This is a genomic window from Pseudomonas sp. 20P_3.2_Bac5, assembly GCF_025466035.1.
GTDB lineage: Bacteria > Pseudomonadota > Gammaproteobacteria > Pseudomonadales > Pseudomonadaceae > Aquipseudomonas.
Genome location: NZ_JANLOA010000124.1, coordinates 1 through 57671 on the forward strand (window position 1 = coordinate 1; position 57671 = coordinate 57671).

48 protein-coding genes and 2 tRNA genes (1 of these 50 running past the window's edge) are annotated in these 57671 nt (G+C 64.2%); 31 read left to right on the forward strand and 19 right to left on the reverse strand.

Features of this window, described 5'->3' with window-relative positions:
- Nucleotides 1–144: 144 nt before the first annotated feature.
- Nucleotides 145–330 (reverse strand): hypothetical protein, encoded by a 186-nt coding sequence (locus NTD88_RS22575; protein WP_095157646.1) that lies wholly within the window; start codon nucleotides 328–330, stop codon nucleotides 145–147.
- A 155-nt stretch (nucleotides 331–485) separates the two neighbouring features.
- On the opposite strand from NTD88_RS22575, the gene NTD88_RS22580 reads away from it, so the two are divergent.
- Entirely contained in the window at nucleotides 486–1214 is a 729-nt protein-coding gene (locus NTD88_RS22580) for a peptidase C39 family protein (RefSeq protein ID WP_262155047.1), read from the forward strand.
- Between the two features lie 12 nt (nucleotides 1215–1226).
- On the opposite strand, the gene NTD88_RS22585 is transcribed toward NTD88_RS22580, so the two are convergent.
- The gene (locus tag NTD88_RS22585; protein WP_095157642.1) at nucleotides 1227–2510 is read right to left on the reverse strand and encodes an NAD(P)/FAD-dependent oxidoreductase; all 1284 of its coding nucleotides are present in this window, start codon (nucleotides 2508–2510) and stop codon (nucleotides 1227–1229) included.
- Between the two features lie 214 nt (nucleotides 2511–2724).
- On the opposite strand from NTD88_RS22585, the gene NTD88_RS22590 reads away from it, so the two are divergent.
- Nucleotides 2725–2801: transfer RNA gene (locus tag NTD88_RS22590), tRNA-Val, on the forward strand.
- A gap of 153 nt (nucleotides 2802–2954) precedes the next feature.
- Here NTD88_RS22590 and NTD88_RS22595 read toward each other — a convergent pair.
- Both NTD88_RS22595 and NTD88_RS22600 read right to left on the reverse strand, forming a co-directional pair.
- Entirely contained in the window at nucleotides 2955–3383 is a 429-nt protein-coding gene (locus NTD88_RS22595) for a helix-turn-helix domain-containing protein (protein ID WP_262155046.1), read from the reverse strand.
- Nucleotide 3384: 1 nt separating this feature from the next.
- Nucleotides 3385–3702: a DUF4258 domain-containing protein gene (locus NTD88_RS22600; RefSeq protein ID WP_315975170.1), complete on the reverse strand. Its 318-nt coding sequence runs from the start codon at nucleotides 3700–3702 to the stop codon at nucleotides 3385–3387.
- A 321-nt stretch (nucleotides 3703–4023) separates the two neighbouring features.
- On the opposite strand from NTD88_RS22600, the gene NTD88_RS22605 reads away from it, so the two are divergent.
- From NTD88_RS22605 to NTD88_RS22625, 5 genes are all read left to right on the forward strand, one after another.
- Nucleotides 4024–4100 (forward strand) — tRNA-Val (locus NTD88_RS22605).
- Nucleotides 4101–4350: 250 nt separating this feature from the next.
- Nucleotides 4351–5742: an amino acid permease gene (locus NTD88_RS22610; RefSeq protein WP_262155045.1), complete on the forward strand. Its 1392-nt coding sequence runs from the start codon at nucleotides 4351–4353 to the stop codon at nucleotides 5740–5742.
- A 55-nt stretch (nucleotides 5743–5797) separates the two neighbouring features.
- The gene (locus tag NTD88_RS22615) at nucleotides 5798–7180 is read left to right on the forward strand and encodes an NAD(P)/FAD-dependent oxidoreductase (RefSeq protein WP_262155044.1); all 1383 of its coding nucleotides are present in this window, start codon (nucleotides 5798–5800) and stop codon (nucleotides 7178–7180) included.
- A 16-nt stretch (nucleotides 7181–7196) separates the two neighbouring features.
- Entirely contained in the window at nucleotides 7197–7547 is a 351-nt protein-coding gene (locus NTD88_RS22620) for a cupin domain-containing protein (RefSeq protein ID WP_262155043.1), read from the forward strand.
- Between the two features lie 86 nt (nucleotides 7548–7633).
- Nucleotides 7634–9145 (forward strand): CoA-acylating methylmalonate-semialdehyde dehydrogenase, encoded by a 1512-nt coding sequence (locus NTD88_RS22625; protein WP_262155042.1) that lies wholly within the window; start codon nucleotides 7634–7636, stop codon nucleotides 9143–9145.
- A gap of 91 nt (nucleotides 9146–9236) precedes the next feature.
- Here NTD88_RS22625 and NTD88_RS22630 read toward each other — a convergent pair whose 3' ends face one another.
- Both NTD88_RS22630 and NTD88_RS22635 read right to left on the reverse strand, forming a co-directional pair.
- The gene (locus NTD88_RS22630) at nucleotides 9237–10673 is read right to left on the reverse strand and encodes a PucR family transcriptional regulator (RefSeq protein WP_262155041.1); all 1437 of its coding nucleotides are present in this window, start codon (nucleotides 10671–10673) and stop codon (nucleotides 9237–9239) included.
- Between the two features lie 137 nt (nucleotides 10674–10810).
- Complete coding sequence (locus NTD88_RS22635) at nucleotides 10811–11029, reverse strand: hypothetical protein (RefSeq protein ID WP_262127917.1); 219 nt, start codon at nucleotides 11027–11029, stop codon at nucleotides 10811–10813.
- A gap of 150 nt (nucleotides 11030–11179) precedes the next feature.
- Between NTD88_RS22635 and NTD88_RS22640 the strand changes: the two genes are divergently transcribed.
- Nucleotides 11180–11734 (forward strand): NADPH-dependent FMN reductase, encoded by a 555-nt coding sequence (locus tag NTD88_RS22640; protein WP_110972640.1) that lies wholly within the window; start codon nucleotides 11180–11182, stop codon nucleotides 11732–11734.
- Between the two features lie 37 nt (nucleotides 11735–11771).
- Here the strand turns inward: NTD88_RS22640 and phnX are convergent, their stop codons facing one another.
- A complete protein-coding gene (phnX, locus tag NTD88_RS22645) occupies nucleotides 11772–12599 on the reverse strand; it encodes a phosphonoacetaldehyde hydrolase (protein WP_262155040.1) in 828 nt (275 codons plus the stop codon).
- 49 nt (nucleotides 12600–12648) lie between these two features.
- Nucleotides 12649–13755, reverse strand: coding sequence for a 2-aminoethylphosphonate--pyruvate transaminase (locus NTD88_RS22650; protein WP_262155039.1), 1107 nt, complete (start codon nucleotides 13753–13755; stop codon nucleotides 12649–12651).
- A gap of 109 nt (nucleotides 13756–13864) precedes the next feature.
- On the opposite strand from NTD88_RS22650, the gene NTD88_RS22655 reads away from it, so the two are divergent.
- The 18 genes from NTD88_RS22655 (at nucleotide 13865) to NTD88_RS22740 (ending at nucleotide 43937) form a co-directional block, all read left to right on the forward strand.
- A complete protein-coding gene (locus tag NTD88_RS22655) occupies nucleotides 13865–14728 on the forward strand; it encodes a LysR substrate-binding domain-containing protein (RefSeq protein ID WP_095157632.1) in 864 nt (287 codons plus the stop codon).
- Between the two features lie 91 nt (nucleotides 14729–14819).
- Nucleotides 14820–15809: an AraC family transcriptional regulator gene (locus NTD88_RS22660; RefSeq protein ID WP_262155048.1), complete on the forward strand. Its 990-nt coding sequence runs from the start codon at nucleotides 14820–14822 to the stop codon at nucleotides 15807–15809.
- 105 nt (nucleotides 15810–15914) lie between these two features.
- Entirely contained in the window at nucleotides 15915–20459 is a 4545-nt protein-coding gene (locus NTD88_RS22665; protein WP_262155038.1) for an NEL-type E3 ubiquitin ligase domain-containing protein, read from the forward strand.
- A 145-nt stretch (nucleotides 20460–20604) separates the two neighbouring features.
- Nucleotides 20605–22257: an AMP-binding protein gene (locus NTD88_RS22670; RefSeq protein ID WP_262155037.1), complete on the forward strand. Its 1653-nt coding sequence runs from the start codon at nucleotides 20605–20607 to the stop codon at nucleotides 22255–22257.
- 10 nt (nucleotides 22258–22267) lie between these two features.
- On the forward strand, nucleotides 22268–23035 hold the full coding sequence (locus NTD88_RS22675; protein WP_262155036.1) for an SDR family NAD(P)-dependent oxidoreductase: 768 nt from the start codon (nucleotides 22268–22270) through the stop codon (nucleotides 23033–23035).
- A 15-nt stretch (nucleotides 23036–23050) separates the two neighbouring features.
- A complete protein-coding gene (locus NTD88_RS22680) occupies nucleotides 23051–24244 on the forward strand; it encodes an acetyl-CoA C-acyltransferase (protein ID WP_262155035.1) in 1194 nt (397 codons plus the stop codon).
- 8 nt (nucleotides 24245–24252) lie between these two features.
- Nucleotides 24253–25380, forward strand: coding sequence for an acyl-CoA dehydrogenase (locus NTD88_RS22685; RefSeq protein ID WP_262155034.1), 1128 nt, complete (start codon nucleotides 24253–24255; stop codon nucleotides 25378–25380).
- Between the two features lie 14 nt (nucleotides 25381–25394).
- Nucleotides 25395–26168, forward strand: coding sequence for an enoyl-CoA hydratase (locus NTD88_RS22690; protein ID WP_262127907.1), 774 nt, complete (start codon nucleotides 25395–25397; stop codon nucleotides 26166–26168).
- 78 nt (nucleotides 26169–26246) lie between these two features.
- Complete coding sequence (locus NTD88_RS22695) at nucleotides 26247–30824, forward strand: dermonecrotic toxin domain-containing protein (protein WP_262155033.1); 4578 nt, start codon at nucleotides 26247–26249, stop codon at nucleotides 30822–30824.
- A gap of 157 nt (nucleotides 30825–30981) precedes the next feature.
- Nucleotides 30982–35559 carry a dermonecrotic toxin domain-containing protein gene (locus NTD88_RS22700; RefSeq protein WP_262155032.1) on the forward strand — a complete coding sequence of 1526 codons (4578 nt, stop codon included), beginning with the start codon at nucleotides 30982–30984 and terminating at the stop codon, nucleotides 35557–35559.
- A gap of 210 nt (nucleotides 35560–35769) precedes the next feature.
- Nucleotides 35770–37290 carry an aldehyde dehydrogenase family protein gene (locus tag NTD88_RS22705; protein WP_095157603.1) on the forward strand — a complete coding sequence of 507 codons (1521 nt, stop codon included), beginning with the start codon at nucleotides 35770–35772 and terminating at the stop codon, nucleotides 37288–37290.
- 111 nt (nucleotides 37291–37401) lie between these two features.
- Nucleotides 37402–37473, forward strand: a complete 72-nt coding sequence (gene pqqA / locus NTD88_RS22710; RefSeq protein WP_009394664.1) for a pyrroloquinoline quinone precursor peptide PqqA — start codon at nucleotides 37402–37404, stop codon at nucleotides 37471–37473.
- Between the two features lie 117 nt (nucleotides 37474–37590).
- On the forward strand, nucleotides 37591–38754 hold the full coding sequence (ercA, locus tag NTD88_RS22715; RefSeq protein WP_262127904.1) for an alcohol dehydrogenase-like regulatory protein ErcA: 1164 nt from the start codon (nucleotides 37591–37593) through the stop codon (nucleotides 38752–38754).
- Nucleotides 38738–40405: a NahK/ErcS family hybrid sensor histidine kinase/response regulator gene (locus tag NTD88_RS22720; protein WP_262155031.1), complete on the forward strand. Its 1668-nt coding sequence runs from the start codon at nucleotides 38738–38740 to the stop codon at nucleotides 40403–40405. The genes ercA and NTD88_RS22720 overlap by 17 nt, the downstream gene beginning before the upstream one ends.
- A 254-nt stretch (nucleotides 40406–40659) precedes the next feature.
- A complete protein-coding gene (locus tag NTD88_RS22725) occupies nucleotides 40660–41064 on the forward strand; it encodes a TraR/DksA family transcriptional regulator (protein ID WP_095157597.1) in 405 nt (134 codons plus the stop codon).
- 589 nt (nucleotides 41065–41653) lie between these two features.
- Entirely contained in the window at nucleotides 41654–42877 is a 1224-nt protein-coding gene (locus NTD88_RS22730; RefSeq protein WP_410017306.1) for a methyl-accepting chemotaxis protein, read from the forward strand.
- A 395-nt stretch (nucleotides 42878–43272) separates the two neighbouring features.
- Entirely contained in the window at nucleotides 43273–43740 is a 468-nt protein-coding gene (locus tag NTD88_RS22735; protein ID WP_095157593.1) for a hypothetical protein, read from the forward strand.
- Nucleotides 43737–43937, forward strand: coding sequence for a hypothetical protein (locus tag NTD88_RS22740; RefSeq protein ID WP_262155029.1), 201 nt, complete (start codon nucleotides 43737–43739; stop codon nucleotides 43935–43937). Before NTD88_RS22735 ends, NTD88_RS22740 begins: the two co-directional genes overlap by 4 nt.
- Here the strand turns inward: NTD88_RS22740 and NTD88_RS22745 are convergent.
- The 7 genes from NTD88_RS22745 to NTD88_RS22775 all read right to left on the reverse strand — a co-directional run bounded on the left by NTD88_RS22745 (nucleotide 43931) and on the right by NTD88_RS22775 (nucleotide 51081).
- A complete protein-coding gene (locus NTD88_RS22745) occupies nucleotides 43931–44293 on the reverse strand; it encodes a Na+/H+ antiporter subunit G (RefSeq protein ID WP_095157589.1) in 363 nt (120 codons plus the stop codon). The genes NTD88_RS22740 and NTD88_RS22745 overlap by 7 nt on opposite strands.
- Nucleotides 44290–44568 (reverse strand): K+/H+ antiporter subunit F, encoded by a 279-nt coding sequence (locus NTD88_RS22750; RefSeq protein ID WP_095157587.1) that lies wholly within the window; start codon nucleotides 44566–44568, stop codon nucleotides 44290–44292. The genes NTD88_RS22745 and NTD88_RS22750 overlap by 4 nt, the downstream gene beginning before the upstream one ends.
- Nucleotides 44565–45053, reverse strand: coding sequence for a Na+/H+ antiporter subunit E (locus tag NTD88_RS22755; RefSeq protein WP_262155028.1), 489 nt, complete (start codon nucleotides 45051–45053; stop codon nucleotides 44565–44567). Before NTD88_RS22755 ends, NTD88_RS22750 begins: the two co-directional genes overlap by 4 nt.
- Nucleotides 45050–46735 (reverse strand): monovalent cation/H+ antiporter subunit D, encoded by a 1686-nt coding sequence (locus NTD88_RS22760; RefSeq protein ID WP_262155027.1) that lies wholly within the window; start codon nucleotides 46733–46735, stop codon nucleotides 45050–45052. The genes NTD88_RS22755 and NTD88_RS22760 overlap by 4 nt, the downstream gene beginning before the upstream one ends.
- Nucleotides 46732–47076, reverse strand: coding sequence for a Na+/H+ antiporter subunit C (locus NTD88_RS22765; protein ID WP_009394682.1), 345 nt, complete (start codon nucleotides 47074–47076; stop codon nucleotides 46732–46734). Before NTD88_RS22765 ends, NTD88_RS22760 begins: the two co-directional genes overlap by 4 nt.
- A complete protein-coding gene (locus NTD88_RS22770; RefSeq protein ID WP_262155025.1) occupies nucleotides 47076–49991 on the reverse strand; it encodes a monovalent cation/H+ antiporter subunit A in 2916 nt (971 codons plus the stop codon). Before NTD88_RS22770 ends, NTD88_RS22765 begins: the two co-directional genes overlap by 1 nt.
- A 145-nt stretch (nucleotides 49992–50136) precedes the next feature.
- A complete protein-coding gene (locus NTD88_RS22775; protein ID WP_262155024.1) occupies nucleotides 50137–51081 on the reverse strand; it encodes a DMT family transporter in 945 nt (314 codons plus the stop codon).
- 87 nt (nucleotides 51082–51168) lie between these two features.
- Here NTD88_RS22775 and NTD88_RS22780 point away from each other — a divergent pair, with 87 nt between their 5' ends.
- On the forward strand, nucleotides 51169–51732 hold the full coding sequence (locus tag NTD88_RS22780) for a helix-turn-helix domain-containing protein (RefSeq protein ID WP_262155023.1): 564 nt from the start codon (nucleotides 51169–51171) through the stop codon (nucleotides 51730–51732).
- 1 nt (nucleotide 51733) lies between these two features.
- On the opposite strand, the gene NTD88_RS22785 is transcribed toward NTD88_RS22780, so the two are convergent.
- Nucleotides 51734–52282, reverse strand: coding sequence for a cysteine hydrolase family protein (locus NTD88_RS22785; RefSeq protein ID WP_262155022.1), 549 nt, complete (start codon nucleotides 52280–52282; stop codon nucleotides 51734–51736).
- A gap of 103 nt (nucleotides 52283–52385) precedes the next feature.
- Here NTD88_RS22785 and NTD88_RS22790 point away from each other — a divergent pair, with 103 nt between their 5' ends.
- Nucleotides 52386–53357 (forward strand): GlxA family transcriptional regulator, encoded by a 972-nt coding sequence (locus NTD88_RS22790; RefSeq protein ID WP_262127895.1) that lies wholly within the window; start codon nucleotides 52386–52388, stop codon nucleotides 53355–53357.
- Nucleotides 53358–53359: 2 nt separating this feature from the next.
- Here the strand turns inward: NTD88_RS22790 and soxR are convergent, their stop codons facing one another.
- Complete coding sequence (soxR, locus tag NTD88_RS22795; protein ID WP_095157571.1) at nucleotides 53360–53809, reverse strand: redox-sensitive transcriptional activator SoxR; 450 nt, start codon at nucleotides 53807–53809, stop codon at nucleotides 53360–53362.
- 187 nt (nucleotides 53810–53996) lie between these two features.
- Between soxR and NTD88_RS22800 the strand changes: the two genes are divergently transcribed.
- The gene (locus tag NTD88_RS22800) at nucleotides 53997–54368 is read left to right on the forward strand and encodes an antibiotic biosynthesis monooxygenase (RefSeq protein ID WP_262127894.1); all 372 of its coding nucleotides are present in this window, start codon (nucleotides 53997–53999) and stop codon (nucleotides 54366–54368) included.
- Here the strand turns inward: NTD88_RS22800 and NTD88_RS22805 are convergent.
- Together NTD88_RS22805 and NTD88_RS22810 are read right to left on the reverse strand one after the other, a co-directional pair.
- Entirely contained in the window at nucleotides 54363–55133 is a 771-nt protein-coding gene (locus NTD88_RS22805) for an alpha/beta hydrolase family protein (protein WP_095157567.1), read from the reverse strand. The genes NTD88_RS22800 and NTD88_RS22805 overlap by 6 nt on opposite strands.
- Entirely contained in the window at nucleotides 55120–56223 is a 1104-nt protein-coding gene (locus NTD88_RS22810) for a DUF3182 family protein (RefSeq protein WP_262127893.1), read from the reverse strand. Before NTD88_RS22810 ends, NTD88_RS22805 begins: the two co-directional genes overlap by 14 nt.
- A gap of 204 nt (nucleotides 56224–56427) precedes the next feature.
- On the opposite strand from NTD88_RS22810, the gene NTD88_RS22815 reads away from it, so the two are divergent.
- The gene (locus NTD88_RS22815) at nucleotides 56428–57588 is read left to right on the forward strand and encodes a cysteine desulfurase family protein (RefSeq protein ID WP_262155021.1); all 1161 of its coding nucleotides are present in this window, start codon (nucleotides 56428–56430) and stop codon (nucleotides 57586–57588) included.
- Nucleotides 57589–57645: 57 nt separating this feature from the next.
- Nucleotides 57646–57671 carry the beginning of an aminopeptidase P family protein gene (locus NTD88_RS22820; RefSeq protein ID WP_262155020.1) on the forward strand. 1789 nt of this gene lie beyond the right edge of the window, so 26 of the gene's 1815 nt are visible here — the first part of the coding sequence; its start codon is at nucleotides 57646–57648; the stop codon falls past the right edge of the window.

Genomic DNA, 57671 nt, shown 5'->3' on the forward strand with positions numbered 1-57671 from the left:
AAAAAAAAATGGACTCGCCGTAAAGGCGAAAGGGGCCGGCAGCCTCGCCAAAAAGAATGGATAAGCTCAGAGCACTCAAGCCCAAAGCCCCCCAGTATTCCGTGAAGAGCCTTTTTTATGCTCAGACGAGCGCGAACAGCAGATTCAGTGGGCGCCAACGTGACGACGAGCCACTCGACGAGGTGCCGGCGCTGGTGCATTCACGGGCGGCTCGGGATTCTGATGGTGCAGGTGATGCCGACGGGCAATACGCAACACGCCCCACAACATGGCAGCCGCGACACTCAGCCAGGCTGCGATCAACATGAAAATAACCATGGTCAGGCTCATGGGTGCCTCCTTCTTCAGTACAGGCAGGACCAGTAACTCAGACACCTCATTAGTCTAGACGCTCACTTATTTCAGGCTATTGACCGATGGTCTGAGGCCTTGGGCCGCTTTGTTCTAAGGCGGACGCGGGCTATACCGATGCCGCCTGTCGGCCTATGATCGCCGCTCAAGCCCGGGCGTTGCCTGCCTGGCATCCGCTCAAGCGAGGACCCATGCCGATCCTTTCCACAACGCCACGCCGTCTTTTTGCCGCCTGTCTGCTGGCCGCGACCCTGGCCGGCTGCGCCAGCCAGCCGTCTTCCGAACTCAAGCAACTGCCGCAACGGGTCGAACTCGGCACGGTGCCGTTTTTCCGGGGCAACGCCAACCAGAGCGCGCCGATGGCATTGGCGGCGATCCTCTCGCAGCAAGGCGTACGCATCACGCCGGGGCTGCTGGAAGGTGCGCTGAAACTGCCTCAGGAGCAGGAACGCCTGCAGACGTCGATGCAAACCGTCGCCCAGCAATACGGCATGGTGGTGTATCCGCTGGACAGCAAGCTGCCGGCGCTGCTCACGCAGGTGGCGGCGGGCAATCCGGTGCTGTTGCGCTATCAGGAAGGTTCGGCGTTCTGGAGCGAGCCGCGTTACGCCCTGTTGGTCGGCTACGACCGCTACAAGGAGCGTGTGCTGCTGCGGGCGGGGAACAGTCGGCGGATGCTGATGGACTTTGATTCGTTCGAATCGGCGTGGAAGAAGGAAGGGGGCTGGGCGGTGCTGGTGCAGCAACCGAAGCAACTGCCGGCCCAGGTGGACCGGCAACGCTGGCTCAAGGCGGCGAATGACCTGGCCCAGGCAGGCCAGGAGCAGGCCGCGCGGCAGGCCGTCAACGCCCTCGGGCGCTGACGGCCGCCAGGCTTACACGCCCAGGCGGTCGCGCAGGGTGTAATACCAGGCGCCGATGGCGCTGAATGGTACGCGCATCAGGTGACCGCCCGGGAACGGGTAGTGCGGCAGTTCGGCGAAGGCGTCGAAGCGCTCGGCCTGGCCGCGCAGCGCCTCGGCCAGCACCTTGCCGGCGAGGTGGGTGTAGGTCACGCCGTGACCGCTGCAGCCCTGGGAGTAGTAGATGTTGTCGCCCAGACGACCCACTTGCGGCAGGCGCGACAGGGTCAGCAGGAAGTTGCCGGTCCAGGCGTAGTCGATCTTCACGTCTTTCAGTTGTGGGAACGCCTTGAGCATCTTCGGACGGATGATCGCCTCGATGTTCGCCGGGTCACGGGCGCCGTAGACCACGCCGCCGCCGAAGATCAGGCGCTTGTCGCTGGTCAGGCGGTAGTAGTCGAGCAGGTAGTTGCAGTCTTCGACGCAGTAGTCCTGCGGCAGCAGGGTGCGGGCCAGTTCATCGCTCAGCGGTTCGGTGGTGATCACCTGGGTGCCGCATGGCATCGATTTGGCTTGCAGTTCCGGCACCAGGCCGCCGAGGTAGGCGTTACCGGCAACGATGATGAACTTGGCGCGAACGCGGCCGTTCGGGGTGTGCACCACCGGGTTGGCGCCACGGTCGATGCGGATGGCCGGGGACTGTTCGTAAATCTTGCCACCCAGGGATTCCACGGCAGCGGCTTCGCCCAGTGCCAGGTTCAGCGGGTGGATATGACCGCCGCTCATGTCGAGCATGCCGCCGACATAGCTGTCGCAGGCGACCACTTCGCGCAGGCGGTTCTTGTCCATCAGTTCCAGCTGGGTGTGGCCGAAGCGCTCCCAGAGGCGCTTCTGCGATTCCAGGTGGCCCATCTGCTTGTTGGTCACGGCGGCAAACACGCCACCGTCTTTCAGGTCGCACTGGATGTTGTACTTGGCCACGCGCTCGCGAATGATGCGGCCGCCTTCGAAGGCCATTTGCCCGAGCAGTTGTGCCTGGCGCGGGCCGACGGTGCGCTCGATGACATCGATGTCGCGGCTATAGCTGTTGACGATCTGGCCGCCGTTACGGCCCGACGCGCCGAAACCGACCTTGGCGGCTTCCAGCACGGTGACTTTGAAACCGTTTTCCAGCAGGAACAGCGCGCTGGACAGACCGGTGTAACCGGCGCCGATCACGCAGACATCGGTCTCGACTTCTTCCTGCAGGGCAGGGCGCTGTGGCACCGGGTTGGCCGAAGCGGCGTAATAGGACTGTGGATAAGGAGTGGCGGCCATGGGGCGGTACCTCGAATCTGTGTGACTTTGTAGTTGTGTGTTTTGTATTTTTTACGAATGTGCAGATCCTATCAATAATAATAAACACCCGCCAGCCGGACGGTCGAAAACAGCGAAAACCGGGTTTATGCGTAAATAATTTTATTATTCAGTGGTTTAGCTGAAAAAAGCTGTTGACACACTTTGTTGAGCGCGTAGAATGCCGCCTCACAGCAGGCACATAGCTCAGTTGGTTAGAGCACCACCTTGACATGGTGGGGGTCGTTGGTTCGAGTCCAATTGTGCCTACCAAACATCACCGCTCCTGTTGGCGGTAAATCAGAAAAGGCGATCCGAAAGGGTCGCCTTTTTTGTTTTTTGGGAAAATTGTAAAGCGCTGCTAGCCAGTCAGTTAAACCTCTTGGGGCCCTTTGCGAGCAAGCTCGCTCCTACAGGGGCGTCCTTTTATGCGGCCATCTCGGTCCATTCATGATTTCTGAGCTCAAACACGGCTGACTCATCGGCCTTGGCGTTCGGCTCAACTATGATTCTGCCGAACTGAGCGTGGATGTAGGCGCAGTAGTAGGCCCGAACCGCGACGTCTGCCGGGCCTGGAACAGCGTCAACGCCTTTCTTTTCCCAGTTGGCAACAGTCTGAACATCGACGCGAAGAAGCGCTGCAAGCTCTTCTTGGACCAGATCCTGCTCTTTTCTCAAGAAGCGGAGTTGGTGACCCGACATGGGCGTTTTCTGGCAAAGGATGTCGCCGGCAATCGTGCGATGCAATCCTTCCAGGTTTTCGATGACTACCCCGTCTCCATAAGTGGTTTCCACAAATTTGTAGCCATTTTTCAGGTAGATGCCATCCAGGCCGCAACCTGTGTATTCGTACATTTCATACCTCCCATACGGTGATGGCAAAGAGCTGACCAGGAGCGACGACCGGCTCCACGGCCGCAACGATACAAACGACATTCCGAGGCGCGGGTTCGCTCATGCGGAACTCAAAGCTTTTGTGCTCTGCGCTATAGCTGGGCCCGCGGACGATGCTTCCACGCTGGAGGCACCGTAAAACCTCGATCGTTGAGACTCCGCGTTGACCCATTCGCTGCAGGCAGTGCTCGGTGAAAATGACCCTGGATGAATCCTTGGCCAACACATGGACAAGTTCCTCGAGCTGCTGCTTCGTCCATAAAGCCTGACTGCTCTTCATATAAACCTATAAATTTTATAGGTCGCGTCATCTTAGTGCGCAACCTTGTCCAGTCAACTGACCGTTGAATGAAAGTCAGCGGTTTCTACGAAAACCGCCGTTCTCAGCCCATCGCCACCAGACAGGCGGTCCTCCTTGAATGCAACGTATCTTCACTGTCGTGGCGACGGCTTCAGTAAACTCGAGTCCTCCAGAGGTAACGTGCTTTTTTTGGTTTCAGAATTTGATTCGACGGATTTGAAAGTCGCTGATTTTTTTGCAGATTTCCCGCAACTCGGTGTTGACACACTCTGCCGTTTGCGTAGAATGCCGCCCCACAGCAGGCACATAGCTCAGTTGGTTAGAGCACCACCTTGACATGGTGGGGGTCGTTGGTTCGAGTCCAATTGTGCCTACCAAACATTACCGCTCCTGTTGGCGGTTAAACGAAAAGGGCGATCCGCAAGGGTCGCCCTTTTTGTTTTGCGTGTTTTATTTTTACACCCCTTCTCCAAGGCGCCTGCGGGCGCCTTTCTTGTTTCCGGTTCTTCATACATTTGTACGAAGTGGCCGCGTCCAGCCCGGATTTTGACGATGTTCAGTCCCCCGGCACCTGCATAACCTCCCCACAGGCTGCGTTGATTACCAATAACAAAAAGGAGACAACCAATGCCTGTACAAACCGAGCATGACCCGCGTTTAAAGCGTGCACTCAAGACGCGACACATCAGTATGTTGGCCCTCGGCGGCGTGATCGGCGCCGGGTTGTTCGTCGGTTCCAGCGCGGTGATCGCCTCAACCGGGCCCGGCGCATTCATCACTTACGCCATTACCGGCCTGATCGTTGCGCTGGTGATGCGCATGCTGGGCGAAATGGCCGCCGCCCATCCCACTCAAGGATCGTTCGTCGATTACGCCCGCATGGCCTTCGGTCGCCCGGCCGGCTACATGACCGGCTGGCTCTACTGGTATTTCTGGGTGATCGTGGTCGGCTTCGAGGCCGTGGTCGGCGGGCAGATCATTAATGGCTGGTTCCCTGATCTACCGGTGTGGGCCATCGCCCTCGGCCTGATGGTGGGCATGACCTTGTTGAACCTGATGTCGGTGCATTCCTTCGGGGAGGCCGAATACTGGTTCGCTGGTATCAAGGTTGTGGCCATCATCGTCTTTCTGTTGGTGGCCGGTGCCTGGGCATTCAATCTGTGGCCCGGTTCCACCGCGAGTTTCGCCAACCTCACGCAACACGGCGGCTTCCTGCCTCACGGCGTGGGTTCGCTGTTCACTGGCGTGGTGGTGGTGATCTTCTCCATGACCGGCGTGGAAGTCGCCACCCTGGCGGCCGCCGAGTCGGAAGATCCGTCGCGCAACATCCGCAAGGCCGTCAACACGGTGATGCTGCGGATCCTGGTGTTCTTCGTGCTGGCCACGTTCTTCATCGTGGTTGCCCAGCCGTGGACCGAAATCACTCCCGGCAAGTCGCCTTTCGTCACCACCCTGGAGCGCATCGGCATCCCTGGCGCGGGTGACATGCTCACGCTGGTGATTCTGGTGGCGGTGCTCTCGGTGCTCAACGCCGGTCTCTACACGTCGTCGCGCTTGCTTTACGTCCTCAGCTCCAATGGCGAGGCGCCGCGCTGGATCGCCGCCACCAGCCGCAAGGGTGTGCCGGTGCGCGGTGTGATCGCTTCGACCCTGGTGGGTTACGGCTGCGTGGTGATCGCCGCCATCTGGCCCGACACCGTGTTCCAGTTCCTGATCAATTCCTCCGGCACCGTATTCCTCTTCGTCTACCTGATGATCTGCCTCTCGCAACTCAAGTTGCGCCGCCGCTGGGTGGCGGAAGGATCGCTGAAGTTCGCCATGTGGGCCCATCCGGTGCTGCCACTGCTGGTGACCGGTTCGATCATCGCGGTGCTGGTGAGCATGGCCTTCGACCCGTCGATGCAACTGAGCCTCCTGCAATGCGTGATTGCCATCGTCGCCATCGCCGCCTCCTACCTGGTGCTTCGGGTGTCCGGCAGCAGCACCGGCGTGAAAGGCCGGCCGGCGGAAAACGCTTAACCAAGCCGTATCGGACAGCGCCCCGCTGCGGGGCCGTCAATGGGAAGCCAACAGCATGTCAGCGAAATTTGATTTGACCCACTTGCCCAACAAACCGCTCTGGTTCGAACCGGCCCAGCCGCGTGCACGGCTGGACGGCGCGGTGGAAGCCGATGTCGCCATCGTCGGCGCCGGTTACACGGGGCTCTGGACGGCCTACTACCTGCTCAAGAGCGATCCGTCGCTGCGGGTGGTGCTGGTGGAAAAACGCGAAGTCGGCTTTGGTGCCTCCGGTCGCAACGGTGGCTGGGCCTCGGCGATCTTTCCGATTTCCCTGAACCGCGTAGCCGAGATGTATTCCCATGGCGCGGCACTGGAACTGCAGGCGGCGATGAACGACACCGTCGATGAGATCGGTCACGTCCTCGCCCTGGAAGGGGTCGAGGCGGACTACGCCAAGCAGGGTTTTCTGTCGCTGGCCCGCAGCACCCCGCAGATGAACCGGGCGCGAGCGACGGTGGAAGCCTCGGCGCGCTTCGGTCTGCCTGATCAGTGGCGGACCCTCGATGCCCGCGAAGCCCAGGCCAGGGTCGGTGCCGGGAATGTTGTCGGCGGCCTTTACACCGAGCATTGCGCGCTGATCCACCCCGGCAAGCTGGTGCGCGGTCTGGCCCGTCTCGTCGAGCAGATGGGTGCGACGATCTACGAAGGTTCCGAGGTCACCGGGCTGACCCCGGGCCTGTTGAGCACGGCCCAGGGTTCGGTAAAAGCCGGTATCACCGTGCGCGCCACCGAGGCCTTCACCTCGCAGCAGCCGGGCCATTCACGGTTCGTCATTCCGTTGTATTCGCTGGTGCTGGCCACCGAGCCGCTGCCGCTGGAACTGCGCCGCACGCTGAACCTCGACCAGCGCCTGGCTTTCAACGATATGCGCCATTTGCGGGTCTACGGCCAGGTCACCGCCGAGGGCCGGTTGGTGTTCGGCGGCCGCGGTGCGCCGTACAACTGGGGCTCGCGGATGTCGGAGCAGGCGGATCTGGTGGACAACATCCACGGCAAGATCCACGCAACGATGCTGGAGTTCTTCCCGGCGTTGCGCGACACCCGCATCACCCATCGCTGGGGCGGCGCCCTGGGCGTATCCCGCGACTGGTGTCCGACCGTGAGCATCGACCGCAAGAACCGCATCGCCTGGGCCGGCAACTACGTGGGCGACGGCGTCGCCACCAGCAACCTGGCCGGGCGGATCCTGCGCAACCTGATTCTCGAGCGTGATGAAAGGATCAATCACCTGCCATTCGTCAACCACCGTTCCCCGGACTGGGAGCGCGAGCCCCTGCGCTGGCTGGGTATCAACAGCGGGCTGGCTGCTGCCTCGCTGAGCGATATCGAAGAGCGCGTCACCCATCGACCCTCCCGTACCGCGATGCTGCTGGAAAAGCTCACCGGTGCACACTAACTGACAGGAGAATCCCGTGACTGCTTTCACGATCATCAAATCCACCACCCTCCAGGCCATGGCCCTGAACCCCGCCGGCCAGCGCGTCGGCGCCGACCAGGGCGACCCGCAGATCGCCACCCAGCGCCTTGCCCCTGAAGCGGTGGGCAGCCTGGGCGTGTGGGAGTGCCAGCCGGGTGGTTGGCCGGTAGTGAACCGTCCCGACACCGAGTTCACCTACATCCTTTCCGGCCGCGCCAACCTCACCGATGACGCCAGCGGCGTGGTGGTGGAAGTTGGCGGCGGCGACCTGATCATCCTGCCGCCGGGCTGGACCGGGCGCTGGGACGTGCTGGAAACCGTGCGCAAGGTCTACGCCATCTACTGATTCACGCTGTCCTTTCTTTTCACCCCGACCGGCGAACCACGGGCCACGCACCCGGGTTCGCCGGTCATCTCCAGAGAACAAAAAGCATGACTTCTAGCATCGCAAACTGGATTTCCGGCGCCGTCGCCGCCACCACCAGCGGCCAGCAACTGCCGGTCTACAACCCGGCCACTGGCGTCGTCACTGCCCAGGTGCAACTGTCCAGCCACGCCGATGTGGACGCGGCCGTGGCCAGCGCCAAGGCCGCGTTCCCGGCCTGGAGCAACCTGCCGCCGTTGCGCCGCGCCCGCGTCCTGAATAAATTCCTGGCGCTGCTCAACGAGCACCGTGATGACCTTGCCCGGTTGATTACCGCCGAGCATGGCAAGGTCTTCACCGACGCCCAGGGTGAAGTCACCCGCGGCATCGAGATCGTCGAGTTCGCCTGTGGTGCGCCGCAACTGCTGAAAACCGATTTCACCGATCAGGTCAGCACCAACATCGACAACTGGACCTTGCGCCAGCCGCTGGGTGTGGTCGCCGGTATCACCCCGTTCAATTTCCCGGTGATGGTGCCGATGTGGATGTTCCCGGTCGCCCTGGCCACCGGCAACACCTTCGTCCTCAAGCCCAGCCCGATCGACCCGAGCGCCAGCCTGTTCATTGCCGACCTGCTGAAACAGGCCGGTCTGCCGGACGGCGTGTTCAACGTGGTGCAGGGCGACAAGGAAGCCGTCAACGCGCTGCTGGTCCACCCCGACGTGGAAGCGATTTCCTTTGTCGGCTCGACCCCGATCGCCAACCACATCTATGAAACCGGTGCCCGCCACGGCAAGCGCGTGCAGGCGCTGGGCGGCGCGAAAAACCATCTCGTGGTGATGCCGGATGCCGATATCGATCAGGTGGTGGACGCGCTGATCGGTGCCGCTTATGGCTCGGCCGGCGAGCGTTGCATGGCGATCAGCGTGGCGGTGTTCGTCGGCGAGGAAACCGCCGCGCAGGTGATGCCGAAACTGATCCAGCGCACCCAGGAACTGAAAGTCCTCAACGGCACCAACCTCGACGCCGAAATGGGCCCGATCGTGACCCGCACGGCCCACGAGCGCATCACCGGCTACATCGAACAGGGCATCGAGGAAGGCGCGACCCTGCTGGTGGACGGTCGCGGCTTCAACGGCGAGACGGCCGGCGAAGGCTGTGGCGATGGCTTCTGGCTGGGCGGCACGCTGTTCGACAACGTCACCACCGACATGCGCGTCTACAAGGAAGAAATCTTCGGCCCGGTGCTGGCTTGCCTGCGGGTCAAGGACTTTGCCGAGGCGGTGGAGCTGATCAATGCTCACGAATTCGGTAACGGCGTGAGCCTGTATACCCGTGACGGCCACGTCGCACGCGAGTTCGGCCGGCGCATTCAGGTGGGCATGGTCGGCATCAATGTGCCGATTCCGGTACCGATGGCCTGGCATGGCTTCGGCGGCTGGAAGAAGAGCCTGTTCGGCGACATGCATGCCTACGGCGAGGAAGGGGTGCGCTTCTACACCAAACAGAAGAGCATCATGCAGCGCTGGCCGCAGGGTACGGCCAAGGGGGCAGAGTTCGCCATGCCGACCAGCCAATAAGCCATAAGCCATAAGCGGCAAGCTGCAAGAGAAAGCAGGCGCGGTGCCTACTGCCTTTTCTTGAAGCTTGCCGCTTGCTGCTTGAAGCTGCTCAAGACAGGAGTTCGGTGTTGCGCCCGGCCTGGATAGCGATCCAGAAGCGGGCGATGCCCTGGGTGGTGGTGGGCTTGATGCCGGTCAGTTGCTCCACCAGCTTCAGCCGATAGACCAGGGTCTGGCGATGGATGCCCAGGTCCAGGGCGGTGGCTTTCCAGTTGCCGTCGTTGTCGAGGAAGGTCATCAGGGTGGTCACCAGCGCCGCGCTCTGGGTCCGGTCGTGTTCGATCAACGGGCCGAGGTAGCGACCCACCAGTGCGCGGGCTTCGGCGAGGGACTTGGGCGCCATGATCAGCCCGGTCTCGACTTCGCCGTAACGCAGCACCGGCGCGTCGAGTTCCCGGGCCTGGGTTAGCGCCAGTCGCGCCTGGCGGACGCTTTCGCGGAACCCGCTGGCGGCGGCAATCGGCCCGCTGACGCCAATCGCGGTGCGCGGCCCAAGGCTGTTGCGCAGCGCTTCGATCAGGGCGCTGTCGTCCCGGCAAAGCGCCAACAGTCGACCGTTGTCATTCAGCAGCAGCGGCCCGGCGTTGTGCAGGGCAGGGGCGTGGTGAACCTCGTCGGGCAACCAGGGGCCCTTGCTGTCCGGCAGAATCGCCAGGCTCACCAGGCGCCCGGCAAGGCCGCGGCGCTCCAGTAGCGGCCGGGCCAGGGAGAATTCGGTTTCACTGTCCAGCAGGCTGCGTAGCAACGCCGAGCCTTCTTCGCGCTGTTGATCGCGGTGAATCATCAGGCGCTCCAGTTCGACTCCGAGCAAGCCCACCAGCGAGCGCAGCAGAATCGAGTCGTCCGCATTGCGTTGCAGCTTGCGCGCCATCAGCAGATTGGCCCGCGCTCGCCCGGCGATGGGGATGCGCTCCACGGACTGCGGGTCAGGATGGGGGGCATGGGTCTGGACGATGGTGGCGCCGCTCACCGCGTCCTCGATGGCCAGGTCCAGGCCCAGGGCGTCGCCGAGGATCCTCAGGCGCCCGGCCATCTCCGGCTCCTTGCGCAGGGCTTCAGCGTAGGTCTGGAACAGGCGTTCGCTGGCGTTGAAGCGATCACGCTGGGCCTGCAGGACGCTTTCGATCACATGGTGGGAGAGCTTGACGAACTCCAGCTCGAAGCTGGCGTGCAGCAAGGGGAACATCAGGCGATCAGCGGTCTCCAGCATTTTTGCCGAAAGTGGTGGAGCGTCGGGGCGGGGCGCGATCACCAATGCACTGGGATTGCTCTGCACCAAGTGTTCCAGCCAGGCGACCTGCTCCTCTTCGCCAGCCGGCAGACCCAGGCCCGTGGTCATTACCAGATCGCCGGGCGACACCCAGCGCCATGGGTCGGGCAAGTCGACGGTGTGGGCCCAGGTGATCAGCCTGCCGGTGCCGGCCAGCCCGGCGACGGCCTGCAGCTTCAGCAGTTCGATATCGATCAGGTCCTGCACCGTGAGCATTGGGTCTTATTCCAGGGGGTGGCGAGCATGCGTCATGCGCCCGACAGGTGGGGCATGATCTCAGATGCGTAAGGAAATTTCGCGTCTTGCACACGGCAAAACGGCCCGTGAGGCGGGCCGTTGGGGGTATGAGGGGATCAAGGAATCCGGATAATCTCCACGCCGCTCTGCACCAGTTCGAAGCGATCATCTCCCAGATGATTGACCCGATCACCGATGGCGAGGCGGTACGTGGTAATCGGCAATGAGGCGGCATTTCCATCGGCCTGGAGAGTAGCTTCCTGAAACTCATGCACGGGATAGATGCGTCCTTCAGCGTCCCGTGCATGAAATTGCCCGACCAGTACTGCTGTCATTTTGCTTGCGACCTCTGAAAAAAATGATCTCTGTGGGCCATAGACCATGGCGCGCAGGGGGAAGTTTTGTGCGCCAGGAAAAAAACCTCACAGGCAGGGCTCATCATCTATAACTACCAATTCCCTTTATTCGTACAGGTGGAAGTGGTCATGAGCCAGGTTTATACGGTTGCTGTGCTGGTTGGCAGTCTGCGCAAGGCGTCTCTGAATCGCAAGGTCGCCCAGGCGCTTGGTGAACTGGCGCCGTCGAACCTTACGTTGAGAATCGTCGAAATCGGCGATCTGCCGCTCTACAACGAAGACATCGACACCGATCCACCCGCAGCCTACAAGGCGTTCCGCGAGCAGATCAAGAGCAGCAATGCACTGCTGTTCGTCACCCCGGAGTACAACCGTTCGGTACCGGGTGCGTTGAAAAATGCCATTGACGTGGGGTCGCGTCCTTACGGACAGAGCGCCTTCAGCGGCAAGCCGGGCGCGGTGGTCAGTGTTTCGCCGGGGGCGGTGGGGGGCTTTGGCGCCAACCATCATCTGCGCCAGTCGCTGGTGTTCCTCGATGTGCCGTGCATGCAGCAGCCAGAGGCGTATATCGGCGGCGCGGCGACCCTGTTCGATGAGCAGGGCAAGTTGTCGGAGAAGGCGCGGCCGTTTTTGCAGGGCTTTATCGACAGTTTCGCCAAGTGGGTGGCGCGGCATCAGGGTTGATGTCAGGGGCCGCAACGCGGCCCCGAATTGCATTGGCTTAAACCGACTGCGGCATTTCCCCCGCCGCCAGCCGGCGGTTGATATCCGCCACCACCGCCGGCAACTCGTTGAGGGTGTCGATCAGGTAATGCGGGCGTGAGCCCTCGAACAGTGCAGTGATCCGCTGGCGCTCGCTGGCCAGCGTTTCCGCGTCCAGCGCCTTGTAACCCTCATAGGTCAGGCCCAGGGCGTTGCCCGAACACACCAGCGCCACGGTCCACATCCCGGCACGGCGACCTTCGAGAATGCCCGGTACGGTGTCGTCCACCTTCACGCACGCCGCGACATCATCGATACCCAGCGCGATCACGTTGGCCAGCGCCTGTGCCGGCCATGGGCGGCCATTGGGCGTTTCGTCGGTGGCCACGACGTGGTCGGCGACGTAGCCATTCTGCGCCGCAAGTTCCACCACCTTGTCCATCACCACTTTCGGGTAGCCCGAGCAGGAGCCGATCTTCAGCCCGTCGGCGCGCAATTGGCTGATGGTGTCCAGGGCGCCGGGGATCAGCGCCGAGTGCACGCCGATCTTTTCGATCTGTAGTGGCATGAAGCGGTTGTAGAGGGCGGTCACATCGTCGTCGCTCGGCGCGCGACCAAACACCTTGCGGTAACGCTCGGCGATCTGCGGCTGGTCGCACAAGGTGCGGATGTGATCCCACTTGCCCATGCCCATCGGCCCGCGGGCCTCTTCGATGGACACCTCGACGTCGAATTCGGCGAAGGCCTCGACGAAGATCTGCGTCGGCGCGAAGGAGCCGAAGTCCACCACGGTGCCGGCCCAGTCGAGGATCGCGGCTTGCAGGCGTTGCGGGTTGCTGTAGTTCATTACGGAATTCCTTGATCGTTCAAGCGGCAAAATCGGTGAGGGTGATGAATCAGATATCCACGACTTCCATTTCCCGCAGCACTGCGGCCACGGCGTTCACGGCGGCGCGCATGCCGTCCGGTCCGACGCAGCCGATGCAGCCGACGCGGAAGGTCTCGACCTCGGTCAGTTTGCCGGGGTAGAGGATGAAGCCCTTGGCCTTGACCCGTTCGTAGAAGTCCTTGAACTGGTAGCGGCTGTCGCGTGGAGCATGGAAGGTGACGATGATCGGCGCCTGGATCGCTGGCGGCAGGAAGCTGCGCAGGCCCAGCCTGGCCATGCCGTCGAGCAATGCGGCGCAATTGTCGGCGTAGCGCTGGTGACGGGCGGGCAGACCGCCTTCCTCGCTGTATTGCAGCAGCGCTTCGTGCAGCGCGGCGACCACATGGGTCGGCGGGGTGAAGCGCCATTGGCCGGTTTTGCTCAGGTAGGCGTGCTGGTCGTGCAGGTCCATCGCCAGGGAAGGGCTGTTGCCTTCGGCGGCGGCCAGGGCGTTTTTCTCGGCGAAGACGAAGCCCATGCCCGGCACGCCTTCCAGGCATTTGCCCGAGGCGGCGATCAGGGCGGTGAACGGCACCTGCGCGGCGTCGATCGGCAGCGCGCCGAAGGAACTCATGGCGTCGATGATCAACTGCTTGCCGTGGCGGGCGACGACCTGGGCGATCTCCGCCAGCGGATTGAGGATGCCGGTACTGGTCTCGCAATGGATCAGCGCGACGTGGCTGATGCTGGCGTCTTCGCGCAGCAGGCGGTCGACGTCGGCGGCGGTGGTCGGTTGGTCGTCGGCGGTCTGGAAGGTGCTATACGCGCGGCCCAGCACTTTGCAGATCTTCGCCAGGCGCTGGCCGTAGGCGCCGTTGATCAGCACCAGAACTTTGCCGTCGCGAGGCACCAAGGTGCCGATCGCCGCTTCCACGGCAAACGTGCCGGAGCCTTGCAGCGGCACGCAGTGGTGGCTGGCGTGGCCGTTGAGGATGGTCAGCAACTGCTCGCAGAGGCTGGCGGTCAACTGGTTGAAATCGCGGTCCCAGGAACCCCAGTCCATCAGCATGGCCTGGCGGGTGCGCGCCGAGGTGGTCAGGGGGCCGGGGGTCAGCAGGACAGGGGCGTCGGACATGGGGGTTCTCGCTGGCGGTGGGCAGAATCTATGGGCGCTACGTTGCAATTCCGCGCTCCATCAATCAAATTGTTTATCGTTATGCCAGCCATAAGTCAGGCCGATAGATATGAACCTGTTCCAGCTCCGCGCCTTCGATGCCGTCGCCCGCGAAGGCAGCTTTACCCGCGCCGCCAGCCGCCTGTTCATCAGCCAGCCGGCGGTCACCGGCCACGTCAAGGCGCTGGAGGAGCACTACCAGATCACCCTGTTACGCCGCACTGCGCGGCGGGTCGAACTGACCGAGGAGGGCATCCGTCTGGCGGCTATCACCCGCGCGCTGTTCAGTCTTGCCGAAGAAGCCCAGGCCATGCTCGAAGCCAACCGGCAGTTGCTCACCGGGCGCCTGGAAGTAGCTGCCGACGGTCCGCACCGGGTCATGCCGATGCTGGCGCTGCTGCGCGAGCGTTATCCGGGCATCACCGTCAACCTGCGCCTGGGCAATGCTCAGGAAACCCTCGCCGCGCTGCTGTCGGAACACGCCGATGTGGCGGTGCTGACCGAGGTCGAGCCCCGCAAGGGGGTCTACCTGCAAAGCCTCTCGGCGTCGCGAATCTGTGCCTTGCTGCCGGCCACCCACCCGTTGGCCGAAAGCGAACACGAACTGCCCCTGGCCGAGCTGGACCGGCAGATCATGGTGCTGCGCGAACCCAGCTCGATTACCCGGCGCACCTTCGACCAGGCGTGCGCCGCTGCCAGCGTGCAGCCGCGGGTGCTGCTGGAACTGGACAGCCGTGAGGCGGTGACCGAGGCGGTGGCGGCGCACCTGGGCATCGGCATCGTTTCCTCGGCGGAGCTGAGCCACGACCCACGGGTGGTGGCGCGCCCGATCGAGGGCGCCGGGCTGGTCAACCAGCACATGCTCGGTTGCCTGGAGCGGCGTCGGGAGTTGCGTCTGATCCGGGCGTTTCTCGAACTGGCCGGCCAGGACTGAACACTGGTTTTTTCCGCGTGCCGGCCTAAGATGCCGGTCAAACACGACTCAAGGCGAAACAGCGTTGAAAACGGAGAAAGACACCATCTCCATGCAACTGGTGCGTGAAGCGCTGTTGCAGAGTTGTCCCCCCGGCGCGGCCACCGTGGAAGTGCTGGGCCGTGTCGGGATCGACCCGGCGCGCCTGGCGTTGCCCGACGCCCGCGTGCCGTCCAGCGCTTATGCGCGGCTTTGGCGCTTGCTGGCGCGGCGCTGCAACGATGAATTCTTCTGCATGGACCCGCGCGGTCTGCGCAGCGGCAGCATGGCCTTTCTCTGCCGCTCATGCATGGTCCAACCCACGGTGGGCGCGGCGTTGGCCTCGGCGCTGGAATTCCTCACGCTGATGTTCGAACACCTGCACCCGGTGCTGGTGCGCCAGCAGAGCCTCGCCGAGATCGTCATCGGCGAGCCGCATCAAGACCCGCGCCGCCCCTTCACCTATTTCACCTTCTGGATGATCGTCCACGGCGTGGCCTGCTGGCTGGCCGGACGACGGATTCCGATTCTGGCCATCGAATTGCGCTGCGCCGAGCCGGATTTCTGCGACGACTACCGGGTGATGTTTTCCCAGAACCTGCAATTCGATCGCCCGCGCACGCGGATGATTTTCGCCGCCGATTGCCTGGACCTGCCGGTACGGCGCAGCGCCGAGGAATTGCAGCGCTTTCTTGCCGAGGCGCCGGGCAACATCCTGGTCAAGTACCGCGACCCGGCGAGCCTGGCGCGGCGGATCAAGGACGACCTGCGCCGACTGCCCGCCGCCGAGTGGCCGGAAACCGAAGCCCTGGCGCAGCGCCTGTGCATCTCCGCCTCGACCCTGCGCCGGCGCCTGGCGGACGAAGGCCAGACTTACCAGGCGCTCAAGGACAGCGTGCGCAAGGAGCTGGCGATCGGCTGGCTGGCCCAGGCCGATATCAGTTTCGTCGAGATCGCCGAGCGCCTGGGTTTCGCCGACACCAGCTCGTTCTACAAGGCCTTTCGCAAATGGTCGGGAAGTAATCCGGGGCACTACCGCAGTCTGGTGTTGGCCAGCGGCTGAGGTGTTTGCCTGGGAGGACGCGCTGCACCGCCGTGCGCTGTTTCCCGCTGATGGCGGGCGGAAGGGGTTCATAGGCTGCCGGCTCTCATCGAGGAGCCTGACCCCATGTCACCTTCATCCACGCTTTTCCCCGATTCATCTGCCGACGTGGCACTGGACGACAACTCGGCGATTGACCGTTTCATCGCCTCCCAAGCCCCGCAGTGGCTCAAGTCCGCCTCCGTTGACCGGCTCGATCAGTTGCAAGCCAGCCTCGCTGCCCACCAGGCCTTGCAGGGGCGGGTGGCGCGGCTGCTGGAGTCGATCCGGCCGGTCGAGGATTTCGTCATCCCCTTGCTCCAGAACGCGCTGGCCCAGGAGGGTGAGGTTGCCCTGGATATCCGTGAGGCGCTGTGGCGCGATGTCCGGTTGCGGGTCACGCGCCCGTTGTTTCCGATCACTGACGTCGACCTGCCCACGTTCAAGCTCTATTCCCGCGACAGCAGCCTGTTCCATCGCGTGCTGCAAAATTTTACCGGAGCGCAGGCCAAGGCCAGCAACTACTACCCGGGCGCCGGTATCGTCCAGGCGGGCAAGATGCTGGACCTGCCACCGGAGCGCCTGGCCGAAATCTGTCGCCGCCTGGACCTCGGCAGCCAATACCAGCAGCACCTGGAAACGCTGCTGCAACCGGCCGACACCCAGGCGCTGCAACAGGTGTTGCACGTGCTGGCCGAAGACATGCGCTGCGCGCTGGCCGCGCATGCCCACAGCGCCAGCCTCAGGGGCCAGATCGATGATCAGGCCCTGCAGGGTTTGCTGAAACTGGCCACGGCCGATGCCCATGCGAACCCGGGCCAGTTGCCCGTCTGCTGCCGCTTCCTGGAAGTGTTGGGTTTTGCCGTGCCGGGCGTGTTGATCTTCGAGGCGCGCGACAAGGGCCTGCCGGGCGCCGTTCGCGAGCAGGCCGGCGCAGCGCCGCGGCAACTGGTTTTCTATTGGCCCAATGATCCCCGCCAGCCGTTGCGCCAATATTCGTCGTGGTACGCACTGGCCACCGACCTGGGCAATGACCTCAAGAACAGCGCCTACCGCGACCGCTTCACCCACCTGCTCGCCCAGGATGATTGGCTGGGTTTCGTCATCAAGCTCGCGTCGCGGCTGGAAGCCCCTCGTCCGGACCTGGAGGTGGTGGGGCTGACGGCTCAGGACGTCGAGTTCTCTCGCCTGGTGCAGCATCGGATCAGCCGGCTCAAGGCCGATGCCGCCGCCTTGGTCGTGCCGACCTCGGCGGCTGACCTGGAGGTGTACCAACAGCGCATCGCCGCGCTGGAGTCGGCGGGGGTATCGGTGCTTATGTTGAGCGCGTCGTTCTTGCCGGTGGTCGGCGAATTGATGCTGGTGAACCTGGTCTGGGAAATGCTCGGCGAGGTGTATGAGGGGGTGCAGGAGTGGCGCCGGGGCCAGCACGAAGAAGCGCTCGACCACATGTTGGGAGTGGTGCGCGACCTGGCGCTGACCACGATCGGTTCGGTGGCCGCGATCACGGTAGTGCGGACCTTGCAACGCAGTGAGTTCATTGGCCGGCTGTTACCGGTGCTGCGTGCCGACGGAACCCTGCGCCTGTGGCTCGCGGACTTGTCCGCCTATGCCTTGCCGCTGCTGTCGTTGCCGTTCCCGCACCGGCTCGACGCCGACGGCCTGATCCGCAAGCAAGGCCGTCAGTGGTGGCGGCAGGGCGACCGGGTATTCGAAGTCCGGCAGGATCCGCGCAGCGGTCGCTGGCTGATTCTTCATCCGACCCGCGCGGAGGGCTACACACCGATATTGAGCGGAAATGGTCGCGGTGCCTGGTGGCTGCCCGGCGAGCACCCTCTGCAATGGCAGGGCACGGCCAACCTGTTGCGCCGCCTGCTACCCGGTAGCGAAGACGTGAGCGACCTCGCGTGTGAACGGGCGGTCGCCGTGGCCGGGGGCGATGAGGCGATGTTGCGCGGCCTGTTGGTGGAGCGGCGCGCGGTGCCGGCAACCTTGCGCCATACGCTGGCGCAGTTTGCCCTGGATGCGCGGATCGATCGTTTCTTCGAGCAACTGCAACAGGGGCAGCCGATGAGTGCGCTGGACCCCGAGCTGGCCGGCTACACCAAGGCGTTGCTCAACCGTCCGCACGCCTTGCCGGTGGACGAGCGGGCCACTTGGCAATCGGGTTCGCCGTCGCTGCGGGCGTTGCTGTTCGACAACACCGCGGCCCGGCAGTCGTCGAAGCTTGATAGCCGGGGCGCCTTGCTGCGGCGTGATTTCCCCGGCTTGCCTGCCGTGCATATCCGCGCCCTGATCGACGAGGCGGGGGAGGCCGCGCTTCGCTCCATCGACGAGCGCGGGCGAATTCCCCTGGCCATGGCCGAGCAGGCGCGCCTGGCGTTGAGCGAGGTGCGCGTCAGCCAGGCGCTGCAGGGCCTGTGTTTGCACAACATGTGCCCCGACCTCAGCGTGCGCCTGGCCTTCGGCTTGTTGCGTCATCTGCCCGAGTGGCCCGAGGGCTTCAGTTTCGAGCTGCGCGACGGATCGGTGCACGGCGGGGTGATCGAGCGCCTGTTGCCGCTCTCCGAAACACGACAGGTGCGGATCCTGCTGCGGGCCGGCGCGCAGTTCGACGTGTTCGGTGAGCTGGACCCGGTGGGCAACCAGGCGGAACCAGGTAATCTGTTCCACGCCATTCTGGAGGGGCTTGGCCCGGTCAACGCTCAAGCCTTGGGTCTGGAGGGCGAGCAGGCTGATGAACAATTGCGGCAACTGCTGCTCGATCGCGCCATCGCCGACCGCCAGCGCGTGCCGGTGCTGATCGGCATGGCCAGCCGGCCGGGCGTGTTCAATCCCTTGCGACGTACCGCCGAGGGTCGTCCGGGCTATCCGCTGAGTGGGCGCGGGGCCACGGGGCGAACCTCGTTGACCAGCATGGTCAGGTCTTTGTTTCCGGGGTTCGATGACCAGGAAGTAAGCCGTTTTCTCGAGGGCGTCAGCGCTGCGCACGATGACCCGATGAGCGAGCTGTTGCGCTACCAGCGATCACTTCATCATCTCGAGGAAACCCTGTACCGCTGGCAACTCCAGGCCACCACGCAACAGGCCAATGGTCGCCGCCGGGTGGTCGAGGAAATACGTCGTTGCTGGTGTCGCCTGACCGCGCCGATGCACGGCACTGACGGCGCCTTGCTGGGCTATCGCTTGAACCTCGGCTATGTAGCGACAGGGGATTTCCCGGAATTGTCGGCGGACATCGATTTTTCCCACGTGGTCGAGTTGACCTTGCCTGACGCGCAGCAGTCGCAGCGCATCAGCGGGTTCCTGCAAAGCTTCACTCGCCTGCGCTGGCTCGATATGAGCGGCAACGCCCTCACCGACATTCCACAGGCCGTTGGCAATATGCGGGAGCTGCGCCACCTGGTGCTGGAGAGCAACCTGATCCGCATCAGCACCATGGGCCAGCAGATCCTGTCGTCGTTGAGCCGTCTGGAGATACTTTCCCTCGATCACAACCCGTTGGATGTGGCGCCGGACGTCAGCCGCTTGCCGCGCCTGCAACGCCTGGGCCTGCGCCAGACGCGCTTGCGCAGCCTCCCGCCGGGCGTGCTGAGCCTGCCGTTCGTGGAGTTCGCCGATTTGCGGGGCAACCAATTGGCGACCTTGCCGGACGGCTTTTTCGAGGCGCCACAGCACGTCCGCAGCGCCTTGCTGTTGCAGGGCAATCCGCTCTCGCCGGCGGTCCGCGCGCGGCTCTGGGACATGACCGAGGACGTGCCGATATCGAGCGAGTTGTTGCGTGAACGCTGGCTCGACGATGCCCAGGGCGAGGTGCTGGTCGAGCGCGGAGAGCGGTGGGATCGCCTGCATGCCGAGCCCAATTCCGGCGACTTCTTCGCGTTGCTGGGGCGCTTGCTGACGACGGCCGAGTTCCGCCTGGCGGGGGTCGATCTGCGGGTGCGGGTATGGCGCATGCTGAACGGCTGCGTGGAGAGCACCGAGCTGCGGGAAACCTTGTTCGACCTCGCGGCGGGACCGACGACCTGCGCCGACAGTGTGGAGTCCAACTTCAGTGTGCTGGAGGTCCGTTTCCTGCTCCACCAGGCCCGCCGACAAGCCAATTGGGGGCTGTCGCATAGCGTGCTGCTGCGGTTTTGCCGACGGCTGTTCCGCCTGGAGCGGCTCGAACTGCACGTTCGCCAGGTGATCACCGAGCGTTACGCCCAAGGGCGTGGCGTGGATGAGGTGGAAGTCAGCCTGGCCTATCGCACGGGGCTGGCGCGTGAGCTGGAGTTGCCGGGGCAGCCGAGCCATATGGATTTCAGCCAGATCGCCGGCGTGACGCCGCAGGACCTGCGCGAGGCGGTGCGTGTCGTGCGTGCCGACGAGCAGGGCAATGAACTGCCGCGGTTCATTGCCAGCCGCGATTACTGGGTGGAATACCTGCGTGAACAGCACCCGGCCGCGTTCGCTGAACTTGAAGACCGGTTCTGGCACCGTCTGGACGAACTTGGCGCACAGCACGCCAGCCTGCCCGAGGGCGAATACCTCGCGCGCATGAACAGCCTCGCCGCTGAGCGTAGCGCGGCCTTCCAGGACCTGGCGCTGCGCCTGACCGGCGAGGCGATGAGGCAAGACCCGCCGGTTTGAGCGGCCCGCCGTGGGGCGACGCGGGTCGTCCCATGGCCAAACCAGTCATCCAGATTGACAGCTTTGACCATTGCCCCAAGTCGGCCCCAGCGCGACTATCTCCGGACCTTTCGTTATTCCAACAATAAAAACGAGGAGTTCGGCGATGCGTGATTACAGCGCGGCGGCACGTACCTTCAATTACCCGCAAGCGGCCGGGGCGGCGCTGGCCGGCAGTCTCGAGGCGCTCAACGCCTGTGTCGAATGCTGCGACCGACACGCTGCGGACGACCGCATCGCCCTTCACTGGGAAGGCCGCGACGGACAAAGCGCCAGTTACCGTTTCAGCGAGCTGCAGGCCCGCGCCGCGCGCTTTGCCAATGTGCTCAAGGCCCAGGGCGTCGCCCCCGGCGACCGGGTCGCCGGCCTGCTGCCGCGAACCGTCGAGTTGCTGGTGACGGTCCTGGCCACCTGGCGTCTTGGCGCGGTCTATCAACCGCTCTTCACTGCTTTCGGGCCCAAGGCCATCGAGCATCGCCTGCACGCCTCGGGTGCCCGAGTGGTGGTCACCGACCTCAACAACCGCGGCAAGCTCGATGACGTCGAAGACTGCCCGACGATCATTTGCGTCAAGGCCGACGCCGCCCGTGGCGACCTGGATTTCCAGGGCGAACTCGAGGCCGCCGACCCGCACTGCGAGCCGGTCCTGCTGTCGGGCGAGGCGCCGTTCCTGCTGATGTTCACTTCCGGCACCACCGGCCCGGCCAAGCCGCTGGAAGTCCCGCTGCGCGCCATCGTCGCGTTCCAGGGCTACATGCGTGACGCCATCGACCTGCGCCCCGAAGACAATTTCTGGAACCTCGCCGATCCGGGCTGGGCCTACGGTCTCTATTACGCGGTCACCGGGCCTTTGTCCCTGGGCCACGCGACGACCTTTTTCGACGGCCCGTTCAGCGTCGAGAGCACCTGCCGGGTCATCGACAAATTCGCCATCACCAACCTGGCCGGCTCGCCGACCGCTTACCGCATGCTGATTGCCGCCGGCGATGCGTTCTCGGCGCCGATCAAGGACCGCCTGCGGGTGGTGAGCAGCGCCGGCGAGCCGCTCAACCCGGAAGTGATCCGCTGGTTCCGCGACCAATTGGACGTGACCATCCACGACCACTACGGCCAGACCGAACTGGGCATGGTGCTGTGCAACCATCACGGCCTGGAGCACCCGGTACACCTGGGCTCCGCCGGCTACGCCATCCCCGGCCACCGCATCGTCGTGCTTGACGAGCACCACCAGGAACTGCCGGCCGGGCAGCCGGGCATCCTCGCCGTCGACCGCGAGCAATCGCCGCTGTGCTGGTTCGGCGGCTACCACGGCCTGCCGACCAAAGCCTTCGTCGGCAAGTACTACCTCAGCGGCGATACCGTCGAGCTGAACCCGGACGGTAGCATCAGCTTCGTCGGACGCAGCGACGACGTGATCACCACCTCCGGCTACCGCGTCGGCCCGTTCGACGTGGAAAGCGCGCTGATCGAGCACCCGGCGGTGATCGAGGCGGCCGTGATCGGCAAGCCCGACCCGGAGCGCACTGAACTGATCAAAGCCTTCGTCGTGCTCGGCAGCGGTCACGCGGCCAACGATGAGCTGGCCGAAACCCTGCGCCAGCACGTACGCCAGCGCCTGTACGCCCACGCCTATCCCCGTGAAATCGAATTCGTCAGCGAGCTGCCCAAGACCCCGAGCGGCAAGCTGCAGCGTTTCATCCTGCGCAACCAGGAAATCGCCCTTCAACAAGCAGCGCAAGCCCACAAGGCCAGCGCGTGAGGACAGCACCATGCAAATAGCCAACAAGAACTTCATCGTCAGCGGCGCGGCCTCGGGCCTCGGCGCCGCCACCGCGGAAATGCTTATCGAAGCCGGCGCCCGGGTGATGCTGGTCGACCTCAACGCCGAAGCGGTCGCCGCCAAGGCCGCAGCGCTGGGCGAGAACGCCCGCCATGCCGTCGCCGACATCAGCCACGAAGCCGCCGCCAAGGCCGCGGTCGATGCCGCCGTGGAGGCGTTCGGCAGCCTGCACGGGCTGGTCAACTGCGCCGGTATCGTCGGCGCCGAGAAAGTCCTCGGCAGAAATGGTCCGCACGGTCTGGACAGCTTCAGCCGGGTGATCAACGTCAACCTGATCGGCAGCTTCAACCTGCTGCGCCTGGTCGCCGCGGCCATGGCCGAAGGCGAGGCCGGTGCCGATGGCGAGCGCGGGGTCATCATCAACACCGCCTCGATCGCCGCCTATGACGGCCAGATCGGCCAGGCCGCCTATGCCGCCTCCAAGGGCGCCATCGCCAGCCTGACCCTGCCCGCCGCCCGCGAACTGGCGCGCTTCGGCATCCGCGTGATGACCATCGCCCCCGGCATTTTCGAAACCCCGATGATGGCCGGCATGACTCAGGACGTGCGTGACTCGCTGGCCGCCGGCGTGCCGTTCCCGCCGCGTCTGGGCCGCCCGGTGGAATACGCCGCGCTGGCTCGCCACATCATTGAAAACAGCATGCTCAACGGCGAGGTGATCCGTCTCGACGGCGCCTTGCGCATGGCTGCCAAATAATCGCAGGAGAACACCATGACCCTCGCCAATGACCCGATCGTAATCGTCAGCGCCGTGCGCACCCCCATGGGTGGCCTGCAGGGCGACCTCAAGAGCCTGACCGCGCCGCAACTGGGCGCCGCCGCCATCCGCGGTGCGGTGGAGCGCGCCGGCATCGCCGCCGACAGCGTCGAGCAAGTGCTGTTCGGCTGCGTGCTGCCCGCCGGCCTCGGCCAGGCCCCGGCCCGCCAGGCCGCGCTGGGTGCCGGCCTGGACAAAGGCACCACATGCACCACCCTGAACAAGATGTGCGGTTCCGGCATGCAGGCCGCGATCATGGCCCATGACCTGCTGCTGGCCGGCAGCGCCGAAGTGGTGGTCGCCGGTGGCATGGAAAGCATGTCCAACGCGCCATACCTGCTGGACAAGGCCCGCAGCGGCTACCGCATGGGCCACGGCAAGATCATCGACCACATGTTCTTCGACGGCCTTGAGGACGCCTACGACAAAGGCCGCCTGATGGGCACCTTCGCCGAAGACTGCGCCGAGGCCAACGGCTTTAGTCGCCAGGCCCAGGACGACTTCGCCATTGCCTCGCTGACCCGCGCGCAGCAGGCGATCAAGGACGGCAGCTTCGCCGCCGAGATCGTTCCGGTGGAGGTCACCGTGGGCAAGGAGAAGGTGCTCATCAGTGATGACGAGCAACCGCCGAAGGCCCGCCTGGACAAGATTCCGCAACTCAAGCCGGCCTTCCGCGACGGCGGCACGGTGACCGCGGCCAACTCCAGTTCGATTTCCGACGGCGCCGCGGCGCTAGTGCTGATGCGCCGTTCCCGCGCCGAACGCCTGGGGCTCAAGCCGCTGGCGGTGATCCACGGTCACTCGGCGTTCGCCGACGCGCCGGCGCTGTTCCCCACCGCGCCAATCGGCGCCATCGAAAAACTCCTGCAGCGCACCGGCTGGACCCTGGCCGATGTCGACCTGTTCGAGATCAACGAAGCCTTCGCCGTGGTTACCCTGGCGGCGATGCATTCGCTGGACCTGTCCCACGACAAGGTCAACATCCATGGCGGCGCCTGCGCCCTGGGCCACCCGATCGGTGCGTCCGGCGCGCGCATCCTGGTCACGCTGCTGTCGGCCCTGCGCCAGAAAGGCCTGCGCCGTGGCGTCGCGGCAATCTGCATTGGCGGCGGCGAAGCCACGGCCATGGCCGTCGAGATCCTGAACTGAGGTGCACCATGCTGGTTAACGACGAGCAACAACAGATCGCCGACGCGGCGCGGCAGTTCTCCCAGGAACGCCTGCGGCCGTTCGCCGAAGAATGGAGTCGCGAGCACCGCTTCCCGAAAGAGGCGATGGCGGAAATGGCCGACATGGGCTTCTTCGGCATGCTGGTGCCGGAGCAGTGGGGCGGGTGCGACACCGGCTACCTGGCCTACGCCATGGCCCTGGAAGAAGTCGCCGCCGGCGACGGCGCCTGCTCCACCATCATGAGCGTGCACAACTCGGTGGGTTGCGTGCCGATCCTCAAGTTCGGCAACGAGGCGCAGAAGCAGCAGTTCCTGGTCCCGCTGGCCAGCGGCGCGATGCTCGGCGCCTTTGCGTTGACCGAGCCGCAAGCCGGCTCCGACGCCAGCAGCCTGAAGACCCGGGCCCGCCGCGACGGTGACCATTACGTCTTGAATGGCTGCAAGCAGTTCATCACTTCCGGCCGCAATGCCGGGGTGGTGATCGTCTTTGCCGTGACCGATCCGGCGGCGGGCAAGCGCGGCATCAGCGCCTTTATCGTGCCCACCGACAGCCCCGGTTATCAGGTGGCGCGGGTCGAGGACAAACTCGGCCAGCACGCCTCCGACACCTGCCAGATCGTTTTCGAAGACGTGCGCGTGCCGGTGGCCAACCGCCTGGGCGAGGAGGGCGAGGGCTACAAGATCGCCCTGGCCAACCTCGAAGGCGGGCGTATCGGTATCGCCGCGCAATCGGTGGGCATGGCCCGTGCCGCGTTCGAAGTGGCCCGCGACTACGCCCGCGAGCGCGAGAGCTTCGGCAAGCCGCTGATCGAGCATCAAGCCGTTGCGTTCCGCCTCGCCGACATGGCCACGCGCATCGCCGTGGCCCGGCAGATGGTGCATCATGCCGCGGCCCTGCGTGACGCCGGGCGGGCGGCGCTGGTGGAAGCCTCGATGGCCAAGCTTTTCGCCTCGGAAATGGCCGAAAAGGTCTGTTCGGATGCCTTGCAGACCCTCGGCGGTTATGGCTATCTGAGCGACTTCCCGCTGGAGCGGATCTACCGCGACGTGCGGGTCTGCCAGATCTACGAAGGCACCAGCGACATTCAGCGCATGGTCATTGCGCGCAATCTTTGAAGGGAGCAGCTTGCATGACGTTCGAAACCATTCTGTTGGAAATCCGTGGCAAGGTCGGCCTGATCACCCTCAACCGGCCTCAGGCGCTGAACGCCCTGAACCGCCAGATCATCGGTGAGCTGAACCAGGCGCTGGACAGCCTCGAAGCCGACGCCAACATCGGGTGCATCGTCCTCACCGGCTCGGCCAAGGCCTTCGCCGCCGGCGCCGACATCAAGGAAATGGCCGAGCTGAGCTACCCGCAGATCTACGTCGATGACCTGTTCAGCGACTGCGACCGCGTCGCCAACCGGCGCAAGCCGATCATCGCCGCGGTGTCCGGCTTCGCCCTCGGCGGTGGCTGCGAGCTGGCGCTGATGTGCGACTTCATCCTCGCCGCCGACAACGCCAAGTTCGGCCAGCCGGAAATCAACCTCGGCGTGCTGCCGGGCATGGGCGGCACCCAGCGCCTGACCCGCGCGGTGGGCAAGGCCAAGGCCATGGAACTGTGCCTGACCGGCCGCCTGATGGGCGCCGAGGAAGCCGAGCGTGCCGGCGTGGTGGCGCGCATCGTGCCCCAGGCCGAACTGCTCGACGAAGCGCTGAAAGTGGCGGCGGTGATCGCCAGCAAGTCGATCCCGATTTCGATGATGGTCAAGGAGTCGGTCAACCGCGCCTTCGAAGTCACCCTGTCCGAAGGCGTGCGCTTCGAACGTCGGGTGTTCCACGCGGCGTTCGCCACCGAAGACCAGAAAGAAGGCATGGCGGCGTTCATCGCCAAGCGCGAGGCGCAGTTCAAGGATCGCTGATCCCAGCTAGATATACCGCCAGGGCCTGCGGGGCCGGGGTTGAAATGCTGCTTCCATCCAGAACAAGGAAGCTTGAGCATGACCCCGACCCTGTCGCCCTACGGGCAACTGGCCCTGAACGCAACGCTCTGCGGCCCGATTGCCCGGTACTTCGCCTCGCGCCCCTCCTTCCGCGAGGTGGCCCACCAGATCATCGAGCAACAATGGCGGCAACGCCGGATTGCCGGTCCTGGCCCAGCGCTGCTCAGGCTCTATCGCTGGGTGGAGGGTTACGGTTACTACGTCGATACATTGGCCGATGCGCTGATCGAGCGCTTTTGCAAGGGCGAGCCCATCTGGCTTGTCGAAGGCCAGGACTTTCTCAGCCGCTACCCCGGCGCCGAGTTTCCCCAAGCGTCCATGACGGACTTGCAGGCGGTGCAGGTCCTGCTCAACGAGTGCGGGCCGTTCCTGCTGGAAGAATACAAACGGCAGTTGGTGGCCTACTGGGTGCGCGGACCGCAAGGCGGGCCGAGCCCTTGGAGCTGGCTGGCGAACTACCTGCAGGAACAGTGCAGAACCGCTGTCGGCTTCGAGCGCAGCAACGGAACGCTCGACGCGCAGGAAGCCGCTACCGCGATGCTCCTGGCCCTGTACCCGGACCCCAGCCAGCGTGCCGCGTTCGGGAACCTCGACAACACCGAGGCAGGGCTGTTGAGCCTGGACGTCAACCCCCGGCGCTGGCTGGATGCCGACATGGCCAGCACGCTGTTGGTCGAGCGTGTCATACCCGAGCAGAATCGCACCCTGTTGATGCTCTATACCTTGTCCGGCCGCTGGTACCGCTTCGAGTCGCGCCAGGCGTTGGCGCGCATGCTGGCGTATGGCGGCGAACGCCGCGGTCTGGTGCCGTTCACCCTGCACGTGTACGCCACCCGCGAATCGGTGTTCCTGAGCCAGGTGCGGCTGCTGCTCGAACAGCAACTGACGCTGATCGATACCATCGCCCGTTCGATTGCTGACGTGGAGGAAGACCCTGTCAGAGGCCTGGTCTGGCGTCTGGATGAAGCCACCTCGCTGCTGCAGATCTGCGAACAAAGCCAGCGCCAGAGCTGGCTGCTGTATTTCAGCGTGCTCCCGGCCTGGTTGAAGGAGGGGAGTGTCGAGGACCAGAGAATCTATGGCGATGCCCTGCTTGAGCTGACCCTCCTGCAACAACGCAGTGGCGGCCAGTCGTTTCTGTACGCCATCCCGCCGATCCTGGAATATGCCCGGGACCAGGTGCGGGCGGCGATCCTGCTCGATCATCCGCAGGCGACCGCACTCGACGTCGAGGCGGTTGAGGTGGTCAATCGCCGGGTGATCGCCAGTGGCATCGCCGTCGGTGGCGATTTTGTCCCCAGCGGCACGATCGAGACCGTGCGATTCACCTTGCCACAGTTCGCGTTGGAGAACCTGTCGGCGCTGCGCTCCGGAACGGTGACCCTGGGCATGAGCGATGGCAGCGCGCTGCCTGGCTGGCTGACCCTGGACTATGCGAAGGCGCTGGTGACCCGGTTGGACCTGGGCAAGGTTTATCCCGAACTGCTGCGTCGTGAACTGATCGATGACTCGCAGGTGTTGCTGCGGCGTCAGGCGTTGTTCATCGACCAGGTTCGCCTGCAACTGCCGCTCCTGGCGCTGGAAAAAAAACTGCGCGGGCAGGACGGTCTCACTGCCGCGGGCGTGCGCCTGGTCAATGGGGTGTTCCGCCCGGTCCGCGGCGAGCCGGATGTGGCGCGTTTGCGGCCCTTGTCGTTTATCCGGCGCAAGGGCGCCATACCCGACACCGCGCTCAATGCCTATCTGATCGAGCGCTTCGACATCCGTAGCGGGCCCACGGTGTTGTACCGTCCGCTGCACCGTCAGCCGCTTCGCGAGTTCGCCAGTCGTGAGGCGTTTTTCAACGCGGTGTGCCAGGAGCCCGAATTGCAGGAAGACGTGCTGGCACGTCTGAACGAGCACGCCAGGGCAATCTACGCCAACGGCGGCTTCCGGCAGCCGCACGTCGTGCGCTACACGCCGGGCGCCGAGTTTGGCGTATTCGAGCAGCCGCCACCTGCCGACGTAGGGACGGACGCACTCAGCGGCGAGGTGCTGGAGCACCTTTACAGTGCCTGCGCACAAGAGCTGTTCAGCCGGGCCGAAGCGCAGTCGCTGTCCAATAGCGAGAACCGCTGGATCGGCTACCAGGAGCTGGGCTGGGTGATGTTGAACACCTTGCTGCCGCTGCTCAACGGCCCTGTTGCCGTCTCCGCCTGGATGCTGCAGGTCTTCGCCGACCTGCAGAATGATCTGCGGCAACCACAGCCGCAGGAGGCACAACTGGCCCTCCACCTGTTCAATTTCGCTTCGCTGTTGATCAGCCTTCCGCATGGGCGCAGCGTTCTGGCGACGGCTTCCGGCATGCCGGAAGTGGAAGCGTCGTTGCCGGTAATTGCACAACTTGTGCACGAACCGGCCAGCTCGCCGTCGGGGCTTGCGTTGTCCCAGCTCGACTTCAGCTGGGCGACCGCCACCCAACGCCTGAGCAATGCCCAGCGCGAGTCGCTGGTGCGCTTTCAGGTGGGCTTGAACCCCGGCCAACTGGGATCGGAGGTATCTGACGGCCCCTGGGCAGGGTTGTTCTACTACGACCAGCGTTGGTGGATACGCCTTGAGGGCCAGGTGTATGAGGTACAGGTCAACAGCGATGAGGTGCAGATGGTTGACGCGTTGGGCCGGCCGGGGCCCTGGTTGTACCGGGATGCCGCCGGCGACTGGCGAATCGACGCGCGTGTGCGGCTGCGCGGCGGCATGCCACTTAACCAGCGCATCGAGCGGATGCACGCGGCCAATCGGCAGCGCATTCCCGAGCTGGAGGCGCGGCAGGTTGAGCTTCTGAGTGAGCGTCTGGCATTGAACCTGACCATCGAACAGGACGCCAAACTCGTCGAAGACCGTAACCCGCCGTCTGCACAGTCACTCCGGGCCTATGCCGATCACCTACGCACCCACAGTGAGTTGATGAAGCGGGTCGATGAAAACTACGTCGAATTGAACGCGCTGGAAGCCCAGGCCGATTTCAGCCAGGAGCATGGCCGTTACTTGTCCGAGCGGGTGACCAGCCTTGCGCAACTGGTTCAGGTCTTGCGCTGGCAACTGGTTGGAAGCATGGACGTTTCCCGTGTCTTGCAGGCGCGCAGTGCTGACGTCCATGCCACGGTGGAACTGCGCGACCAGCACTATGACGCGCTGATGGCGGAGTGCGAGAAAGCCAGGGTGATTGTCGGCGAGGCGATTTCCACGCTCGGTGAGGCTCACGGGATTTGCCAGCAACTGGGCAAGATCCTGCCAAGGGGGCCGGAATGGGTCGCCGACTATAAACGGCTCAGAGGTGCCGAGTCCTCGCTCTGGGCCTGGAAGGCCAGCGAGTTCAGCATCACGGCCGCGCTCATTATCGGCACGGAAAGGCGCAATGACCTGGAGCTCTTCGAGTCGATCAAACGGGTCCGGCTCGCCCTGCAGATGCAGCACGAGCTGGAAAGCGACGCCGTGTTTACCACGGAGGAGCGCATCGAGATCCTGGATAGCTGCACGCAAAACTACGTGATGGCGCGGGAGAGCATGGTTCCTCTGGGCGGCGATTTTGCCAGCGAGCAGGCCAGGCGCTGGCTCGTGGGTCTGGTCGAGGCCCTGCGTTCGCTTGAGCATGGGGTCGAAGAAGAACTGGCGGCCCTGATTCGTGCGCAGGCGGGTAACAGTGAGGAGCCTGTGCCGCCGGCCGATCGTCAGCAGGTGGTAATCAAGACCCGCAGCCGCGGTGTAGTGGTGGCGCGTAAGCACAAGACCAAGGCCGGCAAAGCGGAAGCGGTGGTGCCCGAGCCGCTGGTCAGCGGTGAACTGGCCCGTTTTGAAGAAACCGCCGAGCCGGGGGTATGGAAAATCATTGAGCCCGTGACGCCGCTGCGAAACACGCCGGAGAGCCCGCAGCAGAAAGGCGTCCTCGCCAGCTTGCTCAAACGCAGTGCCAAAATGCTGTCGGAGGCTGATCGAAAAATGCAGAAGGCCCGGGTGCAGGCGCGCACCGCCACCATCGCCGTAGAAATAGAGGAAATCCTGATCAACCAGGCGAGCCCGCTGGAGCAACTGGCCCGGCAGGTCGAGAGTTCCCTGAGCGTTTCCAACACGGTAGAGGACCAGTCCGGCAGGCATGACGCGGCACTGCAGTCCAAGGCCTTGTACCGGAAGGCGGCGGCGATGCGCGAAGAGGGCCGGCAACTGCGTATCTCGATCATCAAGACACAGCCGCCGACCAGCAGTCGCGTGGCGTACCTGAAATCGCAGCACGAGATCAAGATCACCCGGCCCAAGGGCCGCGAACCCACTGCGGGGCGCAAAGGCCAGGATCGGGGTTATCTGCAGGAGTATGTGATCAGTGATATGGCGGGGCAGCTGTTGTGGTACGCCCACTTCCACTACGCCAGCCTGGACGCGGGGCCAGCCGATTTTATCGTCGGCCACCTGAAGACCCGCGAGCAGCGTTTCGACCGGGGGCAGTACCGGGTGAAGATGGAGAAAAACAGCCGGAAGGTGATTCAGATCTACCGCAGCATGATCGACAAGGCTGCTGCTGCGGAGTTGTTCCTGAGCCTCTAGTGGCCGGTATGGCTGTTTCGTTTCGGCGCTGTGCGTTGTCTTCCTCGCTGTAGCGCAGGGCACGGCTCAGGGTGAGTCGGGCCCAGCACAATGTACCGCCAGAAGCACCGGGCTCGGGGTTGAAATGCGCTCTCATCCAGAACAAGGACGCTTGAGCATGACCCCGACCCTGTCGCCCTACGGTCAACTGGCCCTGAGCGCAACGCTCTGTGGGCCGATTGCCCAACACTTCGCCTGGCGCCCCTGCTTCAGCGAGGTGGCCCTCCAGATCATCGAACAACAGTGGCACCAGCGCCGGATCGCCGGCCCGCATCCGGCGCAGCTCAGGCTCTATCGCTGGGTGGAGGGCTACGGCTACCGCGCCGACACACTGGCCGATGTGCTGATCGAGCGCTTTTGCCGTCCAGGCATCCTCAAGCTGGTCAGCGGCCAGGACTTTCTCAGTTTCCAGCACGGCGCGGAGTTTCCCCAGGCGGTCACGACTGACGTGCAGGCGGTGGCGACCCTGCTCAACGAGTGCGGGCCGTTCCTGCTGGAGGAATACAAACGGCGGATCGTGGCTTATTGGGTGCGCGGTTCAGACGACCAGCCCAGCCCGTGGAACTGGCTGGCGGGTTACCTGCAACAGCAGTGCAAGAGCGTCATCGGGCTCGAGCGCGGCAGCGGTCTGCTCGACCCGCAGGAAGCGGCGACCGCGTTGATGCTGGCGGTGCGCCCGGAGGCCCACCAGCGTGCCGAGTTCGATAACCTCAAGGACACCCAAGTCTGGCTGGTGAGCCTGGACGTCAATCCCCGGCAATGGCTGGATGCCGACCTGGCCAGTGCGCTGTGGATCGAGCGTGTGATGCCCGAGCAACAACGCACCCTGGTGATGCTCTACACCTTGTCCGGCAGGTGGTATCGCTTTGAGTCGCGCGCGGCGTTGGCGCGCATGTTGGCGTATGGCGGCGAGCGGCGCGGCGTGACGCCGTTCATCCTGCACCTGTACACCAGCAGCGAATCGGTGTTCATGAGCCAGGTGCGGTTGCTGCTCGAACAGCAACTGATGCTGATCGATACGATCGCGGGTTCGATGGGCGAAACCGACGAGGACCCGGTCGGAGCGTTGGTCCGAGGCCTGGACGAGGCCACCTCGTTGCTGCAGATCTGCGAGCACAGTCAGCACCAGAGTTGGCTGCTGTATTTCGGTTTGCTCCCGGCCTGGTTGAAGCAGGGCAGCGTCGAGGACCGAAAAACCTATGGCGAAGCCCTGCTCGAGCTGGCGATCCTGCAGCGCCGCAGTGACGGCCAATCGTTTCTCTACGATGTTCCGCCGATCCTCGAGTACGCCCGGGACCAGGTACGGGCGGCCCTTCTGCTCGATCATCCGCAGGCGACCGGGCTCGACGTCGAGGCGGTCGAAGTGGTCAATCAGCGGGTGATCGCCAGCGGCGTGGCCATTGGCGGCGATTTTGTCGCCAGCGGCACACGCGAGACCGTGTGCTTCAGCCTGCCGCAATTCGCCCTGGAAAACCTGTCGGTACTGCGCGCCGGAAACGTCTCCGTGCGCATGCGCGACGGCAGCGCGGTGCCGCCGTGGCTGACCCTGGACTATGCGAAGGCGCTGGTGACCCGACTGGACCTGGGCAATGCCTATCCCGGCCTGCTGCGGCGTGCGCTGTTCGATGACCCGCAGGCGTTGGCGCGTCGACAGACCCTGTTCATCGACCAGGTTCGCCTGCAACTGCCGTTGCTCGCGCTGGAGAAGAAACTGCGCGGGCAGGACGGCCTCACTGCCGCCGGTGTGCGCCTGGTCAACGGTGTGTTTCGCCCGGTGCTTGGCGCGCCGGATGTCGCGCGCTTGCGGCCCTTGACCTTTATCCGCCAGGAGGGCGCCACGCCGGATAGCGCACTCAACGCCTACCTGATCGAACGCTTCGATATCCATAGCGGGCCCAGCGTGCTGTACCGCCCGCTGCACCGTCAGTCGCTGCGCGAGTTCGCCAGCCGCGAGGCGTTCTTCCACGCGGTGACCCATGAGCCTGAGTTGCAGCAAGACCTGCTGGCGCGGATGGATGAGCACGCCAGGCCGATCTACGCCAAAGGCGGGTTCGAGCAGCCGCATGTGGTGCGTTTCACTGCTGGCGCCGAGTTTGCGGCGTTCGACGTGCCGGCGCCTGCCGACGTGGGAGAGCAGGCGCTGAGCGGCAAGGTGCTGGAGCAGCTTTACCTGTCGTGCGCGCAAGAGCTGCTCGGCCGCGCCGAAGCGCAGTCGGTGTCCAACAGCGAGAACCGCTGGATCGGCTATCAAGAGCTGGGCTGGTTGATGTTCAACGCCTTGCTGCCGCTGCTCAACGGTCCGGTTGCCGTGTCGACCTGGATGCTGCAGGTCTTCGCCGACCTGCAAAATGATCTGCGGCAACCACAGCCGCCGGAATCGCAACTGGCTATCCAGCTTCTCAACTTCGCCTTTCTGCTGGTTACCCTGCCCAATGGCCACAGCACCCTGGAGTCCGCCTCCGACATGCCGAAGGTCGATATGGGACTGCCGGTGTCTCCGCTAGTGGTGCGAGAACCGACCAGCTCACCCTCGGGTGTCGCCTTGTCCCAGCTCGATTTCAGTTGGACGAGCGCGACCCAGCGCCTGAGCAACGTCCAGCGTGAATCCCTGGTGCATTTCCAGGTGCACCTGACGCCCGGCCAACTGGGCACGGCGGTGGCCGAAGGGCCCTGGGCGGGGCTGTTTCTCTACGACAAACGCTGGTGGGTTCGTCTTGAGGGCCGCGTGTATGAGGTGGGTATCAACGACGGTGAGGTTCGGGTGGTTGACGCGTCAGGCCGGCCGGGGCCCTGGTTGCATCGCGAAAGCCCCGGCGACTGGCGAATCGACGCGCATGTGCGTCTGCGCGGTGGCATGCCGCTCAATCGCCGCATCGAGCAGTTGCGCGCCGCCAATCGGCAGCGGGTTAAAGAGCTGGGAAACCGGCATGTCGAACTCCTGAGTGAGCGTCTGACGCTGAGCCTGGTGATTGAACAAGACCTCAAGGACGTGGGAGAGAGAAAACCGCCGCCTGCACCGGCACTCAGCCGCTATGCCGATCACCTGCGCGCCCATAGTCAATTGATGAAGCGGATCGATGAAAACTACGTCGCCTTGAACCAGTTGGAGAGCCTGGTCAATTTCAACCACGAACACGCCCGCTACTTGTTCGAGCGGGCGACCAACCTCGCGCAAATGGTGAAGGTCCTGCAGGCGCAACTGGTCGACAGCAAGGGCGCTTCCCGCGTCCTGCGGGCGCGGGTTGCCGACCCTCAGATCAGCACGGAAGTGCGGAACCAGCACTATGACGCGCTGATGGCGGAGTGCGAAAAAGCCAAGGCGATCATCGACGAGGCGATTTTCACGTTCCACGAGACCCGCGAGATTTGCCAGCAACTGAGCAAAGTGCTGCCGATGGGGCCGGAACTGGTCGCCGATTTTCATCGGCTCGGGGACGTCGAGTCTTCGCTGTTGGCCTGGAGGTCCGCCGAGTTCAGCATTACCGGCGTGCTCATTCTCGGGCTGGAGAGGCGGAGTGGCGTCGAGGTCTACGAGATGGTCGACCTGGTACGGTTTGGGCTGCAGATGCAACTGGAACTGAGCACCGAAGGTGCTTTTACCGAAGTGGAGCGCATCGCGATTCTTGACGGCAGCGTGCGCAATTACACGATGGCGCGCGAGCAGATGCGTATGGTGGACGAACTCCTGCTCAACGACCAGGCAAAGCGCTGGCTCGCGGAGCTTGCCGAGTCGCTGCAATTACTGGAACAACAGGCCGAAGAGGAACTGGCGACGCTGATTCGCACGCAGGCCGGTGACAGTGAAGAACACGTGCCCCCGGTCGATCGCAAACAGGTCGTGATCAATACCCGCAGCCGCGGTGTGGTGGTGGCGCGGCAGCGCAAGACCAAGGCCGGCAAGACGGAAACGGTGGTGGTCGAGCCGCTGGAGAACAATGAACTGGCCCGCTTCGAAGAAACCGCCGAGCCGGGCATGTGGCAGATCGTCGAGCCCGAATCGCCGCCGCTGACGCCGCCGGAGCGCCCGCAGCCGACGGTGGGCCTCGCCAACTTGCTCAAACGCAGCACCAGTCTGCTGGCCGAAGCTGACCGACAGATGCAGAAGGCCCGCGCGCAGGCGCGTACCGCCACCATCGCCATCGAGATGGAGGAAATCCTCGCCAACCAGGCGCGTCCGCTGGAGCAACTGGCTCGGCAGATCGAAACCCTGCTGACCGGTAACAACGAGGTGGACCACCCGTCCGGCGGGCGTGGCGCGACGGCGCAGGTCAAGGCCTTGAAGGACAAGGCCGCCGCGATGCACGAGGAAGGCCGGCAACTGCGCATCTCGATCATCAAGACGCAACCGCCAACGAGCAGCCGCGTCGCGTATTTGAAGTCGCAGAACGAGATCGACATCACTCGGCCCAAGGGCCGCGAACCCACCGCCCGGCGCAAAGGCCAGGACCGGGATTACTTGCAGGAATACGTGATCAGCGACAAGGCCGGGGAGCCGTTGTGGTATGCGCATTTCCACTACGCCAGCCTGGAGGCCGCGGCGGCCGACTTCCTCGTGGCCCACCTGAAAACCCGCGAACAGCGCTACGACAGCGGGCAGTGCCGGCTGAAAATGGAGCAGAGCAGCCAGAAGGTAATCCAGATCTACCGGAGCCAGATTGACAGGCCCGCCGCTGCCGGGCTGTTCCTGGGTATTTAGAGGCAGGGCAGGGGGGAATGGGCGCCGCGCTGTGTGGCGCCCGATCTCCAGGGCGCTAAAGATCCGTCAGGCGGCTCGCGGCCCGTGCAGTACTACCAAATGAGTAGCCGATCCCTGCCAAGGGCCGATTCGTCATGCCCGCCGGGCTGACTAAGATCGAGTCACTGCCTGTCATCAGCGACAGGCGCCGCTCAGCAGAGGCCCTACCCCATGATCTACGCAGCTCCTGGCACTCCGGATGCCATCGTCACGTTCAAACCGCGCTACGGCAATTACATCGGCGGTGAATTCGTCCAGCCGCTGAGTGGCCAGTACTTCAGCAACACCTCGCCGGTCAACGGCCAACTGATCGCCGAATTCCCGCGCTCCAATGCCCAGGACATCGAAAAAGCCCTGGACGCCGCCCACGCCGCCGCCGATGCCTGGGGCCGCACCTCGGTCCAGGATCGTTCGAACGTCCTGCTGAAAATTGCCGACCGCATCGAGCAGAACCTGGAAGTCCTGGCCCTGGCCGAGACCTGGGACAACGGCAAGGCCATCCGCGAAACCCTGAATGCCGACGTGCCACTGGCCGCCGACCACTTCCGCTATTTCGCTGGCTGCATCCGTGCCCAGGAAGGCAGCGCCGCGGAAATCAATGACACCACCGCCGCCTATCACTTCCACGAGCCGCTGGGCGTGGTCGGGCAGATCATCCCGTGGAACTTCCCGCTGCTGATGGCCGCCTGGAAACTCGCCCCGGCCCTGGCCGCCGGCAACTGCATCGTGCTCAAGCCCGCCGAGCAGACCCCGCTGTCCATCACCGTCTTCATCGAACTGGTCGGCGACCTGCTGCCGCCGGGCGTGCTGAACATTGTTCAGGGCTTCGGCCGCGAAGCCGGTGAAGCCCTGGCCACCAGCAAGCGCATCGCCAAGATCGCCTTCACCGGTTCCACGCCGGTCGGTTCGCACATCATGAAGTGCGCCGCCGAGAACATCATTCCGTCCACCGTGGAGCTGGGCGGCAAGTCGCCGAACATCTTCTTCGAAGACATCATGCAGGCCGAGCCATCCTTCATCGAGAAAGCCGCCGAAGGCCTGGTGCTGGCGTTCTTCAACCAGGGCGAAGTCTGCACCTGCCCGTCCCGCGCGCTGGTCCAGGAATCGATCTACCCGCAGTTCATGGAAGAGGTGCTGAAGAAGATCAAGCTGATCAAGCGCGGCGACCCGCTGGACACCGAAACCATGGTTGGCGCGCAGGCGTCCGAGCAGCAATACGACAAGATCCTGTCCTACCTGCAGATTGCCCGCGACGAAGGCGCCGAGATCCTCGCCGGCGGTGCCAGCGAGCAACTGGCCGGTGATCTGTCGACCGGTTACTACATCCAGCCGACCCTGCTCAAGGGCCACAACGGCATGCGCGTGTTCCAGGAAGAGATCTTCGGCCCTGTGGTCGGTGTCACCACCTTCAAGGACGAAGCCGAAGCCCTGGCGATCGCCAACGACACCGAATTCGGTCTCGGTGCCGGCGTCTGGACCCGCGATATCAACCGCGCCTACCGCATGGGCCGCGGGATCAAGGCCGGTCGCGTGTGGACCAACTGCTACCACCTGTACCCGGCGCACGCCGCGTTCGGTGGCTACAAGAAATCCGGTGTCGGTCGCGAGACCCACAAAATGATGCTCGACCACTATCAGCAGACCAAGAACCTGCTGATCAGCTACGACATCAACCCGCTGGGCTTCTTCTGATCGCCCGGATAACTGTGGCAAAAACGCTTCCAAAGTAGCATTCGAACCCCACCGGAAACGGTGTATCAATAGAAGCGCCGCAATCCTGTGGTGCGAGAAGAGGATGGACCTATGTGGAAAAAGCCAGCGTTCACTGATCTGCGTATTGGTTTTGAAGTGACGATGTACTTCGCCAACCGTTGATCCCTCTTGCGTCGGCCGGTACTCCAGCGGCCGACGCAGCTGCTCCGATGATCGCATTGCATTCCCCCATCTTTGCTTTAGGCTGGCGCAATCCCAAAAAGAACAAGAAGGCGTTGCATGAGCCCGAACCTGAGCCAGTTGCGTAAGTTCGTCTCCCCCGAAATCATCTTTGGCGCCGGCTGCCGCCACCACGTCGCCAACTACGCCCGCACCTTCGGTGCACGCAAGGTCCTGCTGGTCAGCGACCCTGGCGTGATCGCCGCCGGCTGGGTCGCCGATATCGAAGCCAGCCTGCAGGGCCAGGGCATCGACTACACCCTCTACAGCGACGTCTCGCCCAACCCGCGCATCGAAGAAGTGATGAACGGCGCCGAACGCTACCGCAGCGAACAGTGCGACGTGATCGTCGCCGTCGGCGGCGGCAGCCCGATGGACTGCGCCAAAGGCATCGGCATCGTGGTCGCCCACGGCCGGCACATTCTCGAATTCGAAGGGGTCGACACCATCCGCGTGCCGAGCCCGCCGCTGATCCTGATTCCGACCACCGCCGGGACCTCGGCGGACGTCTCGCAGTTCGTGATCATCTCCAACCAGCAAGAACGCATGAAGTTCTCCATCGTCAGCAAGGCGGTGGTGCCGGACGTGTCGTTGATCGACCCGGAAACGACCCTGAGCATGGACCCGTTCCTCTCGGCCTGTACCGGCATCGACGCGCTGGTGCACGCCATCGAAGCCTTCGTTTCCACCGGCCACGGACCGCTGACCGACACCCACGCGCTGGAAGCCATGCGCCTGATCAACGGCAACCTGGTGCAGATGATCGCCACCCCCAGCGACATCAAGCTGCGCGAGTCGATCATGCTCGGCAGCATGCAGGCCGGGCTGGCGTTCTCCAACGCGATCCTCGGCGCGGTGCACGCGATGTCCCACAGCCTCGGCGGCTTCCTCGACCTGCCGCACGGGCTGTGCAACGCGGTGCTGGTGGAGCATGTGGTGGCGTTCAACTACAGCGCCGCGCCGGACCGTTTCAAGCTGATCGCCGAGACCCTGGGCATCGACTGCCGCGGGCTCAACCACAACCAGATCCGCACGCGTCTGGTCGAACACCTGATCGCCTTCAAGCACGCCGTGGGCTTCCATGAAACCCTCGGTTTGCACGGGGTCAACGGCAGCGATATTCCGTTCCTGTCGCAACATGCGATGGACGACCCGTGCATCCTCACCAACCCCCGAACCTCAAGCCAGCGTGATGTCGAGGTGGTCTATGGCGAGGCCCTCTGAACCTCGCGACGAGGCCCTCGCCGGGCTGCTGGGCCTGAGCAACCACACCGTTCGCAAGAGTCACTACCCGGAACTGGCCGCGCGCCTCGACGAGCTGGAGACCGAGCGCAACCGCTACACCTGGCTGTTCGAGCACGCCGTGCACGGGATTTTCCAGGCCAGCCTCGAAGACGGCCTGCGCGCGGCCAACCCGGCGATGGCGCGGATGCTCGGCTATGCCGATCCGCAGCAATTGCTGCTGGCGCGCACGGACCTCGCCGGGCACCTGTTCGTCGGCGGCCAGGAAGAACTCATGGCCATCGCCCAGGAACTGCAGCGCGAGCGGGCGCTGCTGGGCTACGAAACCCAGTTGCAGCGCAAGGACGGCAGCAGCATCGACGTGCTGATGAACCTGTTGCTGCGGCCGGACGAGGAGGGCGTGGTCGAAGGCTTCGTCGCCGACATCACCGAGCGCAAGCAGCACCACGCCCGTTTGCAGCAGCTCAACGACGAACTGGAACAGCGCGTCGCCGAACGCACCAACCAACTGATGGAAGCCCGCGACGCTGCCCAGGCCGCCAACCGCAGCAAGGACAAGTACCTCGCCGCCGCCAGCCACGACCTGCTGCAACCGCTCAATGCCGCGCGGCTGCTGATCTCGACCTTGCGCGAGCGGCGCTTGCCGGACGCCGAGCAATTGCTGGTGGAACGTGCGCACCAGGCCTTGGAAGGCGCCGAAGACCTGCTCACCGACCTGCTGGACATTTCCCGCCTCGACCAGGCGGCGATCAAGCCGGACCTTGACCTTTATCACCTGGATGAGCTGCTGGTGCCGCTGGCCTCGGAGTTCCAGCCGGCGGCGGAAGCCGCGGGGCTGAGCCTGCGGGTGCGCAGCGGCGGGTGGCTGATCCGCACCGACATCCGTCTGCTGACGCGGATCCTGCGCAACTTCGTCAGCAATGCCTGCCGCTACACCGGAGAGGGGCGCATCCTGCTCGGCGCACGGCGGCGCGGGCAGGTGCTGCGCCTGGAAGTCTGGGACACCGGCCGCGGCATCGCCGCCGATCGCCTGGACTCGATCTTCCTCGAATTCAACCAACTGGATGTCGGCCGCGCCGCCGACCGCAAAGGCGTCGGTCTGGGGCTGGCGATCGTCGACCGCATTGCGCGGATCCTCGAATGCCAGGTGCGGGTGCGTTCCTGGCCGGGGCGCGGATCGGTGTTCAGCATCGACGTGCCGCTATCCAGCGAAGCCCCGCGTCCGGTGGTCGCACCCAGCGCGCCGCTGCCGGCCCTCGGCGATCCGCTGCCGGGTCGGCGCCTGCTGGTGCTGGACAACGAGACCAGCATCCTGCAAAGCATGGCCGCGTTGCTCGGCCAATGGGGTTGCGAAGTGCTGACCGCCACCGACCGCGAAGCGGCCTTGCAGGTGCTGGAGGGCAGGGCGCCAGAGCTGGTGCTGGCAGACTTCCACCTCGATCATGGTGTTACCGGATGTGAAGTCGTTCGTGACCTGCGCAAATACTTCGGCACGGCGATTCCGGCGGTGATGATCACCGCTGATCGCAGTGATCAGAGCCGCCGGGCGATGCAGCGACTGGGCGCGCCCTTGCTCAATAAACCGGTGAAACCCGGCAAGTTGCGTGCGGTTTTAAGCCAATTGCTCGGATAAGCGGGCACTGCCGTGCTTCACGCGGCGACGGGTTATTTGCTATAAACGCTGCCCCCGGCGCCAGAGTTGTCCGGGGCGGGGGCTTTTCGGACAAAACCACAGTCATTTCTGTTGCCCGTCACGAGGCTCGGCCTTAGACTGCCGCCCCCTGTAAATTGAGTACCAATTGGTGCTTGAAGAATTCCGCTGCGGTGGCACGACCACCACGGCACCTGATTCGTCTAAATGCACGTAATTTTTTATTAGAGAAATCAATGACAAAGGAAAAGTTGCTGGCCATGCCGGCCGATGACTACATGAACGCCGAGCAACAGGCGTTCTTCACCGAGCTGCTGCAGACGATGAAGGTGGAGACCCACGAGCGCATCGAGCAAAGCCGTGTAACCATCGAAAGCCTGGACTCGCCTGCCGATCCTGCCGATGCCGCCTCGGTCGAAGAAGAGCGCCACTGGCTGGTCAACGCCATCGAGCGTGATCAGCGTCTGCTGCCACAACTGGAAATGGCCCTGGGCCGCATCGCCGACGATAGCTTCGGCTGGTGCGATGACAGCGGTGAGCCGATTGGCCTCAAGCGGCTGTTGATCAGCCCTACCACCAAGTACTGCATCGAGGCGCAGGAGCGCCACGAGCAACTGGACAAGCACCAGCGTCAGGTCTGATTCCGCGCTGTTGTTAACTGAAACCCCGGGCCATGTGTCCGGGGTTTTTGTTTGGGGGCCCTGCGCTGTGAGCTCCCACAACAGACTTCGCCCCTCAGAACAGAAATTGTCCTGCATCAAGGCCGGGTCGGCTTACGCCCAAGGAAGCATGGCTAATGGCGTTGTAGTGGCGTTTAATGACTCCACAATAACAAGCGGAGCCAGAGTCATGATGCGAGAAGGATCTCTGCCAGCCAGCCTGGCACAACCAGACCCGTCAACGAAGGTGGCGCGCGGCTGGTCCGGCACGTTGCTGCAAAGCCTGGTATTGGTGGTGGTGCTGGCGGCCATGGCCTTTGCCGGTATTTCATTCTGGTTCTGCCTGCCGCTGGCCTTGTTGGCCCTGTGGCTGCCACACCTGCGCAGCCGCCCGCGCCCGGCGCCGGTTGCGGTGAGCGATCCGCTCGCCGAGCTGACCCGCGACCTCGCCCAGAGCACCAGCCACAACGCCCTGTCCGCCGCCGGCGTGGCCTATTCGGTCAAGCAACTGTCCGAGAAACTGCAATCGCAACTGGCCTCGGCGGCGCGCATTGTCAGCAGCGCCGAAGTCATGATCGGCACCGAGAAAGTCACCTCCAAGCTCAGCCGCGAGGCGCTGGTCGCCGCGCAACAGGCTCACGAGAGCAGCGCCGCCGGCCGTACCGTGCTGGCCGAGTCGATCCAGTTGATGCACCAACTCAGCGCCCGGGCCAACCAGAGCCGTGAGTTGATCGAGGCGCTGCACCAGCGCAGCGAAGACATCGCCCGCGTCACTCTGGTGATCCAGGCCATCGCCAGCCAGACCAACCTGCTGGCGCTCAATGCCGCAATCGAAGCTGCCCGTGCCGGTGAGCATGGCCGCGGTTTCGCCGTGGTCGCCGACGAAGTACGCGGCCTCGCCGGACGCACCGCCACGGCCACCGAGGAAGTCGGTCTGATGGTCGCCGAGATCCAGCAGCGCACCGCCCAGGTGGTGGAGCAGATTCGCCAGCTCTCCGACGACCTGCACAGCGGCGTCGGCCAGGTCGAACACACCGGTGAGCAACTGGACTCCATCGCCGGGCTGGCGGCGGGCGTCGAAGACCAGATCACCGAGATCGCCGGCGGCACCGAATCGACCCGCACCCAACTGGACAGCCTGTTCCAGGCTGTCGAGCAGATGCGCAGCGACCTGGCCGCCAGCGACCAGCAAACCCAGCGCCTGGCCCAGGCGGCGGTGCAGATGGAAGGGCAGGCCGAAAGCATCAGCGAGCGCCTGGCCGAGGTGGGCCTGGACGAGTACCACCAGCGGGTGTTCGACCTCGCCCTGCGTGGCGCGCAGCAGATTGGCGAGCGCTTCGAGGCAGATATCCGCGAAGGCCGCATCACCCACGACGATCTGTTCGACCGCCAGTACCAGATGCTGCCCGGCACCCGCCCGGCGCGTTACCGCACCCGCTTCGATCACTACACCGATCAGATGCTGCCAGGCATCCAGGAACCGCTGCTGCGCGAGCACGAAGGCCTGATCTATGCCATCGCCTGTACGCAGCAGGGCTATGTGCCGACCCACAACAACGCCTTCAACCAGCCGCTGACCGGCGACGAAGCCACGGACACCGCGCATAACCGCAGTAAACGCAAGTTTGATGACCGCACCGGCATTCGCTGCGGCAGCCATCAGCAACGAGTGCTGTTGCAGACCTACACCCGCGATACCGGCGAGCTGATGCACGACCTGTCGGTGCCGATCAAGGTCGATGGCCGCCATTGGGGTGGACTGCGGCTGGGCTACCGGCCGGAGAAGATGCCTTAACCGCGACAAGCTTCAAGCGACAAGCCACAAGAGGAAGCCTCGGCGCACGAGGCGTTCTCTTGTGGCTTGTCGCGTGTTGCTTGTCGCTCAAAAAGCCTCGACGGATTTCCGTGTTTTCGGGCATATTCCCTTCCCTGTTCTTACAGTCACCGCATTTTTTTCCTTAGTGGCTGTCAGAAAGTGTGTTCCGGTCCAGAGGAAAATTCCCTGGTTAGTTCGTCGCCGGGCAATAGCTGGCATGGAATAGTGCGTTTTCCCGCAGTGCGAAACGCCAAAAAGCCGCTACTTTTTTGTTCCAAATCACTAGTCTTTCCGACTTCGAATTGAAGAACGGCGTACCCGTGGGAGTCTTTTACCCGTGCGCCTGTGTGATACCGGTTTTTGAGGAGTTTTCATTGGCAGTCAGCAATCTCGATATGCATGCCCTGTTCGTGCTGGGCGACCTTCGCGGCAAACTGGTCAAGCTGTTCCAGTCGCGTTACGTCTATGTCACCGAGCAGAGCCCCGAAGGCCTTTACATGGCCGAGATCGACACCGAAGAGTCGCTGGTGGTGGACGACAAGCAGCGCCTGGAGCTGAAAGTCGGCGACCACTTCCGCGCTGCCGTGCTGCCGAGCCGTGAGGGCGGCAAGTTCGAAATCCGTTTCCGTGAAATCAAGCTGACCATCTATGGCCTGGGCGAGTACGCCTTTGTCAGCGTGCCGGAAGGCAACGGCATCGTCTTTCGCGAGGGCAAGGGCGTGGTGATGGTGTTCGCCGCTAACGAGCGCATTGAAGAAGGTCTGTCGAAGGTGCTCAAGGCAGCCACCGCCAAAGCCGCCAAGTGGCGCAAGGGCGAGCTGACCTTCAAGGCCAGCGAGTGAGCGGACGGCGTGAATTCCACGCCAGCCATCAACCGCGCGCCGAAGCGCAGGCACGCCAGTGGCTGGCGCGCCGCGATGAGTTGAAAGAGCAGTGGCTGAGCTGGGTCGCCGGGCAGCTTTACCAGCTTGAGCCGGCGGAGTACGCGGCCATGGTCAGGCGCGAGCTGCAACGCCTGAGCGAGCAGTCGCCTCAATAATCCTTTTCGGGGCTGCCGCTGACTTCATCAGGTACGTCCTCGCCGGCCATGCGCTTGCGAAACAGCGCGGTGCGGGCCAGCAGCAGGGTGGTCACCGGCACGGTGATCGACAGCAGGATCGGGATCAGCCAGGCATGCAGCACCGGCGTTTCCTTGAGCCCCGAGAAATACAGGATCGACGCCAGCGACACGCACCAGGCGCCCAGGGTCGAGGCCAGCGCCGGCGGATGCATGCGCTGGAAAAAGTCCTTCAGGCGCAACAGCCCGATGGCACCGGTCAGGGCGAACAGGGCGCTGGTCAGGATCAGCGCGGCGGTCACTACTTCCAGCCAGAACGGCAATACCGGAGCGGTCATTCGATCACCTCGCCACGCAACAGGAACTTGGCCAGGGCGAACGAGCCGACAAAGCCGAACAGGGCAATCAGCAGCGCCCCCTCGAAGTAGGTATCGCTGCCGTAGCGGATACCCAGCACCAGCATCGTCAGCATCCCCAGCATGTACAGGTAGTCCAGCGCCAGTACCCGGTCCTGGGCCGAGGGCCCGCGAAACACGCGGACCAGGGTCAGCGCCATGGCAATGGCGAAGATGAACAGGCTGGCGATGATGGCGTTGGCAAGCAGGCCAGTCATTCGAAGATCTCCATCAGCGGACGTTCATACGTGGTCTTGAAGTGTTCGATGAAGCTCGCCTCATCGTCCAGGTCGAAGACGTGCAACAACAGGATGCTGCGGTTGAGCGCCAGTTCCGACCACACCGTGCCGGGAATCACCGTGGTGATCATCGACAGCGCGGCCAGGCCGTGGGCGTCGCGCAGGTCCAGCGGAATGTGCACGAACTGCGAGCGCGGCGGCCGGCGCCTGGCTTGCCAGACACTGCGAAACACCTGCAGGTTGGACACCACCACATCCGCGCCGACCCGCAGGATCAGGCGCAGGATGGTGCCCGGATGGCGGATGCGTGCTTGCAGCGGGCGCAGCGGCGCCATCAGTTGCGGCGCGACGATGCCGAGCAGGATCGCCAGCAGCAGGTTGCCGGGGCTTACCGAGAGGTTGAGCACCAGCCAGAGGACGGCCAGCGAGAGCGACAGCAGCGGCGCGGGGAAGAGTTTTTTCATGGTTGCACCTGCCCGACGCTGTTCAAGGTGGTAGGGCCGGGGATTGGCTGGGTGCCCAGCACGGCTTCGATGTAGACGCTGGGGTCACTCAGGCTGGCGGCGGTGTCCTGGGCGTAGCGCATCAGCGGCTCGGCCCACAGGCTGAGCACCACGCACAGGCTCAGCAAGGCGACGATGGGCACGCATTCATACAGGCGCAGCAGCGGCGAGGGGCGCTCCTGCGGCGTCCAGAAGCGCTGGATGCCGACCCGCACCAGGGCAATCAGCGAAGCCATTCCAGACAACACCAGCAACGCCACCAGCACCCAACCGGTGACCGGCACCGGCTGCTCCGGCTCGATACCCAGGCCCAGCGGGTTGAACAGCGCGGTGATCAGGCTGAACTTGCCGACGAAACCCGACAGCGGCGGCATGCCGATCACCAGCAGGGCGCAGGCGATAAAGCTGAAGCCGAGGAACGCCATGGTCCACGGGATGACCTGGCCGACCACGGCTTTCTGTTCGTCGTCGAGGTTGATGCCCTTGGGCGGCTGCAGCGATTCCAGCGGCGAGGGCATCGCGTCTTCTTCTTCGTCCTCGGGGATCTCGTTGGCCGAGCGCGAGCGTTCGATCAGTTCCGCCAGAAGGAACAGCGCGCACAGCGCCAGGGTCGAGCTGACCAGGTAGAACAGCGCGGCGGAGGTCACCGCGGTCTGGCCGAAGCCGATGGCCGCCACCAGGGTGCCGGCTGACACCAGAATGCTCAGGCTGGCCAGGCGCTCCAGGCGTTGCGCGGCGAGGATCGACAGCGCGGCGCAGGCCAGGGTCGCCAGGCCGCCGTACACCAGCCACTCGCCACCGAAGAACGCCGAGGCGCCGGCTTGCCCGGAGAACAGCAGGGTCCACAGGCGCAGCAGGGTGTAGATGCCGACCTTGGTCATGATCGCGAACAGCGCGGCCACCGGCGCGCTGGCCGAGGAGTAGGCCGGCACCAACCAGAAATTCAGCGGCCAGATTCCGGCCTTGGCCAGGAAGGCGATCGCGAGGATCGCCGCGCCGGCGTGCAGCAGGCCGCGGTCGGCTTCCGGCACCAACGGGATTTTCATCGCCAGGTCGGCCATGTTCAGGGTGCCGGTGACGCCATAGAGCATCGCCGCGCCAATCAGGAACAGCGACGAAGCGAACAGGTTGATGGCGATGTAATGCAGACCGGCCTTGACCCGCGAGCGCCCCGAACCATGCAGCAGCAAACCGTAGGACGCGGCCAGCAACACCTCGAAGAACACGAACAGGTTGAACAGGTCGCCGGTCAGGAAGGCGCCGTACAGGCCCATCAACTGGATCTGGAATAACGCGTGGAAGCTGGCGCCGGCCCGGTCCCAGCGGGCCAGGGCGAAGAGCAGGGCGCTGATGCCGACTATGCCGGTCAGCACCAGCATCAGCGCGGAGAGGCGGTCGAGCACCAGCACGATGCCGAATGGCGCGGCCCAGTTGCCTGGCAGGTAAACGCCGATGGACGTCGCCTGGCCCTGGTCGCGAACCCACAGCAGCAGGGCGATGGCGATGCACAACCCGGTGAGGGTGGACAGCAGGTTGATCCGGGCCTTGAGCGGCCGGCGCTTTTCGCCGAGCAGCAGCATCAGCGCCGCGGTCAGCAGCGGCAGCAGGATCGGGGCGACAATCAGTTGTTGCATCCCACTCATTCCTTGGGCTCCCGTCCATCGACATGGTCAGTGCCGGTAAAGCCGCGGGACGCCAGCAGCACCACGAGGAACAGTGCGGTCATGGCGAAGCTGATGACGATCGCCGTCAGCACCAGCGCCTGCGGCAGCGGGTCGGTGTAGTTGAGCAGGTCCTGCGGGACGCCGTCCTTGATGATCGGCTCCTTGCCGATGAACAGGCTGCCCATGCTGAAGATGAACAGGTTGACGCCGTAGGACAGCAGGCACAGGCCCATGATCACCTGGTAGGTCCGCGGCCGCAGGATCAGCCAGACACCCGACGCGGCGAGCACACCGATGGCTATTGCGATGACTTCTTCCATCAGGCGGCGGCTCCTTGAGCGGTGGGTTTGGGCTGGCTCGGGCGGTGGGCTCGCACCGACTGGTGGGCGAGGGCGGTGAGGATCAGCAGCGTCGAGCCGACCACCACAGTGAACACCCCGATATCGAAGAACAGCGCGCTGGCCACGTGCAGGTCACCCAGCACCGGCAGGTGCAGGTGCGCGGTGTGCGTGGTCAGGAACGGGTAGCCGAACAACAACGCGCCGACCCCGGTGAGGGTCGCGCAGAGCAGCCCGGTGCCCATCCAGCGCAGCGGCCGCAGGCTCATCTGCGCCTCGACCCATTGGGTGCCGGCCACCATGTACTGGAGGATGAACGCCACCGACATCACGAGACCGGCGACGAAGCCACCGCCCGGCTGGTTGTGGCCGCGCATGAACAGGTACATCGACACCAGCAGCGCCATCGGCAGCAGCAGGCGTACCAGCACCGCCGGGACCATCATGAAGCCCAGCGCGGTGTCGGTGGCGTTGCGGGGGTTGACCAGGTCGGTGACCACGTCCGGCGCCAGCGAGCGCTGCTGGGCGGGCAACTGGATGCTTTCACGTGGCGGACGGAAGCGCCGCAGCAGAGCAAACACCGCCAGCGCCACGGCCACCAGCACGGTGATCTCGCCGAGGGTATCGAAGCCGCGGAAGTCCACCAGCATGACGTTGACCACGTTGGTCCCGCCGCCTTCCGGCAGGGCGCGGCTGAGGTAGAAGGACGAGATGAAGTTGGGCGTCGGCCGGGTCAGCATCGCGTAGGACAGCAGCGCCATGCCGCCGCCCACCAGCACCGCCAGCACCAGGTCGCGCAGACGACGCAGGCGCGCCCGTTCCTGCGAGCCGGCCGCGGGCGAGACACCTTCGATCCGCCGCGGCAGCCAGCGCAGGCCCAGCAGGATCAGCACGGTGGTGACCACTTCCACCACCAGCTGGGTCAGGGCCAGGTCCGGCGCGGAGAACCAGACGAAGGTGATGCAGGTCATCAGGCCGCAGACGCTGACCATGATCAATGCCGCCAGACGGTGGTACTTGGCTTGCCAGGCGGCGCCGATGGCGCACGCGATGGCGATCAGCCAGAGCATCACGAACACCCCGGAGCCCGGGATCTTCGGCCGGTGGCCCCAGCTCAGGCCGTGGTGCAGCAGCGGCAGCATGCCGGCCAGCAGCGCGGCCGTCACCAGCATGAACAGTTGCTTCTGCAGGCGGCGGGTGGTGAGGACGCGTTCGACCCAGCGAGCCGTGCGCATCAGCAGCACCTGGCCTTTCTCGAACAGGCGCTTGCCGTTGAAACGCTCGATGAACGGTGGATGGCGGAAGCGCCCGTGCTGGAACTGGGTTCGCAGCGCCAGGTACAGCAGGATGCCGCCGCACATGGCGATCAGGCTCATGATCAGCGGCGCATTCCAGCCGTGCCAGACCGCCAGGCTGTACTCGGGGAGCGTGCCGCCAACCACCGGCAACGCGGCGGCGGCCAGCAGCGGGCCGACCGACTGCGCGGGGAAGATCCCCACCACCAGGCAGGTCAGCACCAGCAGTTCCACCGGTGCGCGCATCCAGCGTGGCGGTTCGTGCGGGGTGTGCGGCAGGTCAGTGGCGGTCGGGCCGAAGAACACGTCAACGGTGAAGCGCAGGGCGTAGGCGACGCTGAACGTCCCGGCCAAGGTAGCGATCACCGGCAGGGCCATCTCGACCCAGGCGGTGGAGGTGATGAACACGGTTTCGGCGAAGAACATTTCCTTGGACAGGAAGCCGTTCATCAACGGCACGCCGGCCATGGATGCGCTGGCCACCATGGCCAGGGTGGCGGTGAACGGGATCAGCCGGAACAGGCCGCTGAGCTTGCGGATGTCGCGGGTGCCACTTTCGTGGTCGATGATGCCCGCCGCCATGAACAGCGACGCCTTGAAGGTGGCGTGGTTGAGAATGTGGAACACCGCCGCCACTGCCGCCAGCGGGCTGTTGAGGCCCAGGAGCAAGGTGATCAGACCGAGGTGGCTGATGGTGGAATAGGCCAGCAGGCCCTTGAGGTCGTTCTGGAACATCGCCGCATAGGCGCCCAGCAACAGGGTGCAGGCGCCGGCGCCGCCGACGATCCAGAACCATTCATCGGTACCGGACAGCACCGGCCACAGCCGCGCCAGCAGGAAGACCCCGGCCTTGACCATGGTCGCCGAGTGCAGATAAGCCGAAACCGGGGTGGGCGCCGCCATTGCGTGGGGCAGCCAGAAGTGGAAGGGGAATTGCGCACTCTTGGTCAGTGCGCCGAGCAGGATCAGTGGCAGCAGGACCGGGTACAGGGCGTGGTTGCGGATGGCGTCACCGGACGCCAGCACCCTGTCCAGGTCGTAGCTGCCGACGACATGGCCGAGCAGGATCACCCCCGCCAGCAGGCATAAACCACCCGCCCCGGTGACCATCAGCGCCATGTAGGCGCCGCGGCGAGCGTCGGCGCGGTGGTGCCAGTAGCCGATCAGCAGGAAGGAGAACAGGCTGGTCAGTTCCCAGAAAAACACGATCTGGATCAGGTTGCCGGACATCACCAGGCCGAGCATGGCGCCCATGAATGCCAGGAAGAAGGCGAAGAAGCGTGGCACCGGGTCTTGCGGTGACATGTAGTAACGCGCATACAGCGACACCAGGGTGCCAATGCCCAACACCAGCAGCGAGAACAGCCAGGCGAAGCCGTCCATACGCAGGACCACGTTCAGGCCCATGCTCGGCAGCCAGAGGATTTCTTCGCGGATCACCCCGCCATCGGCGATCTGCGGATAGAGCATGGCAACCTGCACCGTGCCCACCAGGGCAACGATGCCGGCGAGCATGGATTCGGCGTTACGCGCGTTGTGCGGCAGGACACCTGCCAGACAGCTCCCAACAAATGGCAGAAGCAGCAGAACTATCAAGGACATAGATATCTAATCTGCGGAAATTTGTAAGGGATCATACGGAACAGCCATGGGATCACCAACCATGAAGCTGTCGCAGAACCTTACAAGAATTGTAAGAAAAATCTTTTTTCTTATAACAGTTTCCGCAGGACAAGCACCCGGTTGGCTAGAGACCCGGGTCGGCTTCCTTCTCATCCGCGGCGCATTCAGCCGGCTTTTCTTCCCGGCGTTTGATCTTCAGTTCGCTCACCACCACGGCGATCACGATCAGCAATCCGCCGAGCAAGGCCAGGCCTGGCAGGCGATCACCGGCAATACGTCCGACAATCCCGGCCCAGACCGGTTCACCTGCGTAGATCAGCGTAGCGCGGGTTGGCGAAACCGACTTCTGCGCCCAGTTCATTGCCACCTGGATCACCGCGCTCATGGCGCCAAGGCCGATGGCGCTGGTCAGCAGCAGCCAGGAGAAGTCCGGCAGGCGTTCCTGGGTCGGCACCACCATCATGAAGGCCAGCGCCGAGGCAGTGGCCAGTTGCACCACGGTGACCCGGCGCACATCCACCTTGCCGGCATAGTTGCTGATCAGAATGATCTCCGCGGCGATGGCCACGGCGCTGACCAGTGTGGCGATTTCCCCAGGGCTGAATTGCACCGCGCCGCCGCTGGGGCCGGCCAGCAGCATCAGGCCGGCAAAGGCCAGGCCGATGCCCAGGCTTGGCATCAAGCCGGGGCGGCGCCCCAGCACCAGCCACTGCAACAGCGGCACGAAGGGCACGTAGAGCGCGGTAATGAAGGCTGACTGGCTGCTGCTGATGGTTTGCAGGCCGACGGTCTGCAGGCCATAGCCGAGCATGATCGACACGCCGATCAGCACCCCGGCTTTCAATTCCAGCAGGGTGAGGCCGGGCAGCGAGCGGGCGCAGAAGATGCCGACGAACAACGCGGCGGCGGCGAAGCGCAGGCCGACGAAGAACATCGGACCGCTGACAGTCATGACGTTGTGCACGATCAGGAAGGTGCCGCCCCAGAGCATGGTGATGAACACCAGCACCAGTTCCGCCTTGCTGAGGCGGAAAGTGAAGGACGCACGCGAGGGGGTATTGGTAGTCATGACCTTGCACACAGAAGAGGGGGCGACGCACAATGCGCGGCAAAGTTGGGCAGTATACTGCGCAAACCCTTTCGAGTGAGCACCCACGTGGACAAAGATTCCAATTCACGCGCTTCGGTCTTGCAGCACGTCAGTCAGAACGTGCGCCGCCTGCGTCACGACGCGGGTCTGAGCCAGAGCGCCCTGGCGCAGAACTCCGGTGTCAGCCGACGCATGCTGGTGGCCATCGAGGCGGGAGAGAAAAATGTCAGCCTGTCGACCCTCGACCTGATCGCCGAAGCGCTGGGCGTGGCCTTCAGCGACCTGATCAAAGCTGCGGACAACCGCGACTCCAGCCGTATCAACGAGCTGGCCTGGGCCGGCGAGCACCCCGGCAGCAAGGCGGTGCTGCTGGCCAGCACCCCCGCCCGCCGCGAGGTGGAACTGTGGGAGTGGCGCCTGGAACCGGGCGAGGTGTACACCACCAGCGCCGACCCTGAAGGCTTCAGCGAGCAGGTTTTCGTCTTCGAAGGCTGTCTGACGCTGCTGATCGATAACCAGCAGCACCAACTGGTTGCCGGCGAGTTCCTCAGCTACGCCAGCAACCGTAACCACTGCTACCGCAACGACGGCGAGGTGGCGACTCGTTTCGTGCGCAACGTGGTGATCTGATTCAGGCCGCGAGCCATTCTTCGGTGGAAATCACTTTGGCGTAGCCGAACGCCAGCGCAGCCATGTACGCCGCATGCACCTGGGCGGCCGGAACGTTCACGCCGTTGAACTCCACGTCGAGGGTGGCGCAGGCGTCGTGCAGCACGCTGACGCTGTAGCCGAGGTCCGCGGCGGCGCGGGTCGCGGCATCGATGCAGACATGGCTCATGCTGCCGACCACCGTCAGGTCGGTGATGTGCTGCGCCTCCAGCAGGCTCAGCAGTGGCGTGTCGAGGAAGGCGTTGACCTTGTGCTTGAGCACCACGGCCTCGCCGTCGCGGGCAGCCACTTTCGAATGAATCCGCGCCCCTTCCGAACCGGGCGTGAAGAATGGCGCATCAGCGGATTCGAATTCATGCCGTACATGCACTACGAAGTCGCCGCGCTCACGGGCTGCGGCCAGCGCCTTGGCGGCGTTGTCGGCGGCCGCGTCGGCGCCGGCCAGGGTCCATTTACCGCCGGGGAAATAATCGTTCTGGATGTCGATGATGATCAGGGCGTGCTTGCTCATGCTGCTTCCTCAGGAGGATGGTGATGGTGTGGCGGATAGTTATAGGCTTGCGCGGCGCTGTTGAAGATTGGCGCGACCGACAATTTGACGGGAAAAACTGACAATGACCTGTGTGGGCGACGCAACCGAGATCGGCATCTTGATGTACCCGGGGGCGCAGATGGCCGCGGTGTATGGCATGACCGACCTGTTCAGCGTGGCCAATCGCCTGGCCGCCGATCTTGGTGTGCGCCAACAGGCGCCGCTGCGGGTCTGTCACTGGCAGGACGTGGATGGCGCGCTGAGCGTGACCTTCGACAGCCAGCCGCAGCCACGCCACCAGCCGCGGGTGATGATCGTGCCGCCGAGCCTGGGCTCCGAGTTGTCCAGCGAAGTGCTGGAGCGCTATCGCGGGCAGTTGCGCGAATGGCACGCCGACGGCGCATTGCTGGCATCGGTCTGCGTCGGGGTGTTTTTCATTGCCGCCAGTGGCGTGCTCGATGGTCGTTCGGCGTCCACCCACTGGACCTTCGCCCAGTCGCTGGCCGAGCGTTTTCCCCAGGTCAAAGTGGAGGCCAACCTGCCGCTGCTGGACGACGGCGATGTGATCACCAGCGCCGGACTGATGGCCTGGACCGAAGTCGGTCTGAACCTGGTGGAGCGCTTCCTGGGCCATACCCTTGCGAGCGAAACCGCGCGTTTCCTGGCGGTGCAGCCGGTCCAGCTCAAGCCCGCGGGCAGCACCTTCAGTCCTCGCCTGGACCACGGCGACGAAGCGGTGTTGAAGGTTCAGCACTGGTTGCAGAGCACCGGCGCGCGGGACGTCAGCGTCGCGGTCATGGCCGAATGCGCGGGCCTTGAAGAGCGCACCTTTCTCCGGCGTTTTCGCGGCGCCACCGGGCTCAAACCCACTGAGTACTGCCAGCAGGTGCGGGTCGGACGCGCCTGCCGGATGCTCGAATTCACCCGCCGCAGCATCGACCAGATCGCCTGGGGTGTCGGCTACCAAGACCCCGGCGCGTTCCGCAAGGTCTTCCACAAAGTCACCGGCCTGGCGCCTGGCGAGTACCGTAAACAGGTGACCGGCCAGGCCTGACCTCAGTGTTCCTCGGCGGGCTCCGGCAAGTGCGGGCCGGGGCCCTGCTCGGCCAACTGGTCATGGTGGTTGCGCAGGGGGCAACTCTGCATCGACATGCAGCCACAGCCGATACAGCCGTCGAGCTGATCGCGCAGCAGCATCAGTTTGTCTATTCGCTCGGTCAGGTCGTCCCGCCATTGTGCTGACAGGCGCCGCCAGTCCGCGGCGCTGGGCGCGCGATGGCTGGGCAGGCTCTGCAGCGCGGTGTGGATGCTTGAGAGCGGCAGGCCGAGGCGCTGCGCCATCTTGATCACCGCGACCCGGCGCAGGGTTTCCCGTGGAAAGCGCCGTTGGTTGCCGGCGTTGCGGGTACTGAAAATCAGCCCCTTACTCTCGTAGAAGTGCAGCGCGGTGACCGCGACGCCGCTGCGCGTGGCCAGTTGGCCGACGCTCAGGCTTTTGTCTTGCATAAAAAGATTCTCTTGACCTTGAGCTAACTGGAGGTTTTACCGTGCCGGGCCATGCACCACAAGTGCATACCTGCCGTGCATTGTTTAGGCGGGAGACCTGTAGGAGCGAGCTTGCTCGCGAAAGGCCGCCCCCAAGCTCAACGCGTTACTCGCTGATCCGGCCAACCCGACAACGGAGAGATTTTTCATGATGGCGGTAGCAAACAGCCTCTGTTTCACCCAACTGATCGAATTCGAAGTGGCCCCGTTGCACCAGCACGCCCTGGCCCACGCCCTGGCGGCACGCAGCGAGCGGCTCGCGTTCGAACATGCCGGGCTGCTGGGAATCAGCGTGCAGGCCAGCGACGACGGCAGCCGGGTGCTGCAATACCTGCAATGGCAGTCGCGCTCCGACTGGGAGGCGGCCATTGGCAGTTTCGACCAGGAACCTTTCCTCGACCTGCTGCGCGAGCACCTGGCCCGGGGCGTGAATTTTTCCGCCTTCCAGACCCTCAGCAGCCTGGCACGCACCGCCGAGGGCGGGCTGCACTGCCAGGTGGCGCCGCACCAGACGCTATGAGTACCAGGGTGAATGGTGCGGATAGCGATCGAGCCGGGCGCCGATCACCATCTCGCTGATCCAGGCGGTGAGCAGGGCGCTGTAGGCTTTCTGGCTGCGGTCACTGGACAACGCGTGATCGGCGCCATCGACGATCCGGTGGGTCAGCGAATGGGCGCAGACGAAGGCCGAGCGATAGCTCATCAAGGTGCTGTGGGGCACATAGTCGTCCTGCTCCGACTCCACCAACAGGACGTCGCCGGAGAATTCGGCGCAAGCCGCCAGCGCCCGGTTGTCGCCGGGGCCGAGGGTCATCAGGCGGTATTGCGACAGGCGCTGGCGGTCGAGGCCCTGTTTGGGCGCGCTCCACTCGTCGTCCCAATACAGCGCCGGCACTCGCAGTGCCAGCCATTTCACCGGACGCTGGCGAGTGAGCAGGGTGGCCAGGTAGCCGCCGTAGCTGCTGCCGATCACCGCGATGGAACTGGTGTCCACCGCCGGGTGGCCGACCAGCTTGTCGTAGGCCGCCAGCACATCGGCGAAATTTTGCTCGCGGGTGACGCTGCGGCGCTGGCTTTCGGTTTTCTCATGGCCGCGCAGGTCGAAGGTCATGCACACGCAACCCAGGCCGGTGATGTGCTTGGCCCGGGCCAGGTCGCGTTGTTGGCTACCGCCCCAGCCGTGGACGAAAAGGATGCCCGGGACTTTCGCGCTGGGGCTGAGCAGCGTTCCGGCGATATTTTCGCCGTCGACAAGGATGTCGAGGGTTTCGCTATGGATGGTCATAGGCGCGGATCCTCGCGTATTTACAGATGCGTCCGACTTCAGAGTCGTCCCCTTGGTAGAAAAGCGTCGCGTCCGCGGGCAATTGCACCTCGTCGAACACCTCGTGGGTCGAGGCGCGGATGCGTTGCAGGGCCGGGTCCTCGGAAAATGCCCGCAGCGCCAGCAACTCCGCGCTGCTGGCGCCGCCGATGCGCCAGGATTGCTCCAGTACGCCGCTGCGCACGCTGCCGTGGGGTGTCAAGCCGCGGGCTACGTCGTAATTGCGCCGGGACGCGAGAAAGCCGGGAAAGGCCTGCATGGCCGCCTGCTCGTAGGTTCGGGCCTGGGTGATTGCCAGACGCAACGGATCTTCCAGCTCCAGTTGCAGCAGTTCGTCGTAGCCGCCGCGCACCAGCACCAGGTCCGAGCCGCCGTAAACCGAAACGCCTTGGTGATCGTTTGTCAGGCTCTGCACGCCGTAGTAGCTGCAGGTGATACCGGCTACCAGTGCCTGGCCGACACTGAATGTTTCAACCTGCTCAAGGTTCTCCTCCAGCACCAGGCCCCAGAGGGCCAATTCGTCTTCATCCATTTGCTGCAGCTCGGCTTCCAGGGCGTTGAGGTTTTCGATCACCGTTTGGCCGCGACCGGCGGTAGCCCGCACCGGCTTCAGCCGCAGCGGCCCGTCCTGGAACAAAAGCGCTGCGGCGCGCCGGGCATCATCGATGCTGAACACCGTGTAGCCCTTGAGCAGGGCATCACTGGCGCGGCGGGCGAAGTCGTCGGTCCAGCCCAGCGGAAAGGTGGCGCTGGCGGGCAAGGGGTGGGAGATGGCTTTGGTCGCCATGTAGGGATGAGTGACCATGCCGCCGAAGAAATCGGCGATCGAAGTGATGCCCAGTTCCCGATAGCGCGCAGGCTCGATCAGCGTCGAGGTGGGGAGGTAGTAGAAGTCACCGCTATCATCGGCCTCGGTGTCCACCACCTCGGTGTGCAGCAGCGCCGCGAGGTGTTCGGCCAGCTTGCGGTGGACAGCGCGTTCGTGGTCGGGCGTGCTCTCGCGGGTATCGAGCAACAACACGCCGTGCTTGCGGTCGGTCCGGCGGGGCATGGTAGGCGCTCCAGCAGCAAGGGATATCTGTTCTGAAGCGCGCGACCAAGCGGAAGTTCAGCGCTAATCGGGCTTTTATACTAAAAGTTATATAAATATGAAAATTGATAATTATTGGTTCTATGCTGGCTTGAGGCACTATGGCATCAGGATTCGGGAAGCGCGCTGCGTTCCTGGGCGACAACTGCCAGAGAGCCTTGAACCATGGAAAATCTACCGCTGTATTTCGACTATGCCGCCACGACGCCCGTCGACGAGCGAGTCATTGACGTGATGGTCAAGTGCCTGGGCGCAGCCGGCAATTTCGGCAACCCGGCGTCCAGTTCGCACCGCTATGGCCAGCAGGCGCGGCAAGCCGTTGAACTGGCCCGGGAACAGGTTGCGTCATTGGTGGGCGCGCGTGCCGATCAACTGGTCTGGACCTCCGGCGCCACAGAGTCGAACAACCTCGCGCTGAAGGGCCTGGCCCAGGGCCGCAGCGGCGGGCACATCATCACCAGCCGGGTCGAACACAAAGCCGTGCTCGACACCGCCCGGCAGTTGCAGGACGCCGGCTTCGAGGTGACTTACCTCACCCCGGATACGAACGGGCTGATTACCCCGCGCGCCGTATTGGCGGCCTTGCGTCCGGACACGTTCCTGGTCTCGCTGATGCTGGTGAACAATGAGCTGGGCACGCTGAATGATGTTCGCGCCATCGGTGAAATCGTTCGGCGTCATGGCGCGCTGTTGCATGTGGATGCGGCGCAGGCGGCCGGCAAAGTGGCAATCGATCTGAGCGAGTGGCCGCTGGATGTGGTGTCGTTCTCTGCGCACAAGGTCTACGGACCCAAGGGCATCGGTGCACTGTATGTTGGCGAACGCGCCCGACCCCTGTTGCAGGCACAGATCCACGGCGGCGGTCACGAAGGCGGCTTGCGCTCCGGCACCCTCGCAACGCACCAGATCGCTGCGATGGGTGCGGCGTTCGCCCTGGCCGGCGAGGTGCAGGACGAGGAGGTGGCGCGCATCCGATGTTTGCGTGATCGCCTGCTGGAACAGTTGCGTGATATTTCCGGTCTGCTGCTCAACGGCAACCCCCAACACGCCATTCCCCACACCCTCAGTCTGACCTTCAGCGGCGATTCGCTGGACCTCTCCGCACTCGGCGCAACACTGGCATTTTCCTCCACCTCGGCCTGTAACTCCGGTAGCAGTGCGCCTTCCCACGTGTTGCTGGCGCTGGGGCATGACGAATACCTGGCGAGTCAGACCATCCGTCTGAGCCTCGGACGTTTCACCCACGAGGCGGATATCGACCAGGCGGCCCGCGCGATAAGGGCTGCGCTGCGTCCGGCGCCGTTCTGGGGTGTTGCCCGAGGCTGATGCCTGCTCCATTATCAGCGGCCAGAATGAATGGCCGTGGTAGTGACAGGAGTAAGCATGAACAGTCAGCCGACAGCGCAGGA

Coding starts and splice junctions, on each gene's coding strand:
- NTD88_RS22650 (WP_262155039.1), bottom strand. CDS start 13,755: ATGTCCGACGCCCCTGTCCTGCTGACCCCCGGCCCCCTGACCACCTCG.
- soxR (WP_095157571.1), bottom strand. CDS start 53,809: ATGCAAGACAAAAGCCTGAGCGTCGGCCAACTGGCCACGCGCAGCGGC.
- NTD88_RS22705 (WP_095157603.1), top strand. CDS start 35,770: ATGATCTACGCAGCTCCTGGCACTCCGGATGCCATCGTCACGTTCAAA.
- NTD88_RS22665 (WP_262155038.1), top strand. CDS start 15,915: ATGTCACCTTCATCCACGCTTTTCCCCGATTCATCTGCCGACGTGGCA.
- NTD88_RS22680 (WP_262155035.1), top strand. CDS start 23,051: ATGACCCTCGCCAATGACCCGATCGTAATCGTCAGCGCCGTGCGCACC.
- NTD88_RS22655 (WP_095157632.1), top strand. CDS start 13,865: ATGAACCTGTTCCAGCTCCGCGCCTTCGATGCCGTCGCCCGCGAAGGC.
- NTD88_RS22700 (WP_262155032.1), top strand. CDS start 30,982: ATGACCCCGACCCTGTCGCCCTACGGTCAACTGGCCCTGAGCGCAACG.
- NTD88_RS22685 (WP_262155034.1), top strand. CDS start 24,253: ATGCTGGTTAACGACGAGCAACAACAGATCGCCGACGCGGCGCGGCAG.
- NTD88_RS22630 (WP_262155041.1), bottom strand. CDS start 10,673: ATGCTCACGGTGCAGGACCTGATCGATATCGAACTGCTGAAGCTGCAG.
- NTD88_RS22615 (WP_262155044.1), top strand. CDS start 5,798: ATGTCAGCGAAATTTGATTTGACCCACTTGCCCAACAAACCGCTCTGG.
- NTD88_RS22770 (WP_262155025.1), bottom strand. CDS start 49,991: ATGTCCTTGATAGTTCTGCTGCTTCTGCCATTTGTTGGGAGCTGTCTG.
- NTD88_RS22800 (WP_262127894.1), top strand. CDS start 53,997: ATGATGGCGGTAGCAAACAGCCTCTGTTTCACCCAACTGATCGAATTC.
- NTD88_RS22815 (WP_262155021.1), top strand. CDS start 56,428: ATGGAAAATCTACCGCTGTATTTCGACTATGCCGCCACGACGCCCGTC.
- NTD88_RS22585 (WP_095157642.1), bottom strand. CDS start 2,510: ATGGCCGCCACTCCTTATCCACAGTCCTATTACGCCGCTTCGGCCAAC.
- NTD88_RS22720 (WP_262155031.1), top strand. CDS start 38,738: ATGGCGAGGCCCTCTGAACCTCGCGACGAGGCCCTCGCCGGGCTGCTG.
- NTD88_RS22765 (WP_009394682.1), bottom strand. CDS start 47,076: ATGGAAGAAGTCATCGCAATAGCCATCGGTGTGCTCGCCGCGTCGGGT.
- NTD88_RS22785 (WP_262155022.1), bottom strand. CDS start 52,282: ATGAGCAAGCACGCCCTGATCATCATCGACATCCAGAACGATTATTTC.
- phnX (WP_262155040.1), bottom strand. CDS start 12,599: ATGAACTACAGCAACCCGCAACGCCTGCAAGCCGCGATCCTCGACTGG.
- NTD88_RS22745 (WP_095157589.1), bottom strand. CDS start 44,293: ATGACCGCTCCGGTATTGCCGTTCTGGCTGGAAGTAGTGACCGCCGCG.
- NTD88_RS22760 (WP_262155027.1), bottom strand. CDS start 46,735: ATGAGTGGGATGCAACAACTGATTGTCGCCCCGATCCTGCTGCCGCTG.
- NTD88_RS22675 (WP_262155036.1), top strand. CDS start 22,268: ATGCAAATAGCCAACAAGAACTTCATCGTCAGCGGCGCGGCCTCGGGC.
- ercA (WP_262127904.1), top strand. CDS start 37,591: ATGAGCCCGAACCTGAGCCAGTTGCGTAAGTTCGTCTCCCCCGAAATC.
- NTD88_RS22790 (WP_262127895.1), top strand. CDS start 52,386: ATGACCTGTGTGGGCGACGCAACCGAGATCGGCATCTTGATGTACCCG.
- NTD88_RS22695 (WP_262155033.1), top strand. CDS start 26,247: ATGACCCCGACCCTGTCGCCCTACGGGCAACTGGCCCTGAACGCAACG.
- NTD88_RS22580 (WP_262155047.1), top strand. CDS start 486: ATGATCGCCGCTCAAGCCCGGGCGTTGCCTGCCTGGCATCCGCTCAAG.
- NTD88_RS22625 (WP_262155042.1), top strand. CDS start 7,634: ATGACTTCTAGCATCGCAAACTGGATTTCCGGCGCCGTCGCCGCCACC.
- NTD88_RS22750 (WP_095157587.1), bottom strand. CDS start 44,568: ATGACTGGCCTGCTTGCCAACGCCATCATCGCCAGCCTGTTCATCTTC.
- NTD88_RS22635 (WP_262127917.1), bottom strand. CDS start 11,029: ATGACAGCAGTACTGGTCGGGCAATTTCATGCACGGGACGCTGAAGGA.
- NTD88_RS22595 (WP_262155046.1), bottom strand. CDS start 3,383: ATGTACGAATACACAGGTTGCGGCCTGGATGGCATCTACCTGAAAAAT.
- NTD88_RS22610 (WP_262155045.1), top strand. CDS start 4,351: ATGCCTGTACAAACCGAGCATGACCCGCGTTTAAAGCGTGCACTCAAG.
- NTD88_RS22690 (WP_262127907.1), top strand. CDS start 25,395: ATGACGTTCGAAACCATTCTGTTGGAAATCCGTGGCAAGGTCGGCCTG.
- NTD88_RS22600 (WP_315975170.1), bottom strand. CDS start 3,702: ATGAAGAGCAGTCAGGCTTTATGGACGAAGCAGCAGCTCGAGGAACTT.
- NTD88_RS22810 (WP_262127893.1), bottom strand. CDS start 56,223: ATGCCCCGCCGGACCGACCGCAAGCACGGCGTGTTGTTGCTCGATACC.
- NTD88_RS22575 (WP_095157646.1), bottom strand. CDS start 330: ATGAGCCTGACCATGGTTATTTTCATGTTGATCGCAGCCTGGCTGAGT.
- NTD88_RS22725 (WP_095157597.1), top strand. CDS start 40,660: ATGACAAAGGAAAAGTTGCTGGCCATGCCGGCCGATGACTACATGAAC.
- NTD88_RS22660 (WP_262155048.1), top strand. CDS start 14,820: ATGCAACTGGTGCGTGAAGCGCTGTTGCAGAGTTGTCCCCCCGGCGCG.
- NTD88_RS22805 (WP_095157567.1), bottom strand. CDS start 55,133: ATGACCATCCATAGCGAAACCCTCGACATCCTTGTCGACGGCGAAAAT.
- NTD88_RS22775 (WP_262155024.1), bottom strand. CDS start 51,081: ATGACTACCAATACCCCCTCGCGTGCGTCCTTCACTTTCCGCCTCAGC.
- NTD88_RS22670 (WP_262155037.1), top strand. CDS start 20,605: ATGCGTGATTACAGCGCGGCGGCACGTACCTTCAATTACCCGCAAGCG.
- NTD88_RS22730 (WP_410017306.1), top strand. CDS start 41,654: ATGATCGGCACCGAGAAAGTCACCTCCAAGCTCAGCCGCGAGGCGCTG.
- NTD88_RS22640 (WP_110972640.1), top strand. CDS start 11,180: ATGAGCCAGGTTTATACGGTTGCTGTGCTGGTTGGCAGTCTGCGCAAG.
- NTD88_RS22755 (WP_262155028.1), bottom strand. CDS start 45,053: ATGAAAAAACTCTTCCCCGCGCCGCTGCTGTCGCTCTCGCTGGCCGTC.